General features: G+C 65.7%; 56 protein-coding genes, 2 tRNA genes and 1 pseudogene (1 of these 59 cut by a window edge). 25 read left to right on the forward strand and 34 right to left on the reverse strand.

Annotated elements, in window-relative coordinates:
- On the reverse strand, nt 1-1,206 hold a 1,206-nt coding region (aztB, locus tag ACFWVD_RS22445), incomplete at its 3' end, for a zinc ABC transporter permease AztB (RefSeq protein WP_379245776.1).
- Nucleotides 1,207-1,254: 48 nt separating this feature from the next.
- Between aztB and aztA the strand changes: the two genes are divergently transcribed.
- Nucleotides 1,255-1,923 (forward strand): zinc ABC transporter ATP-binding protein AztA, encoded by a 669-nt coding sequence (gene aztA, locus ACFWVD_RS22450; RefSeq protein WP_379245778.1) that lies wholly within the window; start codon nt 1,255-1,257, stop codon nt 1,921-1,923.
- Nucleotides 1,924-1,951: 28 nt separating this feature from the next.
- Nucleotides 1,952-2,308, forward strand: a complete 357-nt coding sequence (locus ACFWVD_RS22455) for an iron chaperone (protein ID WP_379245780.1) — start codon at nt 1,952-1,954, stop codon at nt 2,306-2,308.
- Between the two features lies 1 nt (nt 2,309).
- Here the strand turns inward: ACFWVD_RS22455 and ACFWVD_RS22460 are convergent, their stop codons facing one another.
- From ACFWVD_RS22460 to ACFWVD_RS22470, 3 genes are all read right to left on the reverse strand, one after another.
- On the reverse strand, nt 2,310-3,440 hold the full coding sequence (locus ACFWVD_RS22460) for an NDMA-dependent alcohol dehydrogenase (RefSeq protein ID WP_379245782.1): 1,131 nt from the start codon (nt 3,438-3,440) through the stop codon (nt 2,310-2,312).
- Nucleotides 3,441-3,543: 103 nt separating this feature from the next.
- The gene (locus tag ACFWVD_RS22465) at nt 3,544-4,068 is read right to left on the reverse strand and encodes a DinB family protein (protein WP_379245783.1); all 525 of its coding nucleotides are present in this window, start codon (nt 4,066-4,068) and stop codon (nt 3,544-3,546) included.
- Nucleotides 4,069-4,128: 60 nt separating this feature from the next.
- The gene (locus ACFWVD_RS22470) at nt 4,129-5,193 is read right to left on the reverse strand and encodes a phosphotransferase family protein (RefSeq protein ID WP_379246079.1); all 1,065 of its coding nucleotides are present in this window, start codon (nt 5,191-5,193) and stop codon (nt 4,129-4,131) included.
- A gap of 69 nt (nt 5,194-5,262) precedes the next feature.
- Between ACFWVD_RS22470 and pabB the strand changes: the two genes are divergently transcribed.
- Nucleotides 5,263-7,299, forward strand: coding sequence for an aminodeoxychorismate synthase component I (pabB, locus tag ACFWVD_RS22475; protein ID WP_379245785.1), 2,037 nt, complete (start codon nt 5,263-5,265; stop codon nt 7,297-7,299).
- A 1-nt stretch (nt 7,300) separates the two neighbouring features.
- Here pabB and ACFWVD_RS22480 read toward each other — a convergent pair whose 3' ends face one another.
- Complete coding sequence (locus ACFWVD_RS22480; RefSeq protein ID WP_379245787.1) at nt 7,301-7,792, reverse strand: hypothetical protein; 492 nt, start codon at nt 7,790-7,792, stop codon at nt 7,301-7,303.
- A gap of 108 nt (nt 7,793-7,900) precedes the next feature.
- Here ACFWVD_RS22480 and ACFWVD_RS22485 point away from each other — a divergent pair, with 108 nt between their 5' ends.
- Nucleotides 7,901-9,646 carry a TerD family protein gene (locus ACFWVD_RS22485; RefSeq protein ID WP_379245789.1) on the forward strand — a complete coding sequence of 582 codons (1,746 nt, stop codon included), beginning with the start codon at nt 7,901-7,903 and terminating at the stop codon, nt 9,644-9,646.
- Here ACFWVD_RS22485 and ACFWVD_RS22490 read toward each other — a convergent pair.
- Nucleotides 9,643-9,933, reverse strand: a complete 291-nt coding sequence (locus tag ACFWVD_RS22490) for a hypothetical protein (protein WP_378921229.1) — start codon at nt 9,931-9,933, stop codon at nt 9,643-9,645. The genes ACFWVD_RS22485 and ACFWVD_RS22490 overlap by 4 nt on opposite strands.
- A gap of 202 nt (nt 9,934-10,135) precedes the next feature.
- Between ACFWVD_RS22490 and ACFWVD_RS22495 the strand changes: the two genes are divergently transcribed.
- Nucleotides 10,136-10,408 (forward strand): hypothetical protein, encoded by a 273-nt coding sequence (locus ACFWVD_RS22495; protein ID WP_379245791.1) that lies wholly within the window; start codon nt 10,136-10,138, stop codon nt 10,406-10,408.
- Here the strand turns inward: ACFWVD_RS22495 and ACFWVD_RS22500 are convergent.
- Nucleotides 10,405-10,893: an FBP domain-containing protein gene (locus tag ACFWVD_RS22500; RefSeq protein WP_379245793.1), complete on the reverse strand. Its 489-nt coding sequence runs from the start codon at nt 10,891-10,893 to the stop codon at nt 10,405-10,407. The two genes, ACFWVD_RS22495 and ACFWVD_RS22500, sit on opposite strands and share 4 nt — an antisense overlap.
- A 179-nt stretch (nt 10,894-11,072) precedes the next feature.
- Between ACFWVD_RS22500 and ACFWVD_RS22505 the strand changes: the two genes are divergently transcribed.
- From ACFWVD_RS22505 to ACFWVD_RS22515, 3 genes are all read left to right on the forward strand, one after another.
- Complete coding sequence (locus ACFWVD_RS22505; RefSeq protein WP_379245795.1) at nt 11,073-11,486, forward strand: hypothetical protein; 414 nt, start codon at nt 11,073-11,075, stop codon at nt 11,484-11,486.
- 175 nt (nt 11,487-11,661) lie between these two features.
- Nucleotides 11,662-12,186: a hypothetical protein gene (locus tag ACFWVD_RS22510; RefSeq protein WP_379245797.1), complete on the forward strand. Its 525-nt coding sequence runs from the start codon at nt 11,662-11,664 to the stop codon at nt 12,184-12,186.
- 125 nt (nt 12,187-12,311) lie between these two features.
- Nucleotides 12,312-12,812: a nitroreductase family deazaflavin-dependent oxidoreductase gene (locus ACFWVD_RS22515; protein ID WP_379245799.1), complete on the forward strand. Its 501-nt coding sequence runs from the start codon at nt 12,312-12,314 to the stop codon at nt 12,810-12,812.
- 16 nt (nt 12,813-12,828) lie between these two features.
- On the opposite strand, the gene ACFWVD_RS22520 is transcribed toward ACFWVD_RS22515, so the two are convergent.
- From ACFWVD_RS22520 to ACFWVD_RS22530, 3 genes are all read right to left on the reverse strand, one after another.
- Entirely contained in the window at nt 12,829-13,215 is a 387-nt protein-coding gene (locus tag ACFWVD_RS22520; RefSeq protein WP_379245801.1) for a DUF6086 family protein, read from the reverse strand.
- Nucleotides 13,216-13,340: 125 nt separating this feature from the next.
- Nucleotides 13,341-13,414: transfer RNA gene (locus ACFWVD_RS22525), tRNA-Ile, on the reverse strand.
- Nucleotides 13,415-13,772: 358 nt separating this feature from the next.
- The gene (locus tag ACFWVD_RS22530; protein ID WP_379245803.1) at nt 13,773-14,777 is read right to left on the reverse strand and encodes a zinc-binding dehydrogenase; all 1,005 of its coding nucleotides are present in this window, start codon (nt 14,775-14,777) and stop codon (nt 13,773-13,775) included.
- Nucleotides 14,778-15,260: 483 nt separating this feature from the next.
- Between ACFWVD_RS22530 and ACFWVD_RS22535 the strand changes: the two genes are divergently transcribed.
- Nucleotides 15,261-15,764 carry a hypothetical protein gene (locus ACFWVD_RS22535; RefSeq protein WP_379245805.1) on the forward strand — a complete coding sequence of 168 codons (504 nt, stop codon included), beginning with the start codon at nt 15,261-15,263 and terminating at the stop codon, nt 15,762-15,764.
- A 6-nt stretch (nt 15,765-15,770) separates the two neighbouring features.
- Here the strand turns inward: ACFWVD_RS22535 and ACFWVD_RS22540 are convergent, their stop codons facing one another.
- The 5 genes from ACFWVD_RS22540 to ACFWVD_RS22560 all read right to left on the reverse strand — a co-directional run bounded on the left by ACFWVD_RS22540 (nt 15,771) and on the right by ACFWVD_RS22560 (nt 21,449).
- Nucleotides 15,771-17,543: an SDR family oxidoreductase gene (locus ACFWVD_RS22540; protein WP_379245807.1), complete on the reverse strand. Its 1,773-nt coding sequence runs from the start codon at nt 17,541-17,543 to the stop codon at nt 15,771-15,773.
- Nucleotides 17,544-17,575: 32 nt separating this feature from the next.
- On the reverse strand, nt 17,576-18,670 hold the full coding sequence (locus ACFWVD_RS22545; protein WP_379245809.1) for a PDR/VanB family oxidoreductase: 1,095 nt from the start codon (nt 18,668-18,670) through the stop codon (nt 17,576-17,578).
- The gene (locus ACFWVD_RS22550; RefSeq protein WP_379245811.1) at nt 18,667-19,569 is read right to left on the reverse strand and encodes a metal-dependent hydrolase; all 903 of its coding nucleotides are present in this window, start codon (nt 19,567-19,569) and stop codon (nt 18,667-18,669) included. The genes ACFWVD_RS22545 and ACFWVD_RS22550 overlap by 4 nt, the downstream gene beginning before the upstream one ends.
- Nucleotides 19,570-19,700: 131 nt before the next feature.
- Nucleotides 19,701-20,705, reverse strand: coding sequence for a YdcF family protein (locus ACFWVD_RS22555; RefSeq protein ID WP_379245813.1), 1,005 nt, complete (start codon nt 20,703-20,705; stop codon nt 19,701-19,703).
- A gap of 90 nt (nt 20,706-20,795) precedes the next feature.
- On the reverse strand, nt 20,796-21,449 hold the full coding sequence (locus ACFWVD_RS22560) for a rhomboid-like protein (protein WP_379245815.1): 654 nt from the start codon (nt 21,447-21,449) through the stop codon (nt 20,796-20,798).
- Nucleotides 21,450-21,816: 367 nt separating this feature from the next.
- Here ACFWVD_RS22560 and ACFWVD_RS22565 point away from each other — a divergent pair, with 367 nt between their 5' ends.
- From ACFWVD_RS22565 to ACFWVD_RS22575, 3 genes are read left to right on the forward strand one after another with little or no spacing between them, the layout of a single operon-like run.
- The gene (locus ACFWVD_RS22565) at nt 21,817-22,083 is read left to right on the forward strand and encodes a plasmid stabilization protein (protein WP_379245817.1); all 267 of its coding nucleotides are present in this window, start codon (nt 21,817-21,819) and stop codon (nt 22,081-22,083) included.
- 36 nt (nt 22,084-22,119) lie between these two features.
- The gene (locus ACFWVD_RS22570; protein WP_379245819.1) at nt 22,120-23,070 is read left to right on the forward strand and encodes a TIGR03557 family F420-dependent LLM class oxidoreductase; all 951 of its coding nucleotides are present in this window, start codon (nt 22,120-22,122) and stop codon (nt 23,068-23,070) included.
- 7 nt (nt 23,071-23,077) lie between these two features.
- On the forward strand, nt 23,078-23,839 hold the full coding sequence (locus ACFWVD_RS22575; protein ID WP_379245821.1) for a DUF72 domain-containing protein: 762 nt from the start codon (nt 23,078-23,080) through the stop codon (nt 23,837-23,839).
- Nucleotides 23,840-23,893: 54 nt separating this feature from the next.
- On the opposite strand, the gene ACFWVD_RS22580 is transcribed toward ACFWVD_RS22575, so the two are convergent.
- The gene (locus ACFWVD_RS22580) at nt 23,894-25,927 is read right to left on the reverse strand and encodes a CocE/NonD family hydrolase (protein ID WP_379245823.1); all 2,034 of its coding nucleotides are present in this window, start codon (nt 25,925-25,927) and stop codon (nt 23,894-23,896) included.
- A 148-nt stretch (nt 25,928-26,075) separates the two neighbouring features.
- On the opposite strand from ACFWVD_RS22580, the gene ACFWVD_RS22585 reads away from it, so the two are divergent.
- Nucleotides 26,076-26,729, forward strand: coding sequence for a TetR/AcrR family transcriptional regulator (locus tag ACFWVD_RS22585; protein ID WP_379245825.1), 654 nt, complete (start codon nt 26,076-26,078; stop codon nt 26,727-26,729).
- A gap of 48 nt (nt 26,730-26,777) precedes the next feature.
- On the opposite strand, the gene ACFWVD_RS22590 is transcribed toward ACFWVD_RS22585, so the two are convergent.
- The 8 genes from ACFWVD_RS22590 to ACFWVD_RS22625 form a co-directional block, all read right to left on the reverse strand.
- The gene (locus ACFWVD_RS22590) at nt 26,778-27,191 is read right to left on the reverse strand and encodes an SCP2 sterol-binding domain-containing protein (RefSeq protein ID WP_379245827.1); all 414 of its coding nucleotides are present in this window, start codon (nt 27,189-27,191) and stop codon (nt 26,778-26,780) included.
- Complete coding sequence (locus ACFWVD_RS22595) at nt 27,188-28,024, reverse strand: SDR family NAD(P)-dependent oxidoreductase (protein ID WP_379245829.1); 837 nt, start codon at nt 28,022-28,024, stop codon at nt 27,188-27,190. The genes ACFWVD_RS22590 and ACFWVD_RS22595 overlap by 4 nt, the downstream gene beginning before the upstream one ends.
- A complete protein-coding gene (locus tag ACFWVD_RS22600; RefSeq protein WP_379245831.1) occupies nt 28,021-29,364 on the reverse strand; it encodes a cytochrome P450 in 1,344 nt (447 codons plus the stop codon). The genes ACFWVD_RS22595 and ACFWVD_RS22600 overlap by 4 nt, the downstream gene beginning before the upstream one ends.
- A gap of 26 nt (nt 29,365-29,390) precedes the next feature.
- Nucleotides 29,391-32,054, reverse strand: coding sequence for an aminotransferase class III-fold pyridoxal phosphate-dependent enzyme (locus tag ACFWVD_RS22605; protein WP_379245833.1), 2,664 nt, complete (start codon nt 32,052-32,054; stop codon nt 29,391-29,393).
- A 33-nt stretch (nt 32,055-32,087) separates the two neighbouring features.
- Nucleotides 32,088-32,972, reverse strand: coding sequence for a hypothetical protein (locus ACFWVD_RS22610; RefSeq protein ID WP_379245835.1), 885 nt, complete (start codon nt 32,970-32,972; stop codon nt 32,088-32,090).
- Between the two features lie 6 nt (nt 32,973-32,978).
- Nucleotides 32,979-34,043 carry a 3-oxoacyl-ACP synthase III family protein gene (locus ACFWVD_RS22615; protein WP_379245837.1) on the reverse strand — a complete coding sequence of 355 codons (1,065 nt, stop codon included), beginning with the start codon at nt 34,041-34,043 and terminating at the stop codon, nt 32,979-32,981.
- Between the two features lie 181 nt (nt 34,044-34,224).
- On the reverse strand, nt 34,225-35,118 hold the full coding sequence (locus tag ACFWVD_RS22620) for a ParB N-terminal domain-containing protein (RefSeq protein ID WP_379245839.1): 894 nt from the start codon (nt 35,116-35,118) through the stop codon (nt 34,225-34,227).
- 180 nt (nt 35,119-35,298) lie between these two features.
- Nucleotides 35,299-37,452: an MMPL family transporter gene (locus ACFWVD_RS22625; protein WP_379245841.1), complete on the reverse strand. Its 2,154-nt coding sequence runs from the start codon at nt 37,450-37,452 to the stop codon at nt 35,299-35,301.
- Between the two features lie 167 nt (nt 37,453-37,619).
- Here ACFWVD_RS22625 and ACFWVD_RS22630 point away from each other — a divergent pair, with 167 nt between their 5' ends.
- Entirely contained in the window at nt 37,620-38,264 is a 645-nt protein-coding gene (locus ACFWVD_RS22630; protein WP_379245843.1) for a TetR/AcrR family transcriptional regulator, read from the forward strand.
- 97 nt (nt 38,265-38,361) lie between these two features.
- Complete coding sequence (locus ACFWVD_RS22635; protein ID WP_379245845.1) at nt 38,362-39,567, forward strand: saccharopine dehydrogenase family protein; 1,206 nt, start codon at nt 38,362-38,364, stop codon at nt 39,565-39,567.
- Between the two features lie 133 nt (nt 39,568-39,700).
- Here the strand turns inward: ACFWVD_RS22635 and ACFWVD_RS22640 are convergent, their stop codons facing one another.
- Nucleotides 39,701-40,465, reverse strand: coding sequence for an ankyrin repeat domain-containing protein (locus ACFWVD_RS22640; RefSeq protein WP_379245847.1), 765 nt, complete (start codon nt 40,463-40,465; stop codon nt 39,701-39,703).
- A 235-nt stretch (nt 40,466-40,700) separates the two neighbouring features.
- Here ACFWVD_RS22640 and ACFWVD_RS22645 point away from each other — a divergent pair, with 235 nt between their 5' ends.
- The 3 genes from ACFWVD_RS22645 to ACFWVD_RS22655 are packed head-to-tail and all read left to right on the forward strand — an operon-like array spanning nt 40,701 to nt 42,675.
- Nucleotides 40,701-40,919, forward strand: coding sequence for a three-helix bundle dimerization domain-containing protein (locus ACFWVD_RS22645; protein ID WP_379245849.1), 219 nt, complete (start codon nt 40,701-40,703; stop codon nt 40,917-40,919).
- 50 nt (nt 40,920-40,969) lie between these two features.
- The gene (locus ACFWVD_RS22650; RefSeq protein WP_379245851.1) at nt 40,970-42,055 is read left to right on the forward strand and encodes an S-(hydroxymethyl)mycothiol dehydrogenase; all 1,086 of its coding nucleotides are present in this window, start codon (nt 40,970-40,972) and stop codon (nt 42,053-42,055) included.
- On the forward strand, nt 42,049-42,675 hold the full coding sequence (locus ACFWVD_RS22655) for an MBL fold metallo-hydrolase (RefSeq protein ID WP_379246081.1): 627 nt from the start codon (nt 42,049-42,051) through the stop codon (nt 42,673-42,675). Before ACFWVD_RS22650 ends, ACFWVD_RS22655 begins: the two co-directional genes overlap by 7 nt.
- Before the next feature lie 97 nt (nt 42,676-42,772).
- Here ACFWVD_RS22655 and ACFWVD_RS22660 read toward each other — a convergent pair whose 3' ends face one another.
- Nucleotides 42,773-43,150 carry a DUF6223 family protein gene (locus tag ACFWVD_RS22660; RefSeq protein ID WP_379245852.1) on the reverse strand — a complete coding sequence of 126 codons (378 nt, stop codon included), beginning with the start codon at nt 43,148-43,150 and terminating at the stop codon, nt 42,773-42,775.
- Nucleotides 43,151-43,407: 257 nt separating this feature from the next.
- Here ACFWVD_RS22660 and ACFWVD_RS22665 point away from each other — a divergent pair, with 257 nt between their 5' ends.
- Nucleotides 43,408-44,502 (forward strand): sensor histidine kinase, encoded by a 1,095-nt coding sequence (locus ACFWVD_RS22665; RefSeq protein ID WP_379245854.1) that lies wholly within the window; start codon nt 43,408-43,410, stop codon nt 44,500-44,502.
- On the forward strand, nt 44,499-45,161 hold the full coding sequence (locus tag ACFWVD_RS22670) for a response regulator (protein ID WP_379245856.1): 663 nt from the start codon (nt 44,499-44,501) through the stop codon (nt 45,159-45,161). Before ACFWVD_RS22665 ends, ACFWVD_RS22670 begins: the two co-directional genes overlap by 4 nt.
- A 51-nt stretch (nt 45,162-45,212) precedes the next feature.
- Here ACFWVD_RS22670 and ACFWVD_RS22675 read toward each other — a convergent pair whose 3' ends face one another.
- Nucleotides 45,213-45,806 (reverse strand): GNAT family N-acetyltransferase, encoded by a 594-nt coding sequence (locus ACFWVD_RS22675; RefSeq protein WP_379245858.1) that lies wholly within the window; start codon nt 45,804-45,806, stop codon nt 45,213-45,215.
- Between the two features lie 170 nt (nt 45,807-45,976).
- Nucleotides 45,977-46,378, reverse strand: a complete 402-nt coding sequence (locus tag ACFWVD_RS22680) for a hypothetical protein (protein WP_379245860.1) — start codon at nt 46,376-46,378, stop codon at nt 45,977-45,979.
- Between the two features lie 89 nt (nt 46,379-46,467).
- On the opposite strand from ACFWVD_RS22680, the gene ACFWVD_RS22685 reads away from it, so the two are divergent.
- Nucleotides 46,468-46,620, forward strand: a complete 153-nt coding sequence (locus ACFWVD_RS22685) for a hypothetical protein (protein WP_379245862.1) — start codon at nt 46,468-46,470, stop codon at nt 46,618-46,620.
- A 13-nt stretch (nt 46,621-46,633) separates the two neighbouring features.
- On the opposite strand, the gene ACFWVD_RS22690 is transcribed toward ACFWVD_RS22685, so the two are convergent.
- The gene (locus ACFWVD_RS22690) at nt 46,634-47,308 is read right to left on the reverse strand and encodes a response regulator (RefSeq protein WP_379245864.1); all 675 of its coding nucleotides are present in this window, start codon (nt 47,306-47,308) and stop codon (nt 46,634-46,636) included.
- Complete coding sequence (locus tag ACFWVD_RS22695; RefSeq protein WP_379245866.1) at nt 47,305-49,131, reverse strand: sensor histidine kinase; 1,827 nt, start codon at nt 49,129-49,131, stop codon at nt 47,305-47,307. Before ACFWVD_RS22695 ends, ACFWVD_RS22690 begins: the two co-directional genes overlap by 4 nt.
- Before the next feature lie 348 nt (nt 49,132-49,479).
- Between ACFWVD_RS22695 and ACFWVD_RS22700 the strand changes: the two genes are divergently transcribed.
- A complete protein-coding gene (locus tag ACFWVD_RS22700) occupies nt 49,480-49,824 on the forward strand; it encodes a DUF732 domain-containing protein (protein ID WP_379245868.1) in 345 nt (114 codons plus the stop codon).
- A 252-nt stretch (nt 49,825-50,076) separates the two neighbouring features.
- On the opposite strand, the gene ACFWVD_RS22705 is transcribed toward ACFWVD_RS22700, so the two are convergent.
- Nucleotides 50,077-50,322 carry a hypothetical protein gene (locus tag ACFWVD_RS22705; RefSeq protein WP_379245869.1) on the reverse strand — a complete coding sequence of 82 codons (246 nt, stop codon included), beginning with the start codon at nt 50,320-50,322 and terminating at the stop codon, nt 50,077-50,079.
- 212 nt (nt 50,323-50,534) lie between these two features.
- Between ACFWVD_RS22705 and ACFWVD_RS22710 the strand changes: the two genes are divergently transcribed.
- Nucleotides 50,535-50,607 (forward strand) — tRNA-Asn (locus ACFWVD_RS22710).
- A 110-nt stretch (nt 50,608-50,717) separates the two neighbouring features.
- Here the strand turns inward: ACFWVD_RS22710 and ACFWVD_RS22715 are convergent.
- Nucleotides 50,718-50,909 (reverse strand): hypothetical protein, encoded by a 192-nt coding sequence (locus ACFWVD_RS22715; RefSeq protein ID WP_379245870.1) that lies wholly within the window; start codon nt 50,907-50,909, stop codon nt 50,718-50,720.
- Between the two features lie 44 nt (nt 50,910-50,953).
- Nucleotides 50,954-51,181 carry a hypothetical protein gene (locus tag ACFWVD_RS22720; RefSeq protein ID WP_379245872.1) on the reverse strand — a complete coding sequence of 76 codons (228 nt, stop codon included), beginning with the start codon at nt 51,179-51,181 and terminating at the stop codon, nt 50,954-50,956.
- A gap of 704 nt (nt 51,182-51,885) precedes the next feature.
- Here ACFWVD_RS22720 and ACFWVD_RS22725 point away from each other — a divergent pair.
- Together ACFWVD_RS22725 and ACFWVD_RS22730 are read left to right on the forward strand one after the other, a co-directional pair.
- Entirely contained in the window at nt 51,886-53,127 is a 1,242-nt protein-coding gene (locus tag ACFWVD_RS22725; protein WP_379245874.1) for a hypothetical protein, read from the forward strand.
- Nucleotides 53,128-53,150: 23 nt separating this feature from the next.
- Nucleotides 53,151-55,004, forward strand: coding sequence for an LppP/LprE family lipoprotein (locus tag ACFWVD_RS22730; RefSeq protein ID WP_379245876.1), 1,854 nt, complete (start codon nt 53,151-53,153; stop codon nt 55,002-55,004).
- 369 nt (nt 55,005-55,373) lie between these two features.
- Here the strand turns inward: ACFWVD_RS22730 and ACFWVD_RS22735 are convergent.
- Nucleotides 55,374-55,894: pseudogene (locus ACFWVD_RS22735) on the reverse strand (transposase) (its annotated part continues 4 nt past the right edge of the window); the annotation flags it as partial.

A 55,894-nucleotide genomic window follows, 5' to 3' on the forward strand; every position in this document is an offset into this window, starting at 1 on the left:
GTGGTCGACAGTCCACGCCCCGCCGTCGATGATCCGAACCAACGCCCCCGAACTCAGATACGCGAAGCGCCCGTCACCAACGACACCGACAGTCGGTCTCCGCTGGTCGCCACCGATAGGCAACTGGCGATCTGTCGGTGGGCCGGAATTCGGCTGTGAGGAAACATTTTTCGGTGCAGGCGCGTCGACCGACGTGACCTTCTCGGTCAGCAGATCGATCACCCGAACAGCTCCGGCCGCGTCGGCGACAACCAGCCGCGCCTGAGCCTCGCTCGCCTCCTCTGCCCCGGCGACGAACCCGTGCGCAGGCTCCTCGACCACCGCAGGTTCCCCCGCCACAGAACACCCCACCAACGGCACCGCCGCCAGCGCGACCACCCACACCTTCCCGAACCGCTCCCGCACCGCCGAGAAAACAGCCGACACGAAGAACAGCCCCACCGCCACAGCCGCGATAGTCGCCCCCGCCGCAGTCCCCCCATGCCACGAAATAACAAGTCCCGCAACGGTAGACAACCCACCGACCAGTGCGGCGATCACCATCACCACCGGTATCCGATCCGACCAATACACCGCGGCCGCAGGCGGAGCGATCAGCAACCCGAACACCAGCAACGTCCCCACAACGTGAAACGAGGCCACGATCGCCACCGTCAGCAACCCGATCAACGCCACCTGCGCCGCTTTCGGATGCAACCCGAGCGTGTGCGCTTTACGCGGATCGAAGGTGAGCGCGACGAACGCCCGATGCCCGAGCACTGCGATCACCAGCGCAATCGCCAGTGCCGCAACGAGATACCAGAGATCCACCGTGCGCACTGCCAGCACGTCACCGAACAGGAACCCGGTCAGATCGACGGCGAAGGACTGCGACCGCGACACGATGATCACCCCGGCCGCGAGCATCCCCACGAACAACAACCCGATCGCGGTATCGGCGGCGAACCGTTTACCGCGCGACAGCGCCGACACTCCGAACGCCATGGCGGTGCAACTCACCGCGGCCCCGACGATCAGATTCCCGCCGAGCAGCGCAGCCACCGCGACACCGGGCAGCATCCCGTGCGCCATCGCGTCACCGAGAAATGCCATGCCGCGCACCACAACCCAGGTTCCGGCCAGTGCGCACACGCACGACACCAGCAGCCCACCCCACAGTGCGCGCTGCACGAATGCCACCTCGAACGGAGCGATCAGCCATTCCATAGGGCGGAACGATATACTGAAAATGATTATCGTTTCAATTGAGGTGAGATGCAGAACACAGAAGCAATCCGTATCCAGGGCCTGACAGTGGGTTACGCCGGGCAGCCCGTGCTGTCGGAGGTATCGGCATCCATCCCGCGCGGCCAGATCACCGCGATCGTGGGTCCGAACGGTTCAGGGAAGTCGACCCTGCTCGGCATCCTCGCGGGCACAGTGACCGCCCAGTCAGGCAGCGTGCACCGATCCACCACGCACAAACCCGCATTCGTGGTGCAGCACAATGCAATTCCGATGACGCTCCCGATGACGGTGCGTGAGGCGGTGGCGATGGGGCGCTGGGCGCATCGCGGGTCGTGGCGGCGCCTCACCAAAGAGGATCGCGAGATCACCCGCGCCTGCCTGGAGCGAATGGACCTCACCGACTTGGCGCCACGGCGACTCGACACCCTCTCCGGCGGTCAGCGCCAACGCACCCTGCTCGCCCAGGCGCTGGCCCAACAGTCGGACCTGATGCTGCTCGACGAGCCGTCGACCGGCTTGGACGCGACCTCGCGCGCTGAGATCTCCCGCGCCCTGGCCGAGATCAGCGCCACCGGCGTCACCGTGGTGCAGGCCACCCACGACATGGCCGAGGCGGAGCAGGCCGACTATTGCCTGCTGCTACGCGACGGCCACCTACAAGCGGGTCATCCGAAGAAAGTGCTGGTCAGAGGCTAGAATTGCCGCCTACCCAACAGGAGGAACCGTGGCAGACAAACCCACCTCCGTCGACGCCTACCTGGCCGACCAACCACCGGCCGAACGCGCCGTCCTGCAACAGATCCGCGCAACGATCCACCGCGCGGTCCCCGACACGGGCGAGAAGATCAGCTACGCCATCCCGGCCGCCACCATCGACGGCCGGGTGTTCATCTTCTTCGCGGGCTGGAAAGCCCACGTGAGCGTGTACCCCGTGCCCGAGGGCGACGCGGCGTTCGAGAAAACCATCGAGCCCTACAATTCGGGCCGTGGCACCTTGAAATTCCCACTCGGCGAACCGATTCCGTTCGACCTGATCGCACAGGTCGCGGTGCGCCTCGCCGAGCGGGCTCGAAACAGCTGACCTACCAGTCGGCTTCGGTGTAGCGGATGATGCCGCGAATGTTCTTGCCGTCCAACATGTCCTGGTAGCCCTGGTTGATCTCTTCCAGGGAGTAACTGCGGGTGACCATGTCGTCGAGGTTGAGCTGGCCGGCCTTGTACAGCGCCAGCAGTCGCGGGGCGTCCTGGCGGGCGTTGCCGCCGCCGAAGATGGTGCCCTTCACCGTTTTCTGCAGCATAGACAGCAGGAAGCTGTTGAGTTTCACGTCGCTGGCGTCCATCCGCCCCATCGAGGTGACCACCAGGGTGCCCGCCTTGCCGGTGAGGATCAAGCCCTCTTCGATGTAGTCGCCGTGCATCTCACCCATGGTGAGGATGACCTTTTCGGCCATCCGGCCTTCGGTGGCGTCGATCATCGGCATGATCGCGGCGGCCATGCTCTCGTAGGTGTGGGTGGCGCCGAACTTCTGCGCTTGCTCCAACTTCCACGGGTTCGGGTCGATGGCAATGACTTTCGACGCACCCGACAGCACCGCGCCCTGCAGCGCGCTCATGCCGACGCCGCCGATGCCCGCGATCACCACGGTCTCGCCCGGCTGCACCTGCGCCACGTGTGTGGAGGAACCGAACCCGGTCGGCACGCCGCAACCCACCAGGCAGGCCACCTCGAACGGAATGGTGGGGTCGATCTTCACCACCGAGGTGTGGTGCACCGTCATGTACGGGGCGAAAGTGCCCAGCAGACACATCGGGATGACGTTCTCGCCGCGCGCCTGGATGCGGTAGGTGCCGTCCGAAATCGCCTGTCCCATCAGCAATCCCGCGCCCAGATCACACAGCGCCATATTGCCCGACACGCACGACGGGCAGCGCCCGCACGCGGGAATGAACGACAGGATCACGTGGTCGCCCACGGCCAGGTCGCTGGGACAGTTCGGGCCGAGCTTGGTGATCACGCCCGCGCCCTCGTGGCCGCCCATCACCGGGAACGCCGGCATCGGCGTCGCCCCGGTGACGATGTGATGGTCGGAGTGGCACATGCCCGCCGTTTCCATCCGGATCTGCACTTCACCGGCGACGGGGTCGCCGACCTCGATCTCCTCCACCGACCATTGCTGATCGGTGCCCCACAGGATCGCGCCCTTCGTCTTCATTGCCGGTAGACCTCTCGCCAAGCGTGCCTCGTTGTGACTGCACTCACCCTAACGACAAATCACCGATTTCTGAAACACGTTCTAGAAATTAGTTGAGAAATCTCTATCCGCGCACGTCGTACACGTGGTGCACGAGGTCGTGCAGGAAGTAGCGACCCAGCGAGTCGACCGTGAACAGCGATCCGTCGCTGCGCGCACCCCGCAATTCCAGCGAATCCGCGGGCACCGCGGCGAACGCGGCGGCGATCCGTTCGGCGGCTTCGGCCAGTTCCCGCGCGACGACGGCGGGGTCCTGCTCGTCGTAGCGGTCGGCGAGCGCGGTCGCGTCCTGATCCCAGTTCTCGAACTGCGGGGCGTGCACGCCGTCGCCGGCCAGCATGAGCGCGAGCCTGGTGTCGAAGATGCGGCACACGTCGCGCACGTGGGCGGCGTATTCGAGAACGGACCAGGTCTGCGCGTCCGGGCGCACCCGCGCGTCGTCGCGTTCCAGCGCCGCGCCGAGGCGGGTGGCGCTGTCGAGCACCAGCGCGGGCACCGCGGTGAAGGCGGTGGTCTCGGCGTCGAATCCGCATTCGGCGCAGGCGCGTTCGAGCACCCAGGTCCAATTCTTACTGTCAGGCACGATCATGGAAGTGAGCCTAGGGTGTCCGCTTCTTGCACTCCATCGATTTTCCGCCAACTTCCGACATCATTGCGCCAGCTGACCGGCCTTCTCGAACAGTTCCATCGTCACCGCGTGCAGGAAGTCGCCGACCGGTTTGGGTGCCTTGCCCGCGAACGCGCGCGCGTACGTGCCCTCGAGCACGATGCCGAGTTTGAAGCAGGCCAGCACGGTGTACCAGGTGATCGCGCTCAGATCGCGGTCGGAGAACGTGCCGTAGTGCTCGATCATCTCCGCGGCGGTGGGCAGGCCGCCGACCGTGCCGAGGGTGCCCATCAGGCCCGCGCCGACCGTGCCGGGTTCGGGTCGGGTCGCCAGCTGCCAGCCCAGGTCCAGCAGCGGGTCGCCGATGGTCGACATCTCCCAGTCCACCAGCGCCGCCACCTCGGGGCCGTCGTAGTCGAACATCATGTTGGCCAGGTGGCAGTCGCCGTGCATGATGCCCGGCGTCCAGGTGGTGGGTCGGTGGCGTTCGAGCCAGTCGCCGATGCGGTCCACGCCGGGGATCTGCGGGCCGGGGTACCCCTGGTTCGCGCTGTAGGAGTCCAGTTCGCGCAGCCAGCGCGGCACCTGCCGTTCGAGGAAACCGTCGGGACGGCCGTAGTCGTGCAGGCCAAGAGCCTGGTAGTCGAGGGCGCCGAGCCTGGCGATGGCCTCGACGGCGGACAGGCCCATCTGGCGGCGGATCTCGGGGTCGCCCGCGTGCAGGTCGGGCAGTTCGGTCTGCGGGTTGAAGCCGCGGATGGGTTCCATGAGGTAGAACACCGCGCCGATCACCGACTCGTCGTCGCAGGCCGCGATCACCCGCGGGGACGCCACGTCGGTGCCGTCGATGGCGCGCAGCAGTCGCGATTCCCGGCCGATCACCTCGTTGCTCTTCGCCCGCAGATGCCGGGGTCCGCGCCGCAACACGTACTCGCGCCCGCCGCGGGTGAACCGCAACATGATGTTCTGCGTGCCGCCACCGATGCTGGTGATCGCGTCGAATTCCGTACCGGGCAGGCCCTGTCGGTCCATCCACCGCCCGATCGCCGCGAAGTCCGCGATCGACTGGTCGACATCAACAGGTTGAGAAACAGACATGGCGCACATTCTGCCCGCGCGTCCCCGGCCCTGCGCGGGAATGAACACCCGAGGGCCGAGCGTAAAGTTTGCGCCACAATGCGCACGCTCTTGATCGACAACTACGACTCGTTCACCTACAACCTCTATCAGCTGATCAGCGAGGTCAACGGCAACGAGCCGACTGTCGTGCGCAACGACGAGGCCCCGGTGGACCTGCACCGGTTCGACAATGTGGTGATCTCGCCGGGACCGGGCCGACCTGATCGTGCCGGCGATATGGGGTTGTCGACGGCGGTGATCGCGGAGTCCGAGCTGCCGCTGTTGGGTGTGTGTCTGGGCCATCAGGGCATCGTGATCGGCGCGGGCGGGACGGTCGAACGTGCGCCCGAGGCCAGGCACGGGTTTCTCGATCAGGTGACCCATGATGATCGGGATCTGTTCGCGGGTCTGCCGCAGAATTTCACGGTCGTGCGTTACCACTCGCTGGCCGCGCAGGTCCCGTTGCCCGACACTCTCGAGGTGACCGCGTCGACCGGTGACGGGGTGATCATGGGGGTGCGACATCGGGAGCGGCCGCAGTGGGGTGTGCAGTTCCATCCCGAGTCGGTGTCGAGTGAATTCGGTGCCGCGCTGCTGCGTAATTTCGCCGATCTCACCAAAGTGCGGGTGTCCGCGCCTGTGGTGGTGCGCGGGCCGTCGGTGAAACCTGCTCTCGTTTTTCTTGAGCGCTCATTTCGCTTGGTGCACAAGGTAATCGAACGGGCGATCGATACCGAAGCGATCTTCCTGCGTAAGTATTCCGAGGGTACGGCGGCGTTCTGGCTCGACAGTGAGCATGTCGAACGTGGTCTCGATCGGTTCTCGTTTCTGGGTGATGCGAGTGGGCCGCATGCCGAAATCGTGGGGTACCGGGTCGGGGACGGCTCCGTCACGGTGACGGACGCGGCGGGTACTCGCACCGTCGAAGGCACCGTCCTGGATTATCTGGATCGGGAACTGCGAACCCGGCAGTGCGAAATCCCGTCGCTGCCTTTCGATTTCGCGGGCGGTTATGTCGGGTATCTCGGTTATGAAGCGAAGGCCGACTGTGGTGCGCGCAATGCCCACCGCTCCCCCACGCCGGATGCGCAGTGGATTTTCGCCGACCGGCTGATCGTGGTCGATCATGAGGCCGGGCAGACCCACCTGCTCGCTCTGACCGAGAACGATCAGGCCGCCGAACAGTGGCTCGCCGAGACCGCCGACGACTTGGCCGACCTGCCGACGTGGGTCAACCCGGCGGGCCTGTCCGTGCCCGCCGACCCCGATGCGGTGCAGGCCCATCTGGTGCGCGGGCGCGATCGCTACCTGGCCGATATCGCGGTGTGCCAGGACCGGCTGCGGGCGGGCGAGTCCTACGAGATCTGCCTGACCGACGCGGTCGCGGTCGCCGCCGAACCCGACGACGGACTGGATCTGTACCGACGACTTCGCCGCTGCAACCCCGCACCGTACGCCGCCTACCTGCGGTTCGACGGCCTGGACGTGGCATGTTCCTCGCCGGAACGGTTCCTGAAGATCGACCGTGATCGGGTCGTCGAGAGCAAACCGATCAAAGGCACCGCCCCGCGCGGACGCACCGCCGCCGAGGACGAGCAGCTGCGCCGCGCCCTGCCCGCCGACCCGAAAACCCGCGCCGAGAATCTGATGATCGTGGACCTGCTGCGCAACGATCTGGGCCGCGTCTGCGAAGTCGGATCCGTGCATGTGCCGAAGTTGATGGACACCGAAACCTATTCCACCCTGCACCAATTGGTGTCCACGGTGCGCGGCACCCTGCGCCCCGACGCCGGGGTGATCGACTGTCTGCGCGCCTGTTTCCCCGGCGGTTCGATGACCGGCGCGCCGAAGATTCGCACCATGGACATCCTCGACGAGTTGGAAACCGAAGCACGCGGGATCTATTCGGGCACCATCGGTTTCCTCGGTCTGGGCGGCACCGCCGACCTCAACATCGTGATCCGCACGGCCGTGCGCTACGACGACGAATGGCGGATCGGTGCGGGCGGCGCGATCGTGCTCGATTCCGATCCCGAGGACGAGTACGCGGAAATGGTGCTCAAAGCGGCCGCGACCTTCCGCGCGTTGGGCTGACTCAGCGTCTGCGGGGACGCTTGGTCGGCTCCGGTTCCGGCGCGGGTTCCTCGCCGCCACGCCCGGCGATCCGCCCCAGCAACCCGACCCCAGGCAGCTTCGCCACCGCGCCGAACACGTCCTCCCCCAGCGAGATCACCGCCTCGAGCCGCGGCAACAACCGGTCATAGGTGGCGAACACCGGATCGGCCAACGCCAACGTGCGATCCAGCCGATCGATGGTGCTGTTGAGCCGCTCGACCGCGATCGACAGGTTCTCCACCAGATCGGGCAACTGCGCCGCCAACTGCGCCGAGGCAGGCGGCAGCCGCACCGCCGCGTCGAAGGCATACCCCGCCGTCTGCTGCGCGGCGTCGATCGCCTGCCCCGCCGCCGTCTGCGCGGCCCCCACCGCCGCCTGCGCGGCCGACAACAACTCGGCCCCCGGCACCTTCCGCGCCTGCGCCGCCGGAGCAGCCTCGTCAGCGCGCCCCCGCTTCCTCGGGTTCGTCATGACACCACTGTGCCGCAAGCGGGCCGCGCACGCAGCAATGGGCGCCCCACCCCGCTTCGTGTCCTGGTCAAATTTCCTGTCGGACCCTCATGGCATCATGCGGGGACCATGGAACTACGCAAGGGTGCGCACGCGCCGGTCCCGACATCGCTTCTCGCCGTGGTCGTTTCATGGCGGTCCGCGCATGCCGTGGACGCGCACGCCCTGTTGGTCACCGAGTCGGGGCTGGTGCGCGGCGACCGCGATTTCGTGTTCTTCAACGCCCCCCGGCACGCCTCGCAAGCCGTGACGCTGGACCAAGAGCCCGCCCCCGGTACCGCGCGGCTGAGTATTTCGCTGCCGCGCACCGAAGATGATGTGGCGCGCATCGTCATCAGCGCTTCTCTCGACGATGCCACGTTCGACCAACTGCCCGACCTCACTTTGACCGTGCACGCCGCCGACGGGCCGATCGCCGAGTTCGCGATCGAGGGCATCGAAGATGTGCAGGCGATGATGTTCGGCGAGTTCTATCGTCGCGACGGTCAGTGGCGGTTTCGCGCGATCGGTCAGGGGTGGGCGGGTGGATTGCCCGGCTTGGCCGCCGAATTCGGGGTCACCGTCGATGAGCCGAAGGCGTCCGCAGTGCGCTCCGCGTCGGATCTCCCACCCGCTGGATACCTGCCGTCGTCTGCCGAACCATCCGAGCCCGACGACCGTCGACGCACCGGGTCCGCCGTCGCTGAGGATCCGACCCGGCGCCCGCCCGCCCTCACCCGCCGCGTCATCGACGTCCCACCCCCACCCCCGCAGGACCCGGAACTCGCCGACTGGCACCCCGACCCGGAGTCTCCCGATCAACTGCGCTGGTGGGACGGCGACGAGTGGACCGCCAGCGTTCGCCCGCATATCCACGACCATCGCGCCCGTTGCGCTCGCTGTGGGAACCCCTTGCGCCGCAAGCTGTTCGGCGGTCACTCCCCCTGCAAGAACTGCGCCGCCGAAGTCGAGGAGTTCCTCACGCACTGGCGCAACAGGGCCAGGCGCGTCCTCGCGGGCCCCGGCACCCTGTCGCACGAGTGGACCGAAGTCTGGGCGGCCCTGCGCTTCCAACGCATCGACGAGGACCTCGGCCGCACGGTCCTGCGCGAAGCGGGCGTGACTCAGGTCGAGCGAATGGTCGCCTTCGCGTTCGCCGACGGTGAGGTCTTCGCCGACGAACTCGAAGCCTTCGAACATGTCGTGAGCGAACTGGCCCTGTCCGGCACTATCGTCGACGACCTCCGCCGCCGAATGCACCGCGGCCGCACCCTGTCCCGCCTGCGCGCGGGCGAACTGCCCACCATCAACACTCCCGGCCTGCACCTGGACCCCGACGAGCGCGTCCACCTGGACCTGCCCGCGGTCCACATCCGCATGCTCGCGCGCGGCCCACGCAACACCGAAGGTCGCCTCATCGGCAGCTCGAAGAAACTGCGCTTCGTCGGCGACGGCACGGGCATCGAACTGCCCTGGAACAGGGTGGTCTCCGTGCATCCCGAGCACGGCACCGTCGTGCTCGCCGCCACCTCCGCGCGCGGCGGCGCGACCTTCGGCGTCACCGACCCCGACTACGTCGCAGCGGCGTTGGAAGGCGCGCTACGCGTGTCGAAACGCCTGGTCCTGACCCCGGGACAACGCGACAGCCGCAGCATCCCCCAGGACGTGAAAGCCCAGGTGTGGCAGCGCGACGGCGGTGCGTGCGTGGAATGCGGCGACGGCCACTACCTGGAATTCGACCACATCATCCCGCTCAGCCGCGGCGGTGCGACCAGCGCGACCAACCTGCAGATCCTGTGCCGGGCCTGCAACCGGGCCAAGGGCGCGCGGATCTAGCCCAGAATCGCGTTCATGATGGTGCCGCCACTGGTGGCCACCACACCGCCGATCATCGCGCCCGCGATCATCTTCGGCGACTCCATGGCGCTGCCGTTCCACTTCTCCCAGGCGAACTTGCCGCCGGCGACGGTGATGGCGAGCACGCCCGACAAGATCATGAACCAGGTCAAGTACTGCACCATTTTCATGATCTTGTCCGACAGCGGAGGCGCTTCCGGCGTGGGGTTTCCGATCTGCGCATACGTCGTGATGGTGTCGGCCATCGACGTCAGAATGATGCTCATAGCCTGCTCCCCTGTCGCGTGCAGCGAACTGCGTTCCAGCGCTGTCGTATTCGATCTGGTCCAGGATACGGGCGCGAACCCCTTGTGCACCAACAAAACCGATCGGTACGGTCGCACCGGGCCCCGACATCACCGCAAACGACCGGATACCATCGACACAGAGTTCATCGTCGTTCCTCCCCGAGATACCGAGGCAGACCCCATGTTTCTGGCCGCCGTCACCGATACCTTGGCGCAGATCGGCAATCCCACCCCCGAGGCCCCGCCACTGGCGAACAAGATCATGCAGATGGTCAGCTATCTGACCTGGTTCATTCTGCTGTCGGGCATCATCGCCATCACCGTCGCGGGCGGCAAGTTCGCGTGGGAGAAATGGACCGGCGGCGCGATGCAGTCGCCGAAGATGGTCGCGGGCGCGATGATCGGTGGCGTGGTCGCCACCAGCGCGGGCACCATCATGAACGCGATGCTCTAGGTCGAGAGTCGGTCGACGAAGGCGTTGAGGTTGGTCACCACCCGCTGCGCCTTCTCTTCCACGGTCAGATCCTCGCGATACCGGCTGCCCATCGAGGGCCGCTTCTTGTTGCGCGCGTACAGCGAACAGGCCAGATCGGTGCAGATGTAGCTGCCCACGGTGTTGCCCTTGCGCCCCGACTCTCCCGTCTTGCTCGCGGTCATCAACGAAACGCCGCCGCCCGAATGCGTGGTGAGGCAGATCGTGCACATCTGCGTCTTCCCCGAACCGCCGGTCTCATGCCGCAACGCGATGCTGACCAGCCCGTCCTCCCTTGGCACCGAGATATAGCAGCGCCCCGCGTACGAGGGGTCGGTCCACCCGAGGAAGTCCAGATCTTCCCAGGGCCGCTGCTCCAGGTCACGCGGCACGAGCAGCCGTTTGGCGTCGCCTTTCGAACAGTTGACGAACGACGCCCTGATCTCGCGTTCGGTAATCGGTTCCATAAGTAGCCACGCTAACGATCCCGCCGACCAGCGACAACTCCATTTCCGACCGATCGGTCGGCTGGATGGAAAAACTCGTCCGAATTCTTTCGCCAGATATGTCGAGGATCGTTGTCTCGCTCCGACCTCCCGGCAGAACCACCGCGCAACGCGGAACCAGCCACCCCAGGGAGCCCGTCATGAACATCATCAAAAGCATCGCCGCCCTCCTCGCCGGACTGATCACCACCGCCGCCCTGTCGAGCGCCACCGACGCGATCCTCGAGTCCACCGGCGTCCTACCGAAGGGCCACATCTACGTCGCCGCCCCGGTCATCATTCTGGTACTCGCCTACCGCACGGTCTTCAACGTCCTCGGCGCCTACGTAGTAGCCCGCCTCGCACCCCACCACAAAACCGCCCACGCGGTAGGCCTTGGCATCTTCGGTTCACTCGGCTCGGTCATCGCTGGCATCGCCACCATGAACATGCACGTCGGCCCCCTCTACTACCCTCTGACCCTCGCCGCCCTCGGCATCCCCGCCGCCTACCTCGGCGCGAAGCTCGCCACCCGAGAGAGCGTGGCTCCGGTTCTCGCAAGCAGCCCGGCCTGAGCACCCCACCAGGCGGCGCGCGCCCAACCGGCGTGCGCCGTCTTCTGTTGTGCCCGGTTACGCCGTGACGATGCCCGCAGTCCGGGCGGCGCGCAGCGCCATCCGCCGCCGATGGTAGCTCGGGACCCGCACTCAATGGGGCAACTGCCGGTACTCAGCCGAGTATGCTGACGTCGTGCGCTTCCGCCGCCGCCAACCGTCGCGTCGCTACTACGCCAGGGAAGGGCGGCGATGGAAACGCGGCGAGCAGAAGATACTCGCTGATCCGTGTGTATTCACCGTTGGTGTAGGTGCTCACCAGTGGGCTGAAGCGTGGGTGATCGGCGACCTGACAGCGGCTCCGCTACACGAAGATTCATTCGATCGTTGGAGTGCCGCCCTGGGTATGGAACTCCCCTACGCGCTCACGTTCGAGATGGTGATCAACGCAGTGCTGCAGCGGGCGGTCAGCGATGGCGCCATCACGGTTCCCGAACCGGGGACGATCAAGAGCAAGAGCAACGTTCGAGATCCTTTCACCGAGACCACGATCGGCATCGGATTAGGGTTCGTTTCCTCGCGGACCAAAAGGCTGACAACGGCCAGTCCTGAGACCCTGATGTATGCCGATCTCAATGCCCGACCGGAGCTTGGGGTTGATGCTGCGGTCGCGCTGCTTCGTGCGGCATCGGACATAATGCGCGCGCCTCGCCACCCCTAGCCTCGCGCCACGATGCCCACACCCTAAGGCGAAACGCCGACCCTCGAACGTTCATCCGGGAAACCCCCGACAATCGGTCTACTATCGGTTGTAGTAGACCAAGGCATGGAGGGGCGGTGCGTGGAATGAACGGACGCAAGGGGTCGTTGCTACAGCGACTGGTGGAATCGGTGTCTCACGTCGCGAGCAGGCGCGGCGTCTACCTCGGACGCCGATCGACGAAACTCCATGTGGCCCTGTACCGCCGGACCAATGGCCGCCTCGGCGCCACCATGCCGGTGTTCCCCGAAGCCAAGATCCTGCTCCTGAACCACGTCGGCGCCAAATCCGGCACCCTGCGCACCTCCCCGGTGATGTACCACGCCACCGGCGACACCATCGCGATCGTCGCCTCCAAGGCCGGCCAACCAACTCACCCCGCCTGGTACCACAACCTGAAAGCCAACCCGCACACCACAATCCAGATCGGCGCCGACCACCGTCCGGTCACAGCCCGAGTAGCCACCGACGCCGAACGAGCCCTACTGTGGCCCGAGTTCGTCGCGTTCTTCCCCAGCTACGACTTCTACCAACGCAACGCCAGCCCACGCATCATCCCCATCCTCCTCCTGACACCCCGCCGATAAACCTCGCCGCCGCCCGTCAACGTGCCATCTGAAGGGCCAGTCGACGCGCATGCTCGCGAACCTCACCCCAAACGTCCGCGACACCCCACACCGGAGCGTCGGGAACGGGCCACCGCACCTCGATTCCGGCCCGCTCCGCGACGACGATCATGGTTGCGATGAAGCCGTCGGACAGCGCCTGGATCACTGCATGGTGGGTGCTCGCGCGCCGAACCAGCAGTACGTCCAGGAAATTCGCGAGCAGGCCGACGGTGATCTGACACTCGTCGGCCTCCATCGGTCCGATCCCGGACGGCAGGCCGAGTTCTTCCTCGAACAACCGCACTTGGCGAAGGAACAACCGTGAAGCCCCGTTCGAGGGATTCCAGAGGGTCACGGTGCCCAACTCGTAGTACTGGCTCAACGGGGTACCTCCGACTGCCGGAAACTTCGCAGGACATCGGTTGCGCAATAGTCTGTTGGTGTACGCGCGCCCCTCGGTCGAAACGTCTGATGCGAATCAGGAACCGGGAGGTCAGGAGGGGGAAGTGGGGCGGGTGGGGCTCGAACCCACGACCAGCGGATTATGAGTCCGCGGCTCTAACCGACTGAGCTACCGCCCCTCGCCGCGGGGGTCTCCGCGGGCGAGTCGCATGGTACCCGGACTGGTGCGGGGTTGACTACTCGGCGCGGTGGGGTGGGTGTGGGAAACGAACGATCGGTCGCGGCGACTTCCGGGGGGAAGGCGTTGCGACCGATCGTTGTTGTCTTGCACCCGAGGGTGACGGGTTACGAGCGTTCGGCTCGTTGGCCACCCCGTAATCGCTCATCACGATCGTGACTGTCGATGTTTCCCCCTGGGTTGCTGGCCAACTTGATCACTGCGACTACCAACAACAGAACCGCGGCGATGACCGCGATGATTATGATTCCCTGCACAGAACATAACTTAACGTGTATTCCGTTGGGGCGCTTGGTACTTTACAATGACGCGCCGATCGTCAAGACGGTACGGCCGAGGGTGGATCGGCTTTCGATGGCGGTGTGGGCCTGCTCGACTCGGTCGAGTGGGAAGGTTTGCCCGATCACCACTTCCAGGTCGCCCGCGATCACCGCGGTGTGGATGCGGTGAACGATTGCCTCCCAATCGATTTCACCTTTGACGATGTCGAACAGGCCGAGCACCGAGACGCCGCGTGCGGCAGCGGCTTCGGTGTCGCCGTTCGCGAAATCGCCTGCGGCGGAGCCGTAACCGAGGAAGATCCCTTTGTCGGCGGCGGCGGTCAGTGCCGCGCCACCGATCGCCCCGCCCGCACCGTCGAACACCACGGCCGCTCCCCCGCCGGTGATCCGGCGAACTCGATCCTCCCAACCGGCGAGTGAGTAGTCGACAACCTCGACAGCGCCCAATCGTGTTGCGAGAGCCAGCTTTTCCGCACCACGGGCAGCGGCGACCACATTCGCGCCGGCCGCGGTGGCCAACTGGATGAGCAGCGTGCCCAGACCGCCCGCCGCCGCGGTGATCAACACCCACGAACCCGGTTGCACCGCAGCACGATCGAAGACGGCGAGCGCGGTTCGTCCGTCATGGGCAAGCGCGACGGCCTGCCGGGTGGTCAGACCGACGGGGATCTCGGTGAGCGTGGCCGCCTTGGCGAGGGATTTCTCGGCGTAACCACCGATGGGCAGCCCACCACCGATGCCGCTGGCGGCGGTCTGGGTGACCACGCGCTTACCGAGCCAACGGGGATCGACCTGCGCACCGACCGCGCTGACCACGCCGCCCACCGCACCGCCGGGGACGTAAGGCAGGCTCAGCTGGAAGTAATCCTGCCCCCACCCGCTACGCAGGCGACTGTCGAGGAACATCACGTCGGCAACCTCGACGTCGACGACCACTTCGCCCGAATCCGGTTGCGGCACGGATAGTTCCACCACCTCGAGGACCTCGGGACCACCGAATTCTTTGACCTGCACTGCACGCATTGGAGACTCCTTACCAGTGGTGACAACCGAACGAGTCCAGCTTGAAACCCCAAGCCCACTTCAGGTCAAGCGCGCTGAGACGCAGGTCACTCGATCAGGAGCTCCCGCCGCAACTGCTGCTACTCCCGCCACCACAGCTACTGCTGCTCCCACCACCACCACAACTGCTACTGCTACCCCCTCCGCCCCCACAGCTACTTCCCCCACCACACCCGCTACCGGAATCACCGGAGGGCCCCGGATCCCAGGGCTGCCCCGAAGCCCCGTCGAAGAACGGATACGCCCCCGCCGACCCCGCCACCCACCGCGGATCCCGCGGCCCGCCACTGTGCGGCGCGCTCAATTTCCGAATCAGCAGCGCGACGGCGGTCACCACCACGCCGATCAGCACAACGGAAATCCCCACCAGGATCACGAGCGTCATCGCCATCCCCGCAGGCTAACCTCCCACCCCGACTACGACCAGTGGCCGTACAGTGAATTGTGGCGTTCACTCTCCCCCGACCGGGCAAACGGCAAGTCGACCTGCGCACCGTCGACCGCACCGTCGCTGCCCTGCATCTACCCGAGGCGGTCTTCAAAACCTGCCCGTGGCAGCCGCGCGAACTCGTGGAAACCGGTCTGCGCCAATGGTTGCGGTGCTGTGGCGCCGCCATTCGCGACGATCAGGTGATCGGTATGCCGTCGCACGCGGTCGACGAGGCCTGGCACGGTTTCATCCTCTGTACACAGCTGTATGCGAAGTTCTGCGAGCAGGCTTACGGCCGGTTCCTGCACCACTTTCCCGAGGGCGTGGGCGACAGCACGCAAGACCACGGCTCGATGCAGGAACAACTGGGCCGCACCGTGGTCGCCTGGTCGATGGTCGCGCAGCCCGAGGAGACGTGCGTGTTGTGGGACCTGGACAGCAAGGTCGAGGTGGAGAATCCGTGGGGCGTGGACGCCCGGCACGTCGCCGCCGTGGAGAAGCAACTGCGCCGGGCGTAAACGGACTCAGACCAGCTTCATCCGACGGGCCGCGAACCGCACCGCACCGGGTGCGATCCGGTTGACCCGGTACTGCAGCCACGATTCCGGCGTCACCGGCACGATGTCGCGCCCGGTCCGCACCGCCTTCACGATCTGCTCCGCCACCCGGTCTGGGGTGTACCCGCGCCGCTGGTACAGCTTGTCGAACTTCTGCTGCGTGGCCGCTTCTTCCTCGGCGGAAATACCCGAGAAGCGGGTCGTGGCAACGATATTGGTATGCACGATGCCGGGGCAGACCGTCGACACCGAGATGCCGCGCTCGGCCAGTTCGGCGCGCAGGCAGTCGGAGAACATGAACACCGCCGACTTGCTGGTGGCATAGGCGGCCATGTCACGCTGCGGGCTGTAGGCGGCCATGCTGGACAGGTTCACGATGTGACCGCCCAGCCCGCGATCGGCCATCGCCGCACCGAATGCCCTGCAGCCGTTGACAACTCCGCCGAGGTTGATCCGCAGCACCCGGTCGAATTCCTCCGACGGGGTGTCGAGGAAGGCACCGGCCTGGCCGACGCCGGCGTTGTTGATCAGCACATCGGGCACACCGTGCGCCGCGATCACCTCGTCGGCGTGTTCACGCACCGCGTCCTCGTTCGACACGTCGAGCGAATATGAGTGCGCCACACCACCTTCGGCGACCACCAGTTCGGCGGTCGTCTTGGCGGCGAGCTCGTTCACGTCGGAGACGACAACTTCGGCGCCCAGACGTGCGAACGCCAGCGCGGTCTCCCGGCCGATGCCGCTGCCGCCACCGGTGATCACCACCAGCTTGTGGTCGAATTCCCTACCCCCGAAACCTACTTCGGACCTGGCCAGCGCACGTGACACCGGCGCACCGTCGAGCGCGTCGATCAGCTCGGTGGTGGCGGTGGCGAGAAGTTCGGGATGTGAGAACGGCATCCAGTGCCCCGCGGGCACGTCGCGACGCCAGAGCCGGTCGGTCCACTTGGCCGAGTCGTCGTATCCCGCGGGACGAACCGCGACATCGCGCCCCGCCACGATCAACTGCACCGGAACCTCGGTGTGTCGCTCGCGCGGCGACAGCATCCGCTGCACGATGTTCGCCCGGTAGATGAGCAGCCCGTCGACCATGTCGCGACGGAACGTCGGGCCCAGCTTCACATTGGCGACGGCCGTGTCGTTCATGAGGGAAACCGCACGCTGCCAGACCTTTTCGGTGCCGATGGCGTTGAACGTGGCGCGCGGCAGCCGGGGCGTCATGAAGAAGAAGGTGTAGGCCGAGGACGCGAGCTGGGTCATCGGCTGCCACACATTGCGCAGCGTCGGACGCGACAGCCGGTCGCGCACCCAGCTGGACAGGTGGTCGAGGTTGGGCCCGGACACCGAGGTGAACGAGGCGACGCGTTGCGCGGCCTGCGGTTCACAGACCGCCTCCCATACCTGTACCGAACCCCAGTCGTGCGCGAGCACGTGCACGGGACTGTCGGGACTGGCCGCATCGATCACGGCGTAGAAGTCACGCGACAGTTCGTCGAGCCGGAAGTCGGCGGTGCGCTGTGTGCGAGTGGACTCACCGTGCCCGCGGGTGTCGTAGGCGACCACGTGAAAACGGTCGGTCAGCAGCGGAATCACCCTGTCCCACAGGTGATGTGTGTCGGGCCAGCCGTGCACGAGCACGATGGTGTCGGCGGTCGGGTCGCCGTATTCGAACACGGCGATGTCGAACTCGCCGCTGCGGACAATGCGCTGATTCGCGGGCTGGGGGCTGTCGTTGGTCATGGTCTTTCGGACTCCTTGTCCAGCATGGTTGTTCACAGGTCGAGCACCAAACGCTGTCCGTGGCACCGGGATACGCACGCCAGCATGGCACCTTCGGCATGGTCGGCATCGGACAGCGTGGTCTCGCGGTGGTCGGGTTCGCCCGCACGCACGCGAATCACGCAGGTGCCACAGAAGCCCTGCCTGCACGAATACGGTTGGTCGGGGCGGGTTTTCAGGATGGTGTCGAGTACGGTGCGGTCGGCCGCGACCGTGACCACCTCGCCGGTGGAGGCGAATTCGATCTCGAACGGGGTGCCGTCGATGATCGGGGGCGGGGAGAACCGTTCGAAATGCAGTTCGACCGAAGGCATTTCGCGCACAGCGGCGACGATGGCCGATGTCATCGGGGTCGGTCCGCAGGCGTAGACCGCCGTGCCCGGCCGAACTCCGGGCAGCAGGTCTTGCGCGGTAGGAAGTCCGTGCTCGTCGTCGGTGCGCACCACGACATTTCCGCCGAAGCTCTCGATCTCGGCCAGGAACGGAATGGTGTCGCGGCTGCGTCCGCTGTAGACCAGCGTCCACGGCACGCCCAGCCGGTGCGCGAGTCGGGCCATCGGCAGGATCGGGGTGATGCCGATGCCGCCTGCCACGAAATGCAGTCTGTGCGAAGGTGATCCGTGACCGGGGATCGCGAACGGGAACGCATTGCGCGGCCCACGCACCACCAGCCGACTACCGACGGTCAGCGTGTCGTGCACCTCGACCGAACCGCCACCACCGCCGGGAATGCGACGCACCGCGATCCGATACGCGCGCTCGTCGGCGGGGTCGCCGCACAGCGAATACTGCCGCAGTCGACCCGACGGCAACTCCAGGTCCAGGTGCGCGCCCGGCCGCCAGCGCGGCAGCACCCGACCGTCGGGCGACTCCAGCCGCAGGCTCACCACGTCCTGGACGTGCGCTTCGATCCGACGTTCGGTCACCAGCACGCGCAGGCGGCGGTCGTCCACGCGCGGACGCAGATCATCGCGGTTGACCAGCGCGCTCCAGCGCAGCCGAGTGGACGCGATCGCGTCGATGACCTTGATCGCGGGGTCGTGGCGGCGCCTACCGTAGAGGTCGGCGGGGATGTCGCGCGTGGTCACGACGCTGCCGCGCGGGCGCCGGGCGAGGCCGCCAGGTAGGCGATGGCCTGCGCCGTCGAGCCGACGGTTTGCGGGTTGTAGCCGGGTTGGAACGTCGACAGGGCGCTGCGCAGCAGGGACGGGACGCCGGGCAGCGCACCGCGCCACATCGCCGCGAACACCCCGCCCAGCACCCGCGGGTAGCCGTGGTCGGGCAGCCCGGGGTCCTGGTTCACCAGGAACCGCGCCCCACGCACCAGCACGATCAGGAAGATCGGGAACACGATGGTCATCGACGCGCACCGGCGCACGTACCCGACCCCGAAGTACTCCGCCACGTCGTGGGCGACATTGCGATGCTCGACCTCCTCGGCGCCGTGCCAGCGGAACAGGTCGACCATGCGCGGGTCGGCACCGAACTTCTCCATGTCGGCATTGAGGATCCAGTCGCCCAGCCAGGCGAAGAAGTGCTCGAGGCAGGCGATGAACGCCAGTCGTTCGACCAGCATCTGGCGGCCCGCGCGGTCGTCGCCGCCGCGTGCGCCCAGCGAGATGCGGAACAGGTATTCCATCTGCCGCAGGTAGGGGCCCGCGTCGACGTTGTGCGCGGTGAACACGTCCTCGAGCACTTTGCCGTGCGTCTGGGCGTGCATGGATTCCTGGCCGATGAAGCCGAGCATGTCCTCGCGCAGCTTCTCGTCCTTGACGTAGGGCAGCGCCTCGCGGTAGGTCTCGATGAACATGCGCTCACCCTCGGGAAGCAGCATGTTCAGCGCGCTGATCAGGTGGCCGGCGATCGGTTCGGCGGACATCCACTGCAGGTCGATGCCGGTCCAGTCGAAGGCGACATTGCGCGCGTGCAGCGCGACCGTGCCCGGATCGACCTCCGGATTCCGGGTGTTCCAGCGAAGTAACTTCATCGATACTCCTCGATCAACCGCGCACGATCGGGGCGTGCTCGAGGATGCGACGCTGCATCCCGCTCGGTCATTCGAGGATACAACTATCCAGTACGGGAGGTAACACCTAAATCGGGTAACACCAAGATTCTTTACTGTGTGACACCGTAGATCGCCAGAAAGACCGGGAACGCCGCCATCAGCGCACACATCACCGCGTTGAGGACCTTGTGTTCGAACAGGATCCCGACGTACTCGCGCAGCAGCGCGCTGGGCAGGTAGTAGCGCGCGGTCGGCGCGCCGACGGCCTGCGCGTCGATCCCGACCGACCGGGCGAGCAGCGCGGTGCGCAGCACATGGAAATTGCTGGTGACCAGCAGGATGCGGCTGTCGATCCCCTGCCTGGCCAGCAACTGCCTGCTGAACACCAGGTTCTCGCGGGTGGTGGTGGAGCGGTCCTCCTGCAGGATCTCGTCGGCGGGCACCCCGTGTTCGACCAGGTAGGCGGCCATGGCCGTGCTCTCGGCGACCTTCTCGTCGGAGCCCTTGCCGCCGCTGGTGACCAGCAGCGGCGAGGGGCCGTGCGCGCGGTCGACCTGCCAGATGCCGCGCGCGCGATCGAGCCTGCTCGCCAGCAGCGGCGGCACCCGATCACCGAGCAGGCCGGAGCCGTGCACCACGATCGCGAGGGCGTTGTCGGTGCGGGTCACCCAGCCGTAGACCAGCGAGTACAGCAGGAACGCGGCCAGCACGAAACCCAGATAGGACGCGACCAGCACCACCGCCAACAGCAGCGCACCGAGCACGAACCACTCGGCGGTCACCGCCACCACCAGTAGCACGTACGGAACCAGCAGCGCCACGCCGAGGCCCAGCGACAGCAGGTTCGCCACCCGCATCCCTTCGCGTCGCAGCATCACCACCCCGTTGACCATGAGCAGCCCGGCCAGCACCAACACCAGCAGCGGGGACATCGCCAGCGCGAAGAAGAACAGCAGCTCGGCACCCACGCCCTCGGTACCCGAGCCCACCAGTTCCCCGCCGACGCACAGGAGTCCCAGCAGCAACAACACGCCGTTGCTGAACCGTCGCCGCTCCTGCCGGAAGCGCAGCGCGAACACACCGAGCAGAACCACACCTATCGCCAGCAAAATCACGTGCTCAGCCTAGTCAGCGTGGGGCGGCGAGCAGGCTCGTGGAGGGCGGTAGCGGGTGCGAAGTGCACCACATCGGCTACCTGTCGGCAATCATCGCCGGGCAGCCATCAGCGTGCGGGGATTCCATGGGTGGCCGCGGCCGCGGGTCAGCGGGTAGCAGGCGAAGCCGATGACGGCGGCGCTCGCGTGGCCGATGTCGGTGAAGGTGCGGTTCAGGAAAATCGGCGGCAGGACCACCGCGAGCACGCCGAGGATGTACCACCAGCGCCACGGCGTCGTCAGGTGATAGGCCAGCACGGCGGCGACGCCGGCCAAGCCGTAACTGACGCCGACATCGAGGATGTACATCGCCTTCTCCGGAGCTTCGTCGCTGCGGATGGCCCAGAGGAGCACGCCTTGGCTGAGGTACGTGGCGCCGACGTGGGCGAGTGCGACCACCGCGAGCCAACGCCAGGTGCCCAGCCAGCGTTCGGCGTTGGCGTGGAAGACGGTGAACAGCACGGCGTAGGCGAGCCAGCTGCTGCCGTCGATCCAGAATGCGCTGGTGATCAGGACTCGGACGGGTTCCTCGGCGAGGTGATGCAGGTTGGTCGAACGGTGATCGAGCCAGTCTTTCGCCTCGTCGGGTGGGAGGAGATCGATGATCAGGGTGGTGATGGCGAGGGTTGTCAGCCAGAGGTAGGTGCCGGGGGCGCTGCGAATCCACCGCCAGGTGCGGGTCGCGATCGCGCGGGGTGCGGGCACTTGGTCAGTGTGCCAGGAAAAGATTGGTTGCCGTGTTATTGCTAACACCTAATCGGGTACTCGCGATATGCCGGGTATCTAGCCCACCACCAGCGAAGAAGCTGGGCCCTCACCGCCTGATCTGTTGGCGCGGACCAGTAACTAGCTGGGCACAAAGGGAAGGAGGTGAACGTCATGGCGTGGGAATTTTTCGTGGACTTCGTCGAGGCCATCTTCGAACTGTTCTTCCCGTAAACCAAGATCGATTCGGGTGACGGCACCGGTTATGGTGCCGTCACCCGAGTCTGTCACTGGCTGTCTGTTTCCTCGGCCGATCTCCGGGTAGGCGGCAATCAGAGCCGCCCACCGATCGGAACAGGAGCAGCCTATGCCCCAGCAAGCGTGGAGCCCCAAACGCGAACGCCAATACAAAGACATCAAGAAATCCGAACTCGACCGCGGCCGCAGCGAAAAACGCGCCGAAGCGATCGCCGCAGCAACCGTCAACAAGACCCGCGCCGAACACGGCGAAACCGAATCGAGCGGTTCGGGCAAAACCCGCGACCAGCTCTACGCTGAAGCCCGCCGCCGCAACATCGACGGCCGCTCGAAAATGAACAAGCAGGAACTGGCCAACGCCCTCGGCCACAGCTGACCCCGCCCAGCTGACCCCACTGCGAAAGGTTCGCCCATGCAGATCGGTTTCAAGTTGGCATCGGAAGCTTTCGGCCCGAAAGAACTCGTTCGACAGGCCGTGCGAGCCGAGGAAGTCGGCTTCGATTTCGTCGAGATCAGCGACCATTTCCATCCCTGGCTGGACAACCAAGGCCATTCCCCCTTCGCGTGGACCGTGCTCGGCACGATCGCCGCCAGCACCGAGAAGGTCGGCCTCGCCACCGGCGTGACCTGCCCGATCCTGCGCTATCACCCCGCGATCATCGCCCAGGCCGCCGCCACCACCGCCCTGCTGTCCGACGGCCGCTTCACCCTCGGCATCGGTGCCGGTGAACGACTCAACGAACACATCGTCGGCCATGATTTCCCACCGGTACTCATCCGTCACCGCATGCTGCGCGAAGCGCTCGAGATCATCCGCCTGCTGTGGCGCGGCGGTTATCGCAGTTACTACGGAGAATTCCTCGAACTGTCGGAAGCCCGCGTTTTCGACCTACCCGACACTTTGCCGGTGATCGCCGTAGCGGCAGGCGGACCCAGCGCTGCCAAGATCGCCGCAGAATTGGGCGACGGCCTCTTCGCCACCGAGTCCGATCCCGCACTCGTGCAAGCCTTTCAGCGCGAAGGCGGTTCGGGTCCACGCTATGTCGAAATAGGTGTCGCGTTCGCGTCCGACGATCGCGCAGGCGCCGAAGCCGCATTGTCGACGAACAGGTGGAGCACCGGTGGCTGGAAAGTCATGAGCGAGTTGCCCAACCCGGCGAATTTCGCCGCCGCGTCGACCACCGTGCGAGTCAAGGACATGCTCGATTCCTTTATCTGCGGCAGCGATCCGAAACCGTATGTCGAGGCAGTACGCAAAGCCGTCGACGCGGGCTTCGATCATGTGGTGTTGATGAACGCGGGCCCCGACATGGACGCGTTCTTCGATTTCTATCGCAGCGACCTCGCACCGCTGTTGCGCTGAGGCCGAAATGACCATGTATGTCGGCACTTCCGGCTGGCAATACCGTGATTGGCGTGGCGTGCTGTACCCCAAGGGCGTGCCGGTGCGCCTGTGGCTCGAGCATTACGCGCAAGCGTTCGCCACCGTCGAGTCCAACAATGCCTTCTATCGACTGCCCAGCCGGGAGAACTTCGCCGCGTGGCGCGAACGCACCCCCGCCGGCTTCGTCATGGCGGTCAAGGCCAGCCGCTACCTCACCCACATCAAGCGATTGCGCGATCCCGAGGAACCGGTGCAGCGCCTGCTGGATCACGCGGCGGGTCTCGGCGATCGACTCGGCCCGATCCTGCTCCAGCTGCCGCCGACCCTGCGCGCGGACGCCGAACTGCTCGACAACTGCCTGCGCTGTTTTCCCGCGAAGGTGCGGGTGACCGTGGAACCGCGCCACGATTCCTGGTGGACCGACGAGATCCGCGACGTCCTGAAGTCTCGTAATGCGGCCCTGACCTGGGCTGATCGCGACTCCCGCCCGGTGACACCGCTGTGGCGGACCACCGACTGGGCGTACCTGCGCCTGCACGCGGGCCGCGCCGCTCCCCTGCCGTCCTATGGCAAACACGCGCTGAGCGCCTGGGTGCGCCGATTGCTGGACACCTGGTCCCCCGAGGACGACAGCTACGTCTATTTCAACAATGACCACGGCGGAGCGGCTGTCCGCGATGCCGTGGTCTTCGCGCATCTGGCCGCGAACGCGGGCGCGAATACGACGCGAGTGCCCGACTTACCGTGACACACGAAACCCCCGCCTCGACAACGATTCTCGAGACGGGGGTTCGCTGATGGGTTACCAGCCCGGATCTTCACCCAGGGGCACGTTGATCCAGCTCGGACGCGACGGATCCAGCTCGATGTGCTGAGTACGCAGCCCACTCTCATTCAGCAACGGCCGCAACGGGATCACGCTGGGAAAGTTGCTCGGGAACACATCCACGCGCAGCCGGTGACCCGGCTGCAGGACACCGTCGGTGCCGCGGATGCTGATGTCGACCGTGGTCGGTTCGCCGGGGACCACCGGTTGGCGGGTGTCCAGGGTGAGCACCGGGAACGGCTCGGTGTAGTCGCCATTGGGCGATCGAGTCGACTTGCTGTCGTCGACCGCACGCAAAGACGCCATGACCTGTCCCTGCGTCCACACCGTCGAACGACCGTCGGGCGCAACATCATTGACCGTCACCGTCCAGTACCCGTCGGTCGCGTCGAGCACGGTGTTCAGGTGCGCGGCGATCGAACCGGAGATCGTGGTCGGTTGCGTCACCGGCGCCGAAGTGAAGGTCAGGCCCGCGCTTTCGGCGATTCGGGCGTCCTTCGAACACATATCCGGCAGCGGAACCAGACCGGCCGTGCCGCGCGCGGCATCACGCGAGCACAGCGTGGTCAGCCCAGGATCGACCGAAATACGCTGAGCCGCACCGGGTTCGGTGACCAGACTGCCGTCGAAAAGCGCGCCCGGCGCGGTCCCCGACGACGCACCGTCGAGATACATCCGTCGATACTGCATACCCGGACGGGGGAACGAGACATCGCTGGTCCACTGCTCGCTCCCCTGCTGCCACAACGTGACCGGGTCGTAGCGATCGATGCCGTTGTCGATTCCCTTGAGCCACTTGTCGAACCACGCACGCTGCAACGCGTCCAGCGGCGCGGGACCGGCCGGCTGGCCCATGCCCGAGCTCAACGTGATGTGGTAGATGTCGTCCATGACGAGCTTCTTCTGCTCGGCGGGCACATCGACCGCGTTGTAGATCTGCGGGGTGGTGTGGGTGAACAGATCGTGCCAACCGCCGTAGACGAACGTCGGCACCTCCACCTGATCCGGTCGCCCGATCCAGGAGGTGCGCAGCGGGCTGTCGTCGTCCAGGATCGGCGCCAGCTCCGGCGGGATCTGGTCGACGGTCGGCGTACTCAGCGCCGCGATCAGCACATTGAAGAAGGTGAACGGGTCGCGCACCCGGTCGGCCATCCAGACCCAGTCGAACTTGCCGGTCAGCACCGACACCATGTCGGGCAGCAGTTTCGCGCCGTTCACCGCGAGCAACCACATCGGGATGAAGCCGATGCCGAGGTTGCCGCCCGGCGCGGCGACGTCGCGGATCAGGTCGCTGCCGGGCACGATCGGGAAGATCGCTTTCAGCGCTTCGGGATGACGCTGCGCGGTCTGCAGCTGGTTGATGCCCGAGTAGGACACCCCGCTCATCCCGATCTTGCCGTTGGACCAGCCCTGTTTCGCCGCCCAGTCCACCACCTCGGGGCCGTCGAGTTGCTCGCGTTCACCGAACACCTGCCAGGTGCCCTGCGAGAAACCGGTGCCGCGCACGTCGACGACCACCTGGGTGTAGCCGCTGCGGATCAGGTTGCGGTCCACCGAGAAGGTGCGTGCCGCGCCGCCAGGCACGATCCGCAACATGTCGCTGAGGCTGCTGAACCCGAACGGCGAGAAGTCCAGATTCCGCAGCACCGGATCGAGCAGTTCCGACAGCCCCGGCACCGACAGTGTCGAGTCCGCGACGTTGGAGACCAGCTTGGTGTACGGCGTCATATTGACGATGGTGGGCGTGGGCTCGGCGATCGGCTGACCATCGGCACCGGCCGGGTGATAGACGTTGGCTTTCAATACCGTGCCGTCACTCATGGTGATCGGTACGTCCCACTCGATGAAGACCTTGGGGTACTGCTGCGGTCCGTTATGAGCGGCAACGAACTGCGCGTCCAAGCCCTCCGCGTTCGGTGATGCCTGTCCGACCTGCGTCGACACGACCCCGCCTGCCAACACGACAGCTGCTACGACCAGCGCGGCGAACCGTCCTCGATGTTTGATCATGCTTCGGTTGAGCCCTCCACCATCAGGAACCGGAACGTTCCTTACCGTGGAGTAACGTAGCGTGCGTCACGCACGATCGCAAGAACATGTTCTCGGACACCCCTGACCCGCTCTCGCACCATCGGGACCACCTGACAGAATCGACGCGGTGACAACGCCCGAACTCGACTCCGATGGCCGCCGATACCGCGGCGCGGCTCCCGGGCAGCGCCAACTCGAGCGCCGCACCCGGCTGATCGAGGCGGCCACCGAGGCCTTCGGCACCGACGGCTACCGCAACACCACGGTCATCACGATCTGCGCGACGGCCGGGGTGGGCAAACGGTATTTCTACGAATCCTTCACCGACAGTGAGGATTTGCTGCTCGAGGTCTTCCGCGAAATCGTCGCCCGCATGCTCGAATCCATCCACGTGGGCCTGCGCGACGCCGACGCCGACCCCGAAACCCAGATCCGCAGCGCCCTCACCGCCTACTTCCAACTCATCCACGAAGACCCCCGCGTGCCCCGCATCGGCTTCTTCGAGATCCTGGGCGTGAGCCCTACCGTCGACCGCGCCTACCAGGACATGCTCGACGCCCTGGTCGACATCCTGTTGGCCCTGGTCAGCCCCCACGTAGACCTGAAAACCCACCCCGCCGTCAGCGTGCGCACCGTCCTGTTCGGCCTGGTCGGCGCCATCGTGGTCATCGCCCAGAAATGGGTCCTCGACGAATACCGCCAGCCGCAAGACGATGTGGTGGACAGTGCGTGCCTGGTAGTCGGCGCGGTGTTGGCACGCATCGGCTCGAAAACGAACTAGGCCGGTACCCGCGTCGTCGCGAGTACCGGCCCGGTCCTACACCGATGATCAGCGGAACCAGCTGTCCATCCGCATCACGGTGTGCTTGCTCCCCCGCACCCGCACCTTCCCGGTCGCCAACAGGTGCAGGCCGTTGGATTGCCGGGCGATCAACCGCAGGAACACGGCATCGCTCATGGTGAGGGTGACATTGGGCCGCTGCCCGGACGGTCCGGGCACGACCGCGCACGTTCCGCCCACCACGTGCATGTCCCACAGATCGGGCCCGCTGCCGATCGCCCAGCGCACGACCACATCGACCTTGGCCGTTTTCGCGACATCGACACTGACACAGCACAGTTCGAAGATCCGTTCGAACAGCATCCGGCGCAGCACCGGCTCGTCGAGCAGCTCGACGAGCTCGGTATCGGTGGACCGCAGGACCAGCTCCCGGAACTGCGCCTCGGTGATCTCCGGGGTCATGACGGCACCCGAATCCGGTCCATCAGCCGCGTCCCGACCGGACCGAGCACCCGCTGATAGCCTGCCCCGAACACGCGCTGGGTCAGGTCGATCAGCCACGCGTCGCGCCCGATCAGCACGCGCGAACGGCCCGCGCGCACGCCGGCGAAGATCGTCGCCGCGGCCGAGTGCGCCGACACCCCTGGATCACGGTCGAACGCCGCGGCCAGCACATCGACGTCGATGTCGGCGGCCGCGCTCGAGTTCCGTACCAGGGCGGTCTTGACACCGCCCGGACACACGCAGGTGACCTGCACGGGCTGGTCCTGTGCGCGCAGTTCCATTCGCAGGGCCTCGGTGAACCCGCGTACCGCGAACTTCGCGGCACAGTAGGCGCCCTGCCCAGGGAAGGCCGCCAGCCCGAACACACTGGAGACATTGACCAGATGCCCGTCGCCCGAGGCGATCAGGTGCGGCAGGAACGCCTTGGTCCCGTTGACCACGCCCCAGAAGTTCACGTCCATGACCCGCTCGAGGTCGGCGAACTCCGTGCGTTCGATCTCGCCGGTGAACGAGACGCCGGCATTGTTGATCACCACGTGCACGGCACCGAATCTCTGCGCGACGTCCGCCGCCCAGCCGAACACGCCGCTGCGATCGGTGACGTCGATAACGCGTGCGCTCACCTCGGCGCCGAGGTTGCGTGTTTGCCGCACAGTCTGTTCCAGCCCGGCACCGTCGAGATCGGCCAGCGCCAGCCGAGCACCCGCGTCGGCGAACCGCAGGGCCAGCGCCTGCCCGATCCCCGAGCCGGCGCCCGTGACGACAACGGTGCGGCCCGCGAATTGCCTCATCGCACTCCCACCGGGGGCAACGGCGGCGCGATGATCCGCGCGCCACGAGCGGGCGCGAACGCGACATGCTTGGACGTGGCGGGCTCGGGCCGGGGGCGATCGGTGGTGATCGCGCGCCGCGACAGCACCACCCGCAGTACTTCCACCGCCTCCATCATCGCGAAATTGGCTCCGACACACCGCCGCGCGCCACCACCGAACGGCGCCCAGGTCGAGGTCGGGATATCGCTGCCGAGGAACCGTTGCGGCCGGAACCGGTCGGGTTCGGGATGGTGGGTCGGATCGTTCTGCATCACGCCGATCATCGGCATCACGGTGGCGCCCTTGGCAAGTCGGAACCCCGCCAGCTCCACATCGGTGGTCAACGTCCAGGTGACCTCGAAGATCACCGGATGCATCCGCAGCGACTCCTTCACCATCGCCTCGAGGTAGGCGGTGTCGTCGCCGCACGCCGCGGCGGTGGCCGTGCGTGCCACCTCCGGGTCGCGGGCCAGTTCGTGCAGCGCCCACGCCAGGCCGGTCGCGGTGGTCTCGTGACCCGCGATCAACAGGGTGACCAGCTGATCGCGGATCTCGACATCGGCGAGTCGTTCGTCGGCGTCGCTTGCGATGAGCAACCGCGACAGCACATCGGTGCGCTGGGCCAGATCGGGCTCGCCGCGGCGCCGGGCGATCACCCGGTAGATGAGTTCGTCGATCTCGCCGAGCAATCGCATCGCCCGCTGCCACGGCCCGAACCGCCGGGCGGCAGGCACATTGAGCCCCATCAGGATCGCCAGGTCCATGTCGAGCAGTCGGCCCAGCAGGGTGCGCAGCTGATCGAACTCGGGGCCTTCCGCGAGTCCGAATGTCACGCGCGACATGATGTCGAGAGTCAATTCCCGCATCCTGTCGTGACTTTCGAACGGTGTGGCCATCGGCCAACTGTCGACCTCGGCGATGGTCAGGTCGCGCACCACGTCGAGGTAGCTGCGCACCGCGCTGCGGCTGAACAGCGGGGTCATCAGCTTGCGCAGGCGCTTGTGGTCGGCGCCGTCGACCATGAACACCGACCGGTCGCCCATGACGGGAGCCAGAACCCGATTGCCTTCTCCCGCATCGAATGTCGACGGTGGGGCGGCGAACATCGCGGCGATGTGGGCCGGGTCGTAGAGCAGCACGACCTTGCGCCAGGGGTAGATGTCCATCGAGATGACGTCGCCGAACTTCGCGCGCAACTGCGGTGCCCAGCGGTGTCGCCACCAGTTGAACACCACGGTCTGCACCACGGCGGGCAGCCACGGGCCGGGCGGGGTGGCCAGGTCGGTCGCGTGATCGGACTCGATTGTCTGCATCAGCATCAGATTTCGCCTATCGTCGGGCGCGGTCACGCGAGGAACAGCCCGTGCTGTTCCATCTCGCCGATGCACTTGGCGAAGGCATCGGCGATGTGGTCGAGGTCGTCGGTGGTGTGCGCGGCGTTCAGGAACAGCCCGTGCAATTCGGGGAAGTACACGCCGTACTTGCGCATGTAGTAGCACAGCGCCAGGCTGGCTTTGATGTTCGTGCCGGCGATCTTGTCGCGCACCAGCTTGGGGCTGGCGTAGTCGAAGGCGATGTTGAACATCGAGTGCGAGCCCTTGAGCTTGCAGGCGATGCCCAGTTCGTCTGCGGCAGCACCCATGTCGCGCAGCAGACGCTGGGTCTTGGCGTCGAGTTCGGGGTAGATCTCGCGGTGGTCGCCCAGATACTGCAGCACCGCGTGGCCCGCCGCGGTGGTGATGGAGTTGCCGCTCATGGTGCCGCCGACGAACGCGCGCTCGTCGACGTCGCGGAACGGATCACCGGTCGTGCGACCGGATTCCATCAGCTCGGGCGTGCCGACCACCGCGCCACAGGGCAACCCGCCGCCGATGATCTTGCCCAGCGCTGTGAGGTCGGGGCGCACGCCCGCCAGGTGTTGGGCGCCGCCGAAGTGCACCCGGAATCCGGTGACCACCTCGTCGAACACGAGCACGATGCCGTGCCGCGTGCAGGTTTCGCGCAACTGGGCGAGGAACTGCGCATCGTAGGTCAGTGTCGCGCCCGGCATGGGTTCGATGATCACCGCGGCCAGTTCGTGTGCGTGCGCGGCGATCGTGTCGAACGCCGAGGGGTGCCCGTATTGCAGCAGCACCGTGCCGTCGGTGACCGCACGCTGCGCGCCGGCCGAATTGATCGGTTCCGGTTGGTATTTCGAGCCGCTGAACACGAACCAGGAACTCACGGTGCCCTGATCGGAGAAGCCGTGATAGTGCCCTTCGAACTTGGCGACCCGGTCGCGCCCGGTGCGCGCCCTGGCGATGCGCAACGCCACCTGCACCGCCTCGGTGCCCGAATTGCACAGCACCACATTGGTCAGCGGGTCGAACGCCTGCGCGATGATCTCGGCCAGGCGCAGTTCGTCACGGTTACCCATCGCGTTGACCGAACCCTTGGCCGCGGCCCGCTGGATCGCCTCCACGGCCACCTCGGGGGCGTAGCCGAGAATGTGCGGTCCGTAACCGCAGGACAGGTCGATGTACTCGTTGCCGTCGATATCGCGGACCTTCGAACCCTTGGCCTCGTCGATGATCATCGGGAACTGGCTGGGCATCACATACCGATCCAGGTGGGTCGGTGCGATCAACGCCCGCGTGGTGTCGTTCTTGACCGCCATCGACCGCGGGCTCATCGTGCCGATCACCTCCTCGAACTCGGCCTGCAGTTCGGCGTTCATGTACGGGGAGTATTTGTCGTTGAACCGGCGCGCGTTGGCCCAGATGTCGATCTCGGGGTCGATCACGGTCACGAAACCCTCGCCGGTGAGGAAGGCCAGCGACAGCAGGGTGAACCGCGTGGTGGGTCGGGCGCCGTAGCGGTTGAGCAGGGTGCTGGCGTCGTCGAAGAACGACATCGTCGACCAGCGTTCGGTCTGCTCACGGAAGTGATGGGCCAAGATGCCCGACAGTTCCTTCGCGTATTCCGCCCAGTGCTGGTCGAGGGTGCCACGCTCGGCGATGAACGCCTTGGTGAACCGGTCGACCGCCTGATCCCATTCCTGCCGGGTGCACGCGAAGTAGAACGCGGCCAGCGCCCACTTGTCGTCTTCGCCGAGTTCACCGACCAGGCCGAAGTCGATCATCACGATCTCGCCGCCCTCGCGGAACATCACATTGCCCGGGTGCGGGTCGACGTGGAACAGCCCGTGGAAGTAGGCCATCGTGTCGAAGACGTCCTGCAGCCGCCGGGCCAGCTCGGGCCGGTGTTCGTCGGCGATCCGGTCGACCTGCTCGCCGGAGATGCCCTCCATGAACTCCATCACCAGCACCCGCTCGGTGGAGTACTGCTCGTACACCCGAGGCACTCGCAGGAAGGGGTGGGCGGTGAAGTTCTCGGCCACGGCCTGCTGACGGCCGGCCTCGGCGCGCATATCGCACTGCCCGGTGAGGAAGGGTCGCAGTTCGGAGAACAGCGCGGGTCCGTCGAGCTTGCGCACGGCGGGTACCAACCGGTGCGCGGTCCCCAGCAGCACGCCGAGCACCGCGGCGCTGGCCTTGAGCTGTTCGGGCACCCCGCGCTTGACCACCTTGATCGCGACGGTCTCACCCGTTCGCAGCACCGCCTTGTGCACCTGGGCCACCGAGCCCACTGCCACCGGTCGCCAGTCGAATTCGGCGAACAGCTCGGTCACCGGCGCGCGCAGATTCAGCCGCAGCGTCTGTTCCAGGTCGGCCCGGTCCATGGGCTCCAGGCCGGAGAAGAAGTCACGGAACTCGTCGGTGGCGTCCTTGGTGAGCAGCCCGGTCTGGGTGCCCAGCACCTGGCCTGCCTTCACATACAGCGGGCCCATGCGCAGCAGGTAGTCACGCAGCAGCCGGGCGGCGGCTTTCTGATCGTGGTCGCGGCGCGCGGCGCCCAACACATAGCGGGAACCGTAGAAGCCGGTCCACAGCAGCAGCCTGCCCGCTTCGATGACGGCCAGCGCGGGCTTGGCCAGTGGGTCGGCGGTGGCGCGAGATTTCTTGCTCATTGTCTAACTCCAGAATTCGGATCGAACCGGTGATCAGGGCAGGCGGTAGGCCGCGCAGGCGGCGACGAAATAGCCGTCGGCGCCCAGGAACAGCGCGTGCGCGGCGTCACCGCGCGGGGTGTCGGCGTGCAGCCACGCCTGGTAGGCGAAAGGCAGTGCGGCACTGTGCGGATCGGCGGGCGCGTCGGGTGTGACGACCCGGTCCACACCCACTGCCGACGCCACCGACTTCGCGAAACCGGGACGAGGTTCGCTCGCCAGCAGCACGCACCGCGCCGGATCCAGTCCCTCCCGTTCCAGGCAGGCGGTGACGGCCTCGACAGCGACGTCGAGGCCCCGGTCGTAGGCCTGTTCGTCGGGGCGTTCGAAGCCGATGACCCGGCATCCCTGCGCGCCCATGGTGGTCAGCGGGAGGTAGCCGACCGGCAGGTCGGGAGCGGTCGTGCGGGCCCGGTAGACCCGCCCGAAACCGGTCTTGTCCGTGGCGGGGGCAACCACTACGGCGGCCGCGCTGGTCAGGTACGGGAAGGTGCTGTCCTCGCGCGCCGAGCCCGACGGGTGCCCTTCGCCGCCCACGATGACCGCCAGGCGCCGGCCGCCGGTTCGGAAGATCGCCGAGGTGACCTCGATCGCGTCGAGGAATCCGCACGGACCGTTCATCAGATCGAACGACAGCGCGGGCTGCGCCTGGCCCTCATACAGCGGATTGATGTCGGACTTCTTCTGGATCAACGCCGCGATCGCGGGCTCGACGATGTTGTCGTCGCGGTGGATTCCGGTATTGATGAGCAGATCCACGTCGTCGACGTCGATGCCGCCCGCGGTCAGCGCTTCACCGACCGCTATCGCCGATCGGTCCACCGAACCGCCACCACGCGATTCACCGACCGTGGTCGCGGAAGTAATCGAAATACGCATGTGTGGTCAACTCCCCAGAGCGGAAATATGAACGGACATGTGGCCGTAGACCATTCCCGATGCCGACGGAACGATCAGAACGGTGGAACCGGGCGTGATCGTGCCGCGCTTCAGGTGGTCGTGCAGGGCGACGAAATGTGAGGTGGACGCGGTATTTCCGTATTTCTCCAGCACGGTGAGACTTTCCGGCGCCGGAAGTCCTGATTCGCGTTCGAGCAGGGCGTTGATGTAATCCAGTGCCCTGGTACTGAATTGGTGATGAATGATGAAATCGAGCTGCTCGGCTTCGATCCGGCTACCGCGCTCGCGCAGGTAGTCCAGATACCAGACGATGCCCTGCAGATACCGCTGCTCGGTGTGCATCGACTTGTTGTCGGTGTACATCGCCAGGCCCTGACTGGTCCGGCTCGGCCCGCCGATGCAGAACTCCGCGTACGACGAGGAGGTCATGAGGTCGACGTATTCGATGCGATCGGCATCGTCGACGGCGCGGTCCAACAGCACACACGCCCCCGCGTCGCCCACCGACAGCGAGGCGAACTGCGGGTCGTACTTCTCGCTGATCTCGCGCACCGCGGTCGCGGCGATCGGGGTGATCTGCTCACCGCTGACCACGATGCCGGTGCGAGCTATTCCCGCGCGAATCATCCGGTCCAGCAGCATGATCGAGGTCACCATGCCCGCACAGGCATTGCCGATATCGAAGGCCACCGCGTGTTCGGCGCCGATTTCCTCGGCCAGCACCGCCGCGAACGACGGCTCCATGCTGTAATGCCCCCGTCCACGGGTTCGGGTGATCGATGCCGAAATCACGACGTCGATCTCCGACGGGGTGTAGCGCGACCGCGACAGGCAGTCGTCGATCGCGTGCCGGGCCAGCGTGAACGAGTCCTCATAGCCGGCATCGCTGTCGTCGTATACGCGCCTTTCCCGCACTCCGGTGAGCGCTTCCAGCGGTGGCGGGTTGTCGGTGTCCAATTGGGCGATCAGCTCATCGGTGCTGACGACCTTCGAGGGGAGATACGTCCCCAGCGATTCGATTCTGGTGTGGGTGTCTGTTATCGAAGGCATTTCGTTCGGCTCCATTTTCGAGTTGGCGCAGAAATGTCTGGAATTGATCCTTCAATACGAAACTACGGTCCGTCAATGCGCGGCCCGCCGGTATCGCCGTGAAATACCCGCACTCGAATACACGGACCGAACCTTGCGTGAATTCGACGTGAATCGGAAGTCGTTCGAATTGCCGGGGAAGTCAGTCGGTTCGGTCCTCGAGCCGGCCGCCGACCTGGTCCGCGAAACGCTGCCAGGAGTCGGCGTTGTGCTTGGCCACCTCCAGGATCAGGTTGAGGCAGTGCTGCGGGAGCTGGTCGGCGAGGTCGGTGGACTCCGCGGTCGACTTGGGTACGGCGTCGAGCCAGCGCAGCAGTTGCCTGCCGCTCTCCGACAGTCGCAGCGACGGGTCGCGGCGCAGATTGTCGATCACCGTCGGCCCCGAACGCGGTGTGGCCGTTGGCTTTACGGGCGCGCGCCGGGATTGATCGGGCACGGGCTCGTCCTCGGGAACGACCACGGGGGGACCCGGCTTCGCTGTCGGCAGCGCGCGTACTCGCCCGTCGCGTCCCAGCCGGCCGGTCGACTGGGGAATTTCCCCACTCGTGCGGCGACGGATGACGCCCACCGTCTTGTGGTCCAGCCCTGTCACGGTCGCGATCCGCCGGTCCGACCACACCGGATACATCGCGACCAGCCGCAATGCCGCGGCCTTGCGGTCCTTCAACGACAGCGGTAGACCGTGATCGGAATTCGATTCCACGGCGAGCACGAAGGCTTCCTCGACGCTGCCTTCGAAAAAGCGTGCCGTGATCGTGCGCGCACCCTTCGACCGCGCCGCGTGCAGCCGGTGCAAACCGTCGATCACTTGCATTGTGCCACGATGGACCAGAATCGGCGGCAGGCCGGAATCGACCTGCGCCAACATCTGCGCGTGCTCGATATTCACCGCCCGTACATGCAGGAATTCACCGGTATCGATCATCGCGAGCGGAATATCCACCACGGTGCGCGAAATCCCCACTCGGGACAGTCGTGCGGAATTGTCGGCCCCGGCGGTCTTCGGGGGAATTTGGGCAGCAGAGTTTCCGTTCATCACACAATCCTCGAATCGTGGTGGCACGCAGAGGCCCGAACGAAACCGGAACCACGATGTGCCGAACGATGTCGGGCCGCCCGACAAGAGAATTATTGCATGATGGTAACGCCGACGACAATGCCACCAGCGCTCCGGACGCCGCCTATTTCCAGCGTCCGGAGCCGGGCGTTGTGGATATTACGGAAGGCGTTTGCCGCGCCGTGTCGGGAACCACCAATTCCAGCGCCCGAATATCTGCATCAGGGCCGGGACCAGCATCAACCGGACGATGATCGCGTCGATGGCCACCGCCACTGCCAGGGCGAACCCGATTTGTTTGTCTTCCATCACATGCGCGGTGACGAAGCTACCGAATACCACCACCATGATCGCGGCCGCGGCGGTGATCGGCCGTGCGGTATGGGCCAAACCGGCCGCGACCGCGGATTTGTTGTCACCGTCGCGATCCCAATATTCCTTGATTCGACCGATCAGGAATACCTCGTAATCCATCGATAACCCGAACAACACCGCGAAGACAACTGTCGGCAAGAATACTTGAATGAATCCGCGGCTGGTAAAGTCGAACAGCGATTCACCCAGCCCCCATTGGAACACCGCGACGGTGATGCCCATCGCGGCCCCGATCGCGAGCAGATTCATCACGATCGCCTCGAGCGGCAACAGCACGCTGCGGAATACCACGATCAGAAACAGCAGCGAGCTGGCCAACACCAACCCGAACACCAGTGGCGATTTATCCTTGATCTCGCGGGAGAAGTCGACATATTCCGCCGTTTCGCCACCGACGCGGATGACCGGACCCCCGTAGGCGGTGACCATCCTGGCGTCCTTGCGGATCGACTCGACCAGCGCCGTGGCCTCCGGCGAATCGAACGGCACCCGCAGGATCACCGTCGCGACCACCCGGCCGCCGGCTTCCTCCGGGATCACCGACGAAATGCGGCTGTCCTTCGACAGTTTCGCGGCGAAGTTCTCCAGCCGCTGCCCGTGCGTCTCGGTCATCGGACCGTCACCCGGTGCGGTGGCCACGATCTGCACCGGCGCGAGCAGTCCGCTGGCGAACTTCTGCTCCACCAGCTCGGTCGCCCGGCCCGAGGGTTCCTCCGACAGCGCGGCCGCGCCCGCGTCGACGCCGAACTTCACCCCGACCAGCGGCGCCGCGGAGAGCACCAGCAGGGCGATCGCGGCGGCGGCGAACAGGATCGGCTTGCGCATGGTCATGCGCGCCCAACGCTGCCACACCCCGGCGGGCTGGTCGGGCTGGATGTCGGGCGGGGTGAACTTCGCCGGCAGCGCACCCTTGTTGATTCGGGTGCCAAGGCCCGCCATGACCGCGGGCAGCAGGGTCAGCGAGACCAGCAGCGCCGCGGTCACCGACGCGGCGACACCGCCCGCGACCGCGCGGAAGATGGGGACTCGCACCACGAACAGCGCGCCCAGCGAGATCATCACGATCAATCCCGATGCCGCGATGGTGCGACCGGTGGTGTCCATCGTCGCGCCGACCGCGCGCCGCACGCTCGCGCGGTCACCGCCGCCTGCTGCCAGTTCTTCCCGGAATCTGCTGACCAGGAACATCGAGTAGTCGATGCCGACACCGGTGCCGATCATCGTCGCGATCGCGAGCACCAGCGTGTCGAAGTGCATCACCTGCGACAGCAGGTAGATCAACCCGTAAGCCCCCGCGATCCCCGCCAGTGCCATGCCGACCGGGACCACTGCCGCGACCAGCGCCCCCATGGCCAGCACCAGCAGCAGCAGGGCCACCGGCAGTCCGATCAACTCGGCCTTGGTGGTGTCTTCCACGCCGATGCGCACCTGATCGTTCTGCATCGGCGAGTGGCCGGTGAGCCCGACGGTCACCGGGCCCGTTTTGTGCTCGGATGCCTTCTGCGCCAAGTCTTTCGCGATCTGTGCGCGCCGATCGGCCGAACCGAGCAGGCCCACGATCGCGATCGCGGTGCGGCGGTCGGTCGAGATCAGCGCGGCAGGCGCGTCGTCGAACGGGCCGACGACCTCTGAAACTCCTTGTGTGGCACGCACTTTCGTCAGCATATCGCCAACGACCGCTCGATACTGCGCACTGTCGGTCGTGAGCTGTCCCGAGTCGAAGACGATGACGTCCTGCTCGGCGCCGATGGCCGGAAAGTGCTGGGACACCACCCGCCGCGCTTCCGCGGACTGTGCCGCGTCGACGGTGAAATCCGGTGCGCGCAAACGGTGTTCGAGCAGCGGCACGCTCACCGCGCAGGCCGCCAGCACCAGTGCCCACATCGCCAGAGTCAGGCGCCAGTGCGCGGCGAGGAACACCCCCCAGCGATGGGCCACGCTCGGCCGCTGAGGTGGCGACGCATCAGGCTTCGGTCTGGTTTGCACTTGCGTCATGGACCCGCCTCCAAGCTGGCAGTGACTGTCAGATATTCCTGAGCTTAGGCAGTGTCGCGCCATCCTGCAAGTCACTTTCCGTTTTTCGGGGTGCGAGATAGGCTTGCCGGATGCCTCCGACACAGCCGAGTGAGCCCACCTCCGCGTGGGGACGCAAGAAACTGCACGCCATGCGCGAGATCCAGCGCGCGGCACTGGATCTGTTCGACGAGTACGGCTTTCGCAACGTCACCGTCGAACAGGTCGCGGCGGCGTCCAAGGTGTCGCCGAGCTCGATCTACCGCTACTTCAGCACCAAGGAAGCGCTCATCCTGTGGGACGAGCACGACCCCAAACTCATCGAATTGCTCAGCCAGGACGGCGAAACCGTGGTCTCGGTCGCCGAGTTCATCGAACTGATCCGCGCCGCGGCGCCCATGCTGGTGGACGACCTGGCCGCCGACGAGGAGCGCATTCGCCGCCGGATGCGGTACGTCGCCAGCGAGCCCGATGTCCGCGACGGATTGTCCAGGCAGACAAGAGAACTCGAGGAAGTGCTGCGCCACGCCATCGCCGCGCGCATCGGCCGCCGGGCCGACGAACTCGAGATCCGCCTGCTCGCGGCCACGCTGGCGTGGGGGTTCGACGCCGCGCTCGACCACTGGGGATCGACCGATTTCGAACAGCCGTTGCGGTACGAACTCGCCTACATCCTCGAGGCGCTGACCCGCAGCGCCGAGGCGATCCTGGGCTTCGAACACTCGCCACCGCCCTGAAAGTCACTTGCACAAGCCTCGTGCCCACGTATAGTCGAGCGAAACTGACAGTCACTGTCTGATTTGCCACGACTAGGCGATCACGGAGGTTCCAGCGATGACGAAGATCTTGGTTCTGGGGGGCGCGGGACAGATGGGGCGCGTGGCCGCCCGCGCACTCGCCGGGCAGCACGAGCTGGTGCTGACCGACCTCGACGCGGGAGTGGCAGGCCGGGTGGCCGCCTCGATAGGGCCCACGGTCGCCGGGCGCGGACTCGACGTCACCGACGCCGCCGCACTGCGCGCCGCCCTGGACGCCTGCGACCTGGTCGTGAACACCGTCGGCCCGTACTACCGATTCGGGATGCCGACCCTGACCGCGGCGATCGAGGCGGGCTGCGATTACGTCGACATCTGTGACGACTGGGAGCCGACGCTGACCATGCTCGACCTACGCGAACGCGCCCGAGACGCGGGCGTCGTCGCGCTGGTGGGGATGGGCGCCAGCCCCGGAGTCGCGAATCTGCTCGCGGTCACCGCGGCCCGTGAACTCGACAGCGTCGACAGTGTGATCACCGCGTGGAGCGGCACCGACGCGGGGACCGCGCACGACAGCGATGCGGGCGGGCGGGCGCCGGGGGCTGCCTACCTGCACGCGATTCGACAGATCACCGGCACGATCCGGGTCACCCGCGAGGGCGAACTCGTCGACCGGCCCGCGCTCGAGCGGGTCGACATCGACTACCCCGGACTCGGCGCGGGCGTCGGCTGGAGTTTCGGGCATCCCGAGGCCGTCACCCTGCATCGCGCGATGCCCGAGCTGCGCGACAACACCAACGTGATCACCGGCGGGCGGGCGCTGTACGCGCTGTGCCGTGGGTTGCGGATGTCGGTGGATCGCAAGCTGCTCAGCGTCGACCGGGCCGCGCGCGTGGCCGCACGGGTGGTGTCGATGCTGCCGCCCGGCAACCTCGGCGACGGAGTGCTGCCGCCGTTGTTCGCCATCGTCACCGGGCGGCGAGATGGCGAAACTGCCACTGTCGCAACGGCTCTGGCCCAGGTTCCGGGGCGCGGCATGTCCGACAACACCGGCATTCCGCTGGCCGTCGCGGCGCTGCTGCTCGGGACCCGCGACCGGCCGGCCGGGGTGCACACGCCGGAGACGCTGTTCGATCCCGATGAGTTCTTCGCCGCGTTCGCGCCGCACTGCATCGGCAACCCGGCGCCTACCGCGATGACGGCGACCACTCGCTCGTGGGTCGGCGCGCGCGACAATGCCGAGAGTCTGCGGGCGTCGCTGCTGACCGGGCTACTCGTGCCGTAGGCGGTCGGCAGCGGACGAACCCGGCCACTTCCCCGGCAGAAGGGCTTTGCCGGCCCGTTGAGCTCGTCGACCACGCACTCTTACCTCCCTGCTCCGGCCGAATGCAGTGCAGCTCAACAGAACACGCGGATTCTCAGCGAAGCAGCGCGACGATCGCGTCCTGGTTCAGCCGTTCCGCGTTCTGCAACGCGGTGCGGCCGTCCGCGTCGCGGATCTGGCGATCCGCGCCCGCGGCGAGCAACGCGCGCACGGTTTCCTGGTAGCGCTGCGATCCGTCGCCGTAGACGACCGCCTCCTGCAGCGCCGTCCACTGCGGTGTGTTGACGTGATCGACGTCGACTCCCGCGGCGATCAACATCCGCACAGTGCTCACGTGCGCGTGCTCGCCGGCCGGGATGAGGGCGGTGCCGCCGTAGCGGTTCACGCTGCGCAAGTCGGCGCCGTGTCGCAGGGTCGCCTCGAGGATCCGGTCGAGGCCTTCGGCGCCGGCGTACAGGTAGGCGGAATCTTGAAGATCGTCCTTGGCGTTCACGTCGGCGCCCGCCTCGATCAGCGCCAGCGCGGCCTCGTTCGCCGAGTTCTTCGTGGCGGCGACCAGCGGCGTGCGGCCTTGGTCACCTCGCGTTTCCAGGTCTGCGCCACGGGCGATCAGGTCGCGGACCCGCGCGACATCGTTGGCTGCTGCGGCGTCGTAGAGCGACTCGTCGAGGCTGTGGTCAGGGGTTATGAGCTGCGGTGTGGTCGCGGACGTCATCGCTGATGCCTCGGTCGCCGACTCGACGGTGGCGGTTTTCGCCGCCTCCGGGTCCGCGGAGCAGGCACCGACGCCCGTCGCGAGAACCGCGAGCGCGAGCACGGCCGCGCGGGGGCCCCGGATTGTCGGGCGAGCGGGCGTCATAGCTATCTCCTCTGGTCTGGTTTCCTCCACCGTGCCCACCCGATCGCCCCACGTCCAGCACGCACCGCCGATTGCGACCATCGACACCTTCCGGTTGGGTCGAGGTCCACCAGAAGAACACGCCGCTACGCGGCCGACCTCGCGCCGCAATGCTGCGTTGCCCCTTCGGTTCGAGTCGCCGGCCGATTTTCCCCATCCGCCGTTGATCGGCGACATCCGCGGGTACTCCGGGAACATGACTACCCACGAGAACCGCCAGCTCGATGAAGTCATCGAGCGGTTGATCATCCGATACCCGACCATCGCCCCCGCCGAGCTCGCCGACATCGTCCACAACGTGTACGACGCGTTCGGCAAGGTGCACATTCGCGACTACGTTCCGTTGCTCGTGGAACATCATGTGAAGGAAGAGCTCGGTCCGCCCACCGGCGAGATCCCGCCCATCCCCAGTTGAGCGGCCCCGCTAGCGTTGACGGAGACCACGCCAACCAACAGGAGGTCCGCATGCCCGACACCGTTCGCGCCGTTATCGCCCGCGCGAAGAATGCGCCGGTCGAAACCGTCGACATCGTCATTCCCGATCCGGGGCCGCACGATGTGGTGGTTCGCGTGCAGGCCTGCGGGGTGTGCCACACCGACCTGCACTATCGCGACGGCGGGATCAACGACGAGTTCCCGTTCCTGCTCGGGCACGAGGCCGCCGGTGTGGTGGAAACCGTGGGTGCGGCGGTGACCCATGTGGCCGAGGGTGACTTCGTGGTGTTGAACTGGCGCGCGGTGTGCGGCGAGTGCCGGGCTTGTCGGCGCGGGCGCCCCTGGTACTGCTTCGACACCCACAACGCCAGCGTCCCGATGACGCTGCTCGACGGCACCCCGCTCACCCCCGCGCTGGGCGTGGGCGCGTTCGCGGACAAGACCCTCGTGCACGAAAAGCAGTGCACCAAGGTCGATCCCGAGTCCGACCCGGCCGTAGTGGGCCTGCTGGGCTGTGGCGTGATGGCCGGTATCGGTGCCGCGATGAACACCGGAAACGTCTCGCGCGGTGACAGTGTCGCGGTGATCGGCTGCGGCGGTGTGGGCGATGCCGCCATCGCGGGCGCGCGACTCGCGGGCGCGGGCACCATCATCGCGATCGACCGCGAACAGCGAAAACTGGACTGGGCCAAGGACTTCGGCGCCACCCACACGATCAACGCGACCAGCGAAGACGTCGTCGAGGCGATCAAGGAACTCACCGACGGTTTCGGTGCCGACGTGGTGATCGACGCGGTCGGCCGCCCCGAAACCTGGCAGCAGGCGTTCTACGGTCGCGACCTGGCGGGCACGGTCGTGCTCGTGGGCGTGCCCACCCCCGACATGAAGCTGGACATGCCGCTGATCGACCTGTTCTCGCACGGCGGCGCGCTGAAATCCTCCTGGTACGGCGACTGCCTGCCCGAACGCGACTTCCCGATGTTGGTCGACCTCTACCGTCAGGGCCGGTTGCCGCTGGACCGGTTCGTCACCGAGCGGATCGGCCTCGACGAGGTAGAGCAGGCGTTCACCGCGATGGCCGAAGGTCGCGTGCTGCGTTCGGTGGTGGTCTGGTGACCCGCATCGAAAGAGTCGTCACCTCAGGCACTTTCGCGCTGGACGGCGGTACTTGGGATGTCGACAACAACGTCTGGCTCATCGGTGACGACAACGAAGTCCTCGTCATCGACGCCGCCCACGACGCCGACGCCATCGCCGCGGCGGTCGGCGATCGCCAGGTCACCGCGATCCTGTGCACGCACGGCCACAACGACCACGTCACCGTTGCCCCGGAACTGGCCCGACGCTTCGACGCCCCCGTCCTGCTGCACCCCGGCGACGACCCCCTCTGGCGCATGACCCACCCCACCGCCGACTACCGTTCCCTGGCCGACACCCCGCGAATCACCGTGGCGGGCACCGACATCGACATCCTGCACACCCCCGGCCACTCCCCCGGCTCGGTCTCCCTGCACATCCCCGACCTGTCGGCCCTGTTCACCGGCGACACCCTGTTCCAAGGCGGCCCCGGCGCCACCGGCCGTTCCTTCTCCGACTTCGACACGATCATCGACTCCATCCGAGACCGCCTGTTCGCCCTGCCCGACAACACGACCGTCCACACCGGCCACGGCGACAGCACATCCATCGGCACCGAAAAGCCCGCTTTGTCCGATTGGATCGCCCGAGGTCACTGAATCCCTTATTGGGCAATTGATCACCAGGCTTCTGTGCAGAATCCTTCTCGCGCGATGTTTGCGTGAATGCCTGGTGATCAATTGTCCAGAAGGGTGCTCAGTGGTGCGTTCGGGCGCGAACGCCCAGCACGATGGCCAGCACACCGAAAAAGATCGCGATACCCGCGCCGACGATGCCGTTACCGGTGCCGGGACCACCATCGGCAGTTACGACACCGATCGCCCCGACAATCGCCGCGACCGTCCCTGCTCCGATCGCGATCATGGGCCGGAGGGGGTTTCCGCCCCGAACCACCGCCCAACCGCCCACGGTCACCGCGGCAAGGCCGACGAACGCGGCCGACGTCGCGAAGAAGCGGTCGGTGGTCATGCCGTAGGAGTCCGCGAGGGTGGTTGTCGCGGCGGTGGCAGGCGCGGCCGTAAGGAGGGTGAGCGCCGCGGTGACAGTGGCTGCGGTGAGTGGGCGAATGGACATGGGGTGCTCCTCGTGTTGTCTGTGTCCGCGGCGGCCGACGGACTTTGTACGGCGCGAACCGATGAACTGATGGTCGGTCCGACGGATTCCATCGTCGGTGCCTGGCACGGTGGAGTCATCGTGCGTCCGTGGACAATTCGAGCTGATACGGCTGCGGTATCGAGTACTGCGAAGGAGGCAGCAGCCGGACGACTACCACCGCCGCAGTAGTCCGATTGCGGGATTCGCCGAGGCCGCGGGCGGGCTAGGGTTTGCCCATGGGCAGAACCGTCGACTGGGTGATCGCCGTCGGCGTGGCGGCGGCGCTGCTGATCACCGGGCTGAGCCGGGAGCACACTCCCACCGATCTCGACCCGCTGGGCTACACGCTGCTGGTGGTCGGCGGCCTGGCCCTGGTCGCGCAACGACGAGCGCCCGTCGCAGTGCTGGTCGTGACCGGATTGTGTGCGCTGGGCTACCAGGCGCTGGGCTTCGACGTGCCCGCCGTCGCGTTCCTGTTCGCGGTGTATTTCGCGGTCCGTGCGGGATATCGGCTGGTCGCTGTGCTGGCCTCGGTGGCGGTGCTGGCCGCGCTGCCCCTCGCCGCGCTGGCGTCGCTGCACGACACCGCGGCGGCGCTGGCCCGCGCACGCGACGCGCTAGAGATCGCCTGGCTCATCGCCGCGGGCGCCGCAGGCGAAGCGCTGCGCCAGGCCGAGGGCCGCGCCGACGAGGCCGAACGCACCAGGGAGGAGACCGCGCGCCGTCGCGCCGACGAGGAACGGCTGCACATCGCCCGCGAGCTGCACGATTCACTCACCCACCAGATCTCGGTGATCAAGGTGCAGTCCGAGGCCGCCGTGCACGTGGCCCGCAAGCGTGGCGAGCAGGTCCCGGAAGCACTGCTGGCGATCCGCGAAGCCGGTCGCGAGGCCGCCCGCGAGTTGCGTGCCACCCTCGAGGCGCTGCGCGACGACGACACCTCCCCGCGTCCCGGGCTGGCTCAAATCCCGGAACTTGTTGAGCGCGTGCGTATTACCGGCTTGAACACGACCCTGACGATCGAGGGCGCACACCAGAATGTGCCCACAGCGGTCGACCGAACCGTCTATCGCATCGTTCAGGAGTCCCTCACCAACGTCACACGTCACGCTGCCGCCACGACCGCAACCATCCGAATCGATTACCGCACAGACAGTCTCGTGGTCGACATCGAAGACGATGGGACCGCCGGTGCGGTAATGCCGATTCCCGGCGTCGGTCTACTCGGCATGCGCGAACGCGTCACCGCGCTGGGCGGACACCTGCACGCCGCACCGCGCACCGGCGGCGGATTCGCCGTGCACGCCGAATTACCGGTGGTGCGACCATGATTCGCGTCCTGCTGGTCGACGACCAGCCTTTGATCCGCAGCGGCTTCCGCGCCCTGCTCGACATCGAGGACGACATCGAAGTAGTCGCCGAAGCCGCCAACGGTCACGAGGGTGTCGAACTGGCCCGCCGACACCTGCCCGACATCGCCCTACTCGACATCCAGATGCCGGTCCTCGACGGCATCGAAGCCACCCGCCGCATCGCCGCCGACCCCGCCCTGGCCAGCGTCCACGTGGTCATCCTGACCAACTACGGCCTCGACGAATACGTCCTCGAGGCACTGCGCGCGGGCGCCGCGGGCTTCCTCGTCAAAGACATCGAACCGGAGGATTTCCTGCACGCCATCCGCGTCGCGGCCCGCGGCGACGCCCTGCTGGCCCCCTCCATCACCCGCCGACTGATCCACCGCTTCCTCACCCAGCCGCACACCCCCACCCCCGGCACCGCACTGCACGAACTGACCACCCGCGAACGCGAAGCCGTCACCCTGGTCGCGCAGGGCCTGTCCAACGACGACATCGCCGCCCACATGACCATCAGCCCGCACACCGCCAAAACCCACATCAACCGCGCCATGGCCAAACTCCACGTCCGCGACCGAGCCCAACTGGTCGTTCTCGCCTACGAATCCGGCCTGGTCACCCCAGGTTCGGACTGAGCGATCATCTTAGGTCCGCCCAACGCCCTTTCGCCCGGCGAACCCCGGGTGCTATCCCTGGATGCGACGGGTCAGTCGAGCGCGCACATCCGGCCAGTCCTCGGCGATGATCGAGAACAGCACGCTGTCGCGGACAGTCCCGTCGGCTCGCCGGAAATGGCGCCGCAGAGTCCCCTCGTAAGTCGCACCGAGCCGAGCGATCGCCTGCTGTGAGCGATGGTTTCGGACATCGGTCTTCAGCTGAACTCTCCCTGCTCGAAGTGTGCCGAATGCGTACTCCAGCAACAACAATTTGGCTTCGGGGTTGACCGCGGTGCCCCACACGGACGGCGTGTACACGGTGAACCCGATCTCCAACCCGGCATCGCGCGGATGGACGTCGAGGTAGGCGGTGACACCGACGATCGCGCCCGCAGGTTTGTCACCGATCGCCTGCCGGGTGCGCACGATCCAGATCTGCCAGTCGTCGACCGACATCCGTTGTCGCAGAGTGTCTTCGAACTGTGCAGGATCGGTCGGACGCCCCGGAATGTGCGCCCACACGACATCGTGATCGAGCGCGTCGAACAGCTCCGCCGAATCCGCTGCCGGATCGACAGTGCTCAACTGCACGACCCCGCCGGTCAACACCGCCCCCTTCGGCACAGGCCACACCATTTCCGGCCACGCCTGGTCACCCGGACGGGGATCTGACACCGCCTGAAAGCGCTCCAACTCTGCGGTTGCACGAACCTGCCAGGCCTCGGTCGACATGTTCATCGGCCCTTCTCGTGTTTATCCATGCTTCGATGCGTCGGCACTCACCGACGCCGCGTCTAGCCGTAGTAGGCGAAGTTGCAGGTCGGGTTGGGTTCGTTCTTGACCGACAGCAGCATGCCGTTCATGGTGATCGTGCAACCCGACGCACCCTGGGCTGTCACCGTGGTCGGGACCTTGTCGTAGACCGGGTAGTCCTTCGTCCACGGCAGCGTCACATCGGTCGCGGTCTGTTCGGCCGCGCCATTGATCGAGTAGCGGATCGTGACCGGCCCGGTGCCACCGGTCACCGTCATTGTCGCCGTACCGACCTGCGGCCCAGTAGGTTTCGCGGCCTCAGCCGCCTTGCCGGTCGTTGACGCCGGTGCCGGAACGGCGGTGCCCGAGGTCGAGCATCCGGTCACCACCGCCGCGGCCACAGCCACACTCGCGAACAGGGCGGCACTTCTGCGCAGGGACATGGCGGCACACTATCGCGGCAGCCCGAAACCCACATCCACTACGCTCGGTGAAACCGCAGCTCAGGTAAATCACTACAAGGGGGAAAACCATGGCTGATCCACACCCGAACACCGGCGCCGTCCCGATGCCGCTGTTCAGCTCCGAGCACCACAACGACACCGGCACCGAAACCGCCGAACCCCAGTCCAGCAACCAGATGCCGACCTTCCTGGCGGCTGTGGTCCATCCAGACAACCCGTGACCGCACGCCAGGTTCATCCTGGAGGTTGAGTCGACCGCTCCTTGAGGTAGACCAGTACGGCACGCACCCGCCGGTCGTCGTCGGGTTGGATCTGCAGACCGAGCTTGTCGAATATGCGCATGACGTGGCTCTCGACAGTGCGTTTGGTGCAGCCGATGGCACGAGAGATCGCCAGGTTGGACTTGCCTTCGGCCATCGCCGAGAGGACCTCCCGCTCCCGATGCGTCAACTCGTCGATCGCGTGGCGGCCGCGACGCGGACGCTGTAGCAGCAGCGAGACCAACGACGGCTCGATCGCGATGCCACCCGCCGCGACCTGGTGCAGCGCCCCGATGAACGCCGACACGTCCGCGCAGCGGTCCTTGAGCATGTACCCGATGCCCGTGGCGCCGCCACCGAGTAGGTGCACGGCTTCCTCGGTTTCGACGTGCGCGGACAGCAACATCACCGAAGTCCGTGGGAACATCGCTCTGATCTCTACGGCGGCGTCCAAGCCCTCGGTTCGGTGATTGGGCGGCATGCGAATGTCGACAATGGCCAGGTCGGGATCGTGGATACCGACCAGGTCGAACAGGGCGTCGGCGTCGCCGACCTCGCCGACAACCTCGATACCCTCGTGTTCGAGCAGGTGTCGAAGTCCGGTGCGGAACAGCACTTCATCGTCGGCGAGGACTGCGCGCAACGTCATTTTCGGTCCTCCTCGTCGTTGAACGGCAGCATCGCGACCAGGGTCGTGCCTACTCCCGCAGGGCTTTCCATCCGCAGCGAGCCCCCGACCGCACCGGCCCGGTCGATCAACCCGTCGAGTCCGCCACCCCTGCTGACCGTCGCTCCACCGCAGCCGTTGTCCCGAATCGTCACCACCAACTCCGCCCCCCTGCGCTCGATGGTGATGTGCACGAACTCGGCGCCGGAATGCTTGCACGCATTGGTAATCGCCTCCGCGGCGATGTAGTAGGCCGCGAGTTCGCTTGCCCCGCATGGACGTTCATCGAGGGAACTGGCCAGTTCGAGCGGAAGCGCACTGCGTTCGGCCAACGAGTTCAACGCCGCAACCAGTCCGTAGTCGGTCAGCGTGGCCGGATAGACCCCGCGGGCGAGCTCGCGCAATCCGTGCAGTGCCGTACGCGCGGCAACGACACCCGCGTCGAGGTGAATGCGCAGGTCATCGCTGTCGACCGACTGTTGCGCCCTGCCGAGTTGCAGTATCGCGGTGACAAGTAGCTGTTGGGCACCGTCGTGTAGGTCGCGGCCGATCCGCTGACGATGAATGTCGCCGGCGTGCACGATGCGCGCACGGGATTGCCGCACTTCGATGAGTCGCTGTTGCAGTTCGCTCTGCATACGTTCGTGTTCGAGCGCGAGCCCGGCGGCCACCCGCACCGCGGCACGAACCTCCCGCTGCGCCATCAAGGTCTTATCGTGCAACACCGCGCCGACCCGATTGCCCGCCCAGTCCACCAGGGTGACTCGCCTGCCTCGCGGCACCGGTTCCAGACAGCGCCGACCACCGCTGCTGTCGGAGTAGGTGTCAGCGACATTGTCGTAGGTCCACAATTCGAGGGTCGGGTCGCGCACGACGCGCCGCAGCGACTCGAGAAACCCATCGGTGACCGGCGTCGAACCCAACTCGGTCAGCGCGGAATGGACCGCGCCGTGCGTATGTCGATAGCGCCGCGCGATCACGATGAACACGAACGGCAACAGCACCACGCACGGATTGCGGAATCGCAGCACCCAATCTCCCGGCAGTACCCGGAGTTGGACAGTCGCGAACAATGCGAACGCGAGCACTCCGAAGCCGATCAGCGTGCTCAGGACTATCGGCGTGAAATCGGAGCGGTACGTGCGGGTTCCGGCAATCCACCGGGCCAGCACGGTGCACGCCAACATGACCGCGAATACGAGCATGGTGGCACCCACGGTGAGCTGAATCGTATGAGCCAACTCCGGCCGATGATCGATGAGCAGCAAATTCTGTGAGGTCGAGCCTGCTTCGATGAAGGCGATCCGTGGGTCGAAGAACAACCATTCACTCACCACCCCCACGGTGGCCAGTAGCCAGCACAGGCCGACGAAGACCCGTTCCCACGTCCGACGAAGGTGACCAGAGGGGTAGCCCAGGACAAGATGCACGACAATCGGTATCGCCAGATTGGTGAGTACGACACCCGCGGTGAACAGCAATGGCACATCGGATCTGCGTACCAAGCAGGCTAGCGAAAGCAGACCCGCCGCAACCATCATCTGACCGGTCGCGTGCTGCGGTCGCCGCTTCCACACCTCTAGTCCGGCGGCGACGGTGGCCAATGAAGTCGCCACCGTCACAACGAGTTCGAGGATCGAGAAGGGCGGCAGATAGTTTGCCTGATCAGCCACGAGGGCCTCCAACGGGCCCATCGACAGCGCACGCGCAGGGTCGCCCAGAGCGGCGTCCGACCAGTCGATGCCGACCACACCGATCACGGTGAGGACAGCGGTCACCGACGACACGACCGCGACTCGCCCCATGCCCCGCCCCCCGTTCGCCGGAAGGCCCAGGATATCGCGAGACATGGTGCGGGGAGCTCGATCTCGCTGCACAAGGTCGGTCGACGGCCAAAATTCTCCAATCCGACCAGTCGGTGCGGTCACCTCTGGTGAATCTGCTGCGCTTTCGATGCTAACGGCGCTGCGACGCAACGTAATCCGGGCATACACGCAATCTCGACCTCCGTGCGTACACGTAGACGGCCGTGTGCGCACGCACGCACCTCTCGGTGAATTTCCCAATAGAGGGAATGACTCGCGATCCGTACCGTAATTGAGGACAGCGAAATTCACGGACTGTCGATCATCCTCAGATACAAAGGAATTCCGATGACATTCATTTCTCAGTCCCTCAAAGTGGCCTTTGCCGCCGTCGCCATTTCTGCCGGCCTTTCCGTCGGAGCGGTCCAAGCCGCACCGTCGACCGGATCGAGTTCGGGGTCTGCGGTTTCGGCAGATCAGGCGTTCTTGAACGATCTGTCCGCCAATGGCGTCAGCACCGGAAATGCCAGTTCCGCGCTCGTCGTCGACGCCGCCCACACGGTCTGCGCTGCCCTGCGCACCGGCCAGTCGCGCTGGTCGGTCACCTACGACCTGGCATCGGGTGGAATGAACTGGAACCAGGCGAGCAAATTCGTCGCACTGTCGGCAAAGCATTACTGCCCCGCGTACTGATCAACGTTTCGACAGAATCTGCTCGGCGGCTCGTGGGGTTCCGCCGAGCAGATTCGCACACTATCTCGACCCGATCGGGCAGCGCGGTATCGACGTAAGCACCGATAGCGACGTCGCCGACTTGCACTACTCGGCAGCCAACGAAGCGAAACATCGCAATCAGCCCGGGTTTACCGCGAGATCGTCCTCGCGACGCTGGATACCGCGCGAGCACTGTGACAGGGTCAGTGGCCGACCCCGGTCGAACTCAGCTCAGCGGCGCAGCTGGTTGTGCGGAATCAGGACCGTGGTGCGCTCGTCGATCGGCTCCATCGGTTCCAGCTTCGGCTGCGTGCTCAACTTGTCCGACAGCTTCTGCCGGCCCACCGACACCAGCTTCCTGGTCACCGGGCTACCCGCGACCGCCCGCGACGCCGCAGAGATCTGCTCGTAGCGCGCCCGACCGGCCTTTGTGCCCAGCACATAACCGGCCGCTACGCCGATGATCAACCGCAGCATCTCCTGAAGCTCCTCCCACGTCTGTGTGCGCGCTCCATCCTGCCCCAGCGGCCCCGCCCGTGTCGATCCGGCCACTGTTCGACTCACACATCGTTACACGCCGCATGTGCGCAGGTAGCGCCCCGATTTGGGTTCCCGCGACACGATGCGCTAAAGTTTCATCTCGGTCAGCCCGCCAAGGCAGACCGCCTGAGTCTAACCACTCAGGGCAATCCCCTATAGCTCAATTGGCAGAGCAGCCGACTGTTAATCGGCAGGTTTCTGGTTCGAGTCCAGATGGGGGAGCATAAAGATCCCCTGACCAGGTGAAATGGTCAGGGGATTTTTTCGTTTATCCCGTATCTTCGGGTCATCACCAAGAAGACCCCAAGAATTCGCCACCGAGAACGTCGTTGTCAGCCCGACGTACCGAACCCCAGCTCCAACGCGGCCGAGGAATCTGGCGCCAGTTCCGGCGACGCGATGTAGTGCCGTTCGGTGACCGCTTCTCGGGAGTGCCCCGGCTGCTTGGCGGCGGTCTTCGAATCCGACGTCTCGGCGATCAGCGTCGCGACCGCTTTCCGGAACGTGTACTGCGTGACATCCACCGACCCCTTGCAGGCGTCTACCCGACGTCAACGACCTCGCAAGCTCAACCCGTACAGTACAAGGTGCCGCGGGCGTTCCGCCATGTCCGATTGAAGTTGTTCGGATCGCGCAGCACTCCGCCCCGACCGGGAAACACGAGCGGGACCTTGTCTTCGACCTGCACCACGCTGGCACCCACCTCGCGCAGCGCCTTCACCGCGCACATCCGTCCACAGGTCGGGCTGTCGCGTAGCCGCTTCAGCATCTCGATCGTGAACCACGGCAGCGCCACTGCCCGATGCCCGGCATCGGACTTCGCCTACTCCTGCCGGAACAACCCCTTTCTTACCGCTGAGCGTGCGCCGAACGCGTCCCGCGGATACCGGCTGCTCTGCCTGTGCCGGAAGGCAACGAGACCTATTGCGGACACCCTGTTCACATCGAGGCGGTGGCCGCGACATCTCGCCGTGCGTAGCGCAAGTCCGACGGTCGGTCCCATGGCCACCGCTATTCGTTGCTTCATGTAGACCGCGCCGCGCAACGGTATCGCCTAGTCCTGGCTGTCGTCGACCGAACGGCAGCGACTACGAACGTGGGCGCCGATGCCGGTTACCTGACGTGCGACGCCTCAGTCGCCGACTTGGTTGGACTCCCGACGTGCGCGGCGGCGATAGCCTCCGCTTCCCCACTGCCGCACGGACAACCGTCGTGATCAGCGCGATGATCGCCGCAAGGAGTTGCGCCGATCCACCACAAACAAGCTCGATCCAGTCGTTCATTTCCATCCAATGCTCGTGATCTTCGAGGTGAAACCTGATGGAAGAAGGCTTGCAAGCCGCGGCAACTGTCCGACAGGGCCAGACAGGCACGAGTTACTTCACGCAGGTCAGAGCCTGTTGTCCGGCCTCGGACAGACATCGGACACGTCGTCCGGTCGCAAGCTATAGTGACTCCGGCGTCAGGACTTGATCAGTCGGTGGGGGTGTGGGGGAAGAGATGGACAACGACGCGTCGGATGCTGCCCGGAATAGGCTGTCGGGCATCACCTCGCAGAAGCAGTTCGGCGAAGCATTGTGCTCGGCGCGCGCCGCTGCGGACCTATCAACCCGGGCCTTGGAGAAGCTAGGCCGCGGCGCGCTCAATAGGACCCTCATTTCGGACATGGAGCACGGCCACCGGATCTTCAGCGAAGACGATGGACGACTCGAGTTGTTCCTGTCGCTCTGCGGAGTGTCCGCTGACGAGCTAGCCGAGTGGCAGCGCGTAGGCCGGGAAGTCCACGGAATCCCCCATCCGGTTGCCGCTGAGACCGCATTGCCCAACAGTCCCAACGTTGGATCGGATCAGCCCACCGAAATCCGACCCAAGTCGAAGCGAATCGCGTACCTCGTGCTCGCGATCAGCACGGCACTGCTATGTTCGGCGATCGTCGGTGGAGTGAACGCGATGACCCCGGCGTCTACCCCACCAACGTCCATGTACCAGACGCCACCGGAACCAGGGTTTCGTACGATTTCAGGAGACCCAGCCACCGCCGAGGCCGCTCCCCTGACGGTGACCGTGACGACACCACTACGCAGCGGAGCAAGCGTGGGCAGGTTCGCACTTCCCGCTGCATTGGACCTTGACGCCGCGGGCCTCGCAACGTTCAACTATGAAGTCATCAACTCCGATGCGTTGCACCGCTGGCAAGAAGACAACACCGCAACGCCAGTCTCCCGTGGGACGACAAGTCTGACGGTGGTAAACACATGGAACGAACCCATCCGCATCATCAGAATGACGGCGGTCAAGGAGTGCGACAAGCCACTTCGCGGGACGTATTTTCGCCCGCCCGCTGAAGGCGGTGGCCCAGAATCCAATATCTTGCTGGGCGTCGATCTCGATGCTGCGGACGGCATCTTCCAGGAGATGTACTACACGGCAGACGGCTTCCGCCCCTCCGGGCCAGATTATTTCGAGAAGAACACCGTCACACTGGAGCCGGGCCAAGGCCAGTCCTTCACAATCGGGGCATTCGTAACGAACTTCAGCTGCTCCTTCAAGATCCGAACATTCGTAGCCAGCAAGAACTCGACGGTGTACCAGGACATCGACTTCCACGGCCAACCGTTTCGGGTCACCGGCCTCGCTGAACCGAAGACGGTCGAGAATCCCTACTCCGGATATGAGGCCATGTACATACCGGACCATTCCCGGATGTGGGTACGCCATGACCCTCGGACTGCGGTGAAATGATCCGGCGGTTAATCGGCGTGGCGATGTCCATTCTAATCGTTCTGGCCACTTTGGTGAGCGTTGTCTCCGATGCGTCCATTCCTAGGTGGATGATCCCAGCTGGTGAATCACGCGGATTTTCGTATGCCACGCCCAGCCAGTTCGTCGTGATCCGAGATGGCGCCGTACTGGCAACCGCTTTTGGCGTCTTCCGTCACGACGACCCGGTCGCATGGACCAACAGCGGCGACTTTGTTGCATTCGTTTCGAATCCTCCGCAGGCGTACGCCGAAAGTAGAGAGCTTGTCTACATTGACGCGAACTCTGGTGCAGAACAACGCCTACCGTGCACTGGATGCACGGAACTTATCCCCTTCGAACGCAATTCGATCGTCGCAACTCAGACGCACCTCGGGCGGCAAACGGGGTTCATGCGGTTCGACCTGGCGGCCCCAGCGCCGGGGGTGAAGATCGATGTCGGCGACCCAGTCACGACCAGCCTGGAATCCGGCAGCAATTTTCGACTGCTGACAACCCAGACCTCGCCGGGGTCGTACATGTCGCGACTTAGCTTCATTTCGACCCCGACCTACACGCAGAGCCTGATCGAGACGATTCCCCGGACACTCGTAACCCATTCCGCAACAGCACCTTCTGGTGAACGGATGGGCGAAAAGTTCCTATATGGCGGAGACGCACCAAACAGCAGCGGCAGGTGCGATTCCCGTCCGTTGATCTCATTCATCGTCGGCGACGGTTCACCGCGCATGACCGATGTCTCCACTGCCGGACCCCTTGGCTTCGGCACCGACCGCCAGAGCGCACTCCGGCTTGACGACGTCTGGTCAGGTCCAGACGGACGCTTCCACGCCACCTTCACCGAGCGGAGATGCACCGGAGAAGCTCAGGAAGTCGGCGAAAGTCGACCTACCGTCCAGATCTCACCCACACGCGATCCTGATCCGAACTTGTACCGAGAACCCGCTCTCTGGACACTCGATGAGGACTCCTTGCGGTGGATACCGGAGCATGGCGCACCCGCAGCCCGCATGACCCGCTACCTAGGTAGTGGCGAGGCGATCCAGCTCCGCTCACCCAGCTGCGAGATCGATCCGACCGCATGTCGGCGTGGAAATCTGTATCACAGTGACGGCACTGGCGACTACCTGGTCGCCACCAACGTCATGACAATCGCGGCCCAGCCGAAAAGCTGGGCACCCGCAGAGACTTCGTGCCCAATCGAGGTCCCGGGGGTCGGGATCGCCGATGTCGTCAGCCGGCGGGGGGACGTCGACTGCGAGCGTGCGAAACGTATCCACGCAGAGTACGAATACGGCCACCTCCCCAGGTCCGGAAATGCAGAGCACGCCGGGACATCCGAGTGGCATTGTTCCTCCCCCACGGTTGGGCGCCGCGCCTCTACCGGAATCATCGTCGCGTGCCAGAGCCCACCGACCGAGGCCCTAGCCTGGGAGTTCGACATAGTCGCGGCCACCTGCGGCACCGACCTATGGTCCCCGCTCATCAACGCTGCAATCACAATGCTGCCAATCGAGCCAACCACTCGTGCCTCATGGTCCAGGGATCCTCGCACCTTTGAGGGAAACTACGACCCCTGCAAACCGCTTTCCGCGGTAGTCGTCACTATCGATGGGGCGACAGGCAGCTCCCCTGATCAAGTCCTCCTCTTCCGCAAGGGTGTATTCCTCGGCACCGCCACTCCCGAGTCTCATGGATTCACTTCGCTGGACTTCCAGCAGACAACAGATGACACGGTCGCCCTCCTGTACAAGGTCCCTGGCACCTGCAACGCCTGCTCAGACGCCACCTACTTCTCCGTCGAGATGCATTGGAACGGCAGCGGCCTCGATGCCCGAGGAACACCACCCCCAAACTGAGCCGGAGTCAGACCCACAACGATGAACACCGGAATCCGGCCCACCGCACCTGAATTGCCGCTGTGAGCCTGAAGGCTTATCTGCGAGACAGTCAGCACCTATAGCGACAGTCCGATACCTCGAATACCTCTACCCGCGCCCGGGCAGCGGGGTCGTCGCACAGGCTTGTCAGCTGTTTTGCGACCGTCCTGGCTGCAGCAAGCGATCTTTCGCCTTATAGGCCCCCGCTGCTCGCCACCCACGGCCGACGAACGCTCCTGTGGCAGAGCATATCTTGTTCGGTTGCTATGACATTGGGAGGCCATCATCGGCCGAGACTCACAAGACACCTGTCTGCGACGGCGAGTCGGATGAGCTTGCCGCGGCAGCTCAGAGGGATACATGACCAGGAACGGGACTGCTGCACGATCCGGTGACAGCGGTCAGGCAGCCCGAAGGGGCTGCTGGGGTCATGATGGTCTCGTATTCGATGGGGGTCAATTTGCCGAGCCGAGTCTGACGTCGACAACGGTGGTAGGTCCGCTCGATCCAGGTCACGATCGCGATCCGCAACTCCTCACGAGTTGCCCACGGCCGACGATCGAGAACATTCTTTTGCAGCAACGCGAAGAATGACTGCATTGCGGCGTTGTCCCCGCACGCGCCAACCAGGCCCATCGATCCGACGATCGCGTGTTTGTTCAAGGCCCGCACGAACTTTCGCGATCGAAATTGCGACCCACGATCGCTGTGAACAACACAACCAGCGACGTGGTCACCGGCCGCGCCGCGCCTGGCCACCGCTGAGCCAAGTGCATCGACAGCGAGGCGGGCCTTCATTCGCGAGTCGATCGAGTAGCCCACGATCCGGTTCGAGAACACGTCCTTGATCGCGCACAGATACAGCTTGC

The sequence above is a fragment of the Nocardia sp. NPDC058666 genome, from assembly GCF_042714895.1.
Classification (GTDB): Bacteria; Actinomycetota; Actinomycetes; order Mycobacteriales; family Mycobacteriaceae; genus Nocardia.

Coding starts and splice junctions, on each gene's coding strand:
- ACFWVD_RS22460 (WP_379245782.1), bottom strand. CDS start 3,440: ATGAAGACGAAGGGCGCGATCCTGTGGGGCACCGATCAGCAATGGTCG.
- ACFWVD_RS22620 (WP_379245839.1), bottom strand. CDS start 35,118: ATGAACGGAAACTCTGCTGCCCAAATTCCCCCGAAGACCGCCGGGGCC.
- ACFWVD_RS22470 (WP_379246079.1), bottom strand. CDS start 5,193: ATGTGCGCCATGTCTGTTTCTCAACCTGTTGATGTCGACCAGTCGATC.
- ACFWVD_RS22480 (WP_379245787.1), bottom strand. CDS start 7,792: ATGACGAACCCGAGGAAGCGGGGGCGCGCTGACGAGGCTGCTCCGGCG.
- ACFWVD_RS22660 (WP_379245852.1), bottom strand. CDS start 43,150: ATGTCCATTCGCCCACTCACCGCAGCCACTGTCACCGCGGCGCTCACC.
- ACFWVD_RS22575 (WP_379245821.1), top strand. CDS start 23,078: ATGACCATGTATGTCGGCACTTCCGGCTGGCAATACCGTGATTGGCGT.
- ACFWVD_RS22730 (WP_379245876.1), top strand. CDS start 53,151: ATGTCCATTCTAATCGTTCTGGCCACTTTGGTGAGCGTTGTCTCCGAT.
- ACFWVD_RS22495 (WP_379245791.1), top strand. CDS start 10,136: ATGTTTCTGGCCGCCGTCACCGATACCTTGGCGCAGATCGGCAATCCC.
- ACFWVD_RS22550 (WP_379245811.1), bottom strand. CDS start 19,569: ATGAAGTTACTTCGCTGGAACACCCGGAATCCGGAGGTCGATCCGGGC.
- aztA (WP_379245778.1), top strand. CDS start 1,255: ATGCAGAACACAGAAGCAATCCGTATCCAGGGCCTGACAGTGGGTTAC.
- ACFWVD_RS22615 (WP_379245837.1), bottom strand. CDS start 34,043: ATGCCTTCGATAACAGACACCCACACCAGAATCGAATCGCTGGGGACG.
- ACFWVD_RS22485 (WP_379245789.1), top strand. CDS start 7,901: ATGGAACTACGCAAGGGTGCGCACGCGCCGGTCCCGACATCGCTTCTC.
- ACFWVD_RS22665 (WP_379245854.1), top strand. CDS start 43,408: ATGGGCAGAACCGTCGACTGGGTGATCGCCGTCGGCGTGGCGGCGGCG.
- ACFWVD_RS22635 (WP_379245845.1), top strand. CDS start 38,362: ATGACGAAGATCTTGGTTCTGGGGGGCGCGGGACAGATGGGGCGCGTG.
- ACFWVD_RS22685 (WP_379245862.1), top strand. CDS start 46,468: ATGGCTGATCCACACCCGAACACCGGCGCCGTCCCGATGCCGCTGTTC.
- ACFWVD_RS22725 (WP_379245874.1), top strand. CDS start 51,886: ATGGACAACGACGCGTCGGATGCTGCCCGGAATAGGCTGTCGGGCATC.
- ACFWVD_RS22500 (WP_379245793.1), bottom strand. CDS start 10,893: ATGGAACCGATTACCGAACGCGAGATCAGGGCGTCGTTCGTCAACTGT.
- ACFWVD_RS22570 (WP_379245819.1), top strand. CDS start 22,120: ATGCAGATCGGTTTCAAGTTGGCATCGGAAGCTTTCGGCCCGAAAGAA.
- ACFWVD_RS22590 (WP_379245827.1), bottom strand. CDS start 27,191: ATGACCCCGGAGATCACCGAGGCGCAGTTCCGGGAGCTGGTCCTGCGG.
- ACFWVD_RS22565 (WP_379245817.1), top strand. CDS start 21,817: ATGCCCCAGCAAGCGTGGAGCCCCAAACGCGAACGCCAATACAAAGAC.
- ACFWVD_RS22600 (WP_379245831.1), bottom strand. CDS start 29,364: ATGCTGATGCAGACAATCGAGTCCGATCACGCGACCGACCTGGCCACC.
- ACFWVD_RS22700 (WP_379245868.1), top strand. CDS start 49,480: ATGACATTCATTTCTCAGTCCCTCAAAGTGGCCTTTGCCGCCGTCGCC.
- ACFWVD_RS22645 (WP_379245849.1), top strand. CDS start 40,701: ATGACTACCCACGAGAACCGCCAGCTCGATGAAGTCATCGAGCGGTTG.
- ACFWVD_RS22595 (WP_379245829.1), bottom strand. CDS start 28,024: ATGAGGCAATTCGCGGGCCGCACCGTTGTCGTCACGGGCGCCGGCTCG.
- ACFWVD_RS22580 (WP_379245823.1), bottom strand. CDS start 25,927: ATGATCAAACATCGAGGACGGTTCGCCGCGCTGGTCGTAGCAGCTGTC.
- ACFWVD_RS22650 (WP_379245851.1), top strand. CDS start 40,970: ATGCCCGACACCGTTCGCGCCGTTATCGCCCGCGCGAAGAATGCGCCG.
- ACFWVD_RS22670 (WP_379245856.1), top strand. CDS start 44,499: ATGATTCGCGTCCTGCTGGTCGACGACCAGCCTTTGATCCGCAGCGGC.
- ACFWVD_RS22540 (WP_379245807.1), bottom strand. CDS start 17,543: ATGACCAACGACAGCCCCCAGCCCGCGAATCAGCGCATTGTCCGCAGC.
- ACFWVD_RS22465 (WP_379245783.1), bottom strand. CDS start 4,068: ATGATCGTGCCTGACAGTAAGAATTGGACCTGGGTGCTCGAACGCGCC.
- ACFWVD_RS22630 (WP_379245843.1), top strand. CDS start 37,620: ATGCCTCCGACACAGCCGAGTGAGCCCACCTCCGCGTGGGGACGCAAG.
- ACFWVD_RS22605 (WP_379245833.1), bottom strand. CDS start 32,054: ATGAGCAAGAAATCTCGCGCCACCGCCGACCCACTGGCCAAGCCCGCG.
- ACFWVD_RS22695 (WP_379245866.1), bottom strand. CDS start 49,131: ATGGGGCGAGTCGCGGTCGTGTCGTCGGTGACCGCTGTCCTCACCGTG.
- ACFWVD_RS22610 (WP_379245835.1), bottom strand. CDS start 32,972: ATGCGTATTTCGATTACTTCCGCGACCACGGTCGGTGAATCGCGTGGT.
- ACFWVD_RS22640 (WP_379245847.1), bottom strand. CDS start 40,465: ATGACGCCCGCTCGCCCGACAATCCGGGGCCCCCGCGCGGCCGTGCTC.
- ACFWVD_RS22505 (WP_379245795.1), top strand. CDS start 11,073: ATGAACATCATCAAAAGCATCGCCGCCCTCCTCGCCGGACTGATCACC.
- ACFWVD_RS22515 (WP_379245799.1), top strand. CDS start 12,312: ATGAACGGACGCAAGGGGTCGTTGCTACAGCGACTGGTGGAATCGGTG.
- ACFWVD_RS22690 (WP_379245864.1), bottom strand. CDS start 47,308: ATGACGTTGCGCGCAGTCCTCGCCGACGATGAAGTGCTGTTCCGCACC.
- ACFWVD_RS22680 (WP_379245860.1), bottom strand. CDS start 46,378: ATGTCCCTGCGCAGAAGTGCCGCCCTGTTCGCGAGTGTGGCTGTGGCC.
- ACFWVD_RS22530 (WP_379245803.1), bottom strand. CDS start 14,777: ATGCGTGCAGTGCAGGTCAAAGAATTCGGTGGTCCCGAGGTCCTCGAG.
- ACFWVD_RS22705 (WP_379245869.1), bottom strand. CDS start 50,322: ATGCTGCGGTTGATCATCGGCGTAGCGGCCGGTTATGTGCTGGGCACA.
- pabB (WP_379245785.1), top strand. CDS start 5,263: ATGCGCACGCTCTTGATCGACAACTACGACTCGTTCACCTACAACCTC.
- ACFWVD_RS22490 (WP_378921229.1), bottom strand. CDS start 9,933: ATGAGCATCATTCTGACGTCGATGGCCGACACCATCACGACGTATGCG.